The 57,079-nt window shown below is 72.2% G+C and carries 48 protein-coding genes (2 of these 48 only partly in view); 25 read left to right on the forward strand and 23 right to left on the reverse strand.

The genetic code is table 11. The annotated features are described in order from the left end of the window. On the forward strand, positions 1–231 hold the 3' end of the coding sequence (locus IU476_RS24060) for an alanine racemase (protein ID WP_228824256.1). It extends 939 nt beyond the left edge of the window; the window shows 231 of its 1,170 coding nt (coding positions 940–1,170); its start codon lies off the left edge, out of view; its stop codon occupies positions 229–231. A 16-nt stretch (positions 232–247) separates the two neighbouring features. On the opposite strand, the gene IU476_RS24065 is transcribed toward IU476_RS24060, so the two are convergent. Beyond that, positions 248–3,730 (reverse strand): bifunctional RecB family nuclease/DEAD/DEAH box helicase, encoded by a 3,483-nt coding sequence (locus IU476_RS24065; protein ID WP_324194250.1) that lies wholly within the window; start codon positions 3,728–3,730, stop codon positions 248–250. 250 nt (positions 3,731–3,980) lie between these two features. Between IU476_RS24065 and IU476_RS24070 the strand changes: the two genes are divergently transcribed. From IU476_RS24070 to IU476_RS24085, 4 genes are read left to right on the forward strand one after another with little or no spacing between them, the layout of a single operon-like run. Beyond that, the gene (locus IU476_RS24070) at positions 3,981–4,598 is read left to right on the forward strand and encodes an alpha/beta hydrolase (RefSeq protein ID WP_195103674.1); all 618 of its coding nucleotides are present in this window, start codon (positions 3,981–3,983) and stop codon (positions 4,596–4,598) included. 23 nt (positions 4,599–4,621) lie between these two features. Beyond that, positions 4,622–5,032, forward strand: a complete 411-nt coding sequence (locus IU476_RS24075; protein WP_195103675.1) for a hypothetical protein — start codon at positions 4,622–4,624, stop codon at positions 5,030–5,032. Beyond that, positions 5,025–6,335, forward strand: coding sequence for a PPE domain-containing protein (locus IU476_RS24080; protein ID WP_195103678.1), 1,311 nt, complete (start codon positions 5,025–5,027; stop codon positions 6,333–6,335). Before IU476_RS24075 ends, IU476_RS24080 begins: the two co-directional genes overlap by 8 nt. A gap of 42 nt (positions 6,336–6,377) precedes the next feature. After that, positions 6,378–7,136 carry an ESX secretion-associated protein EspG gene (locus IU476_RS24085; protein WP_195103679.1) on the forward strand — a complete coding sequence of 253 codons (759 nt, stop codon included), beginning with the start codon at positions 6,378–6,380 and terminating at the stop codon, positions 7,134–7,136. A gap of 133 nt (positions 7,137–7,269) precedes the next feature. On the opposite strand, the gene IU476_RS24090 is transcribed toward IU476_RS24085, so the two are convergent. Both IU476_RS24090 and IU476_RS24095 read right to left on the reverse strand, forming a co-directional pair. After that, positions 7,270–7,932, reverse strand: a complete 663-nt coding sequence (locus IU476_RS24090; protein ID WP_195103680.1) for a phosphoribosyltransferase — start codon at positions 7,930–7,932, stop codon at positions 7,270–7,272. Positions 7,933–7,984: 52 nt separating this feature from the next. Then, positions 7,985–8,842, reverse strand: a complete 858-nt coding sequence (locus tag IU476_RS24095) for a carbon-nitrogen hydrolase family protein (RefSeq protein WP_267466564.1) — start codon at positions 8,840–8,842, stop codon at positions 7,985–7,987. A gap of 230 nt (positions 8,843–9,072) precedes the next feature. On the opposite strand from IU476_RS24095, the gene IU476_RS24100 reads away from it, so the two are divergent. After that, positions 9,073–10,845, forward strand: coding sequence for a DEAD/DEAH box helicase (locus IU476_RS24100; protein WP_195103681.1), 1,773 nt, complete (start codon positions 9,073–9,075; stop codon positions 10,843–10,845). 140 nt (positions 10,846–10,985) lie between these two features. Here the strand turns inward: IU476_RS24100 and IU476_RS24105 are convergent, their stop codons facing one another. Further along, positions 10,986–11,744, reverse strand: a complete 759-nt coding sequence (locus tag IU476_RS24105; protein WP_195103682.1) for a hypothetical protein — start codon at positions 11,742–11,744, stop codon at positions 10,986–10,988. A 229-nt stretch (positions 11,745–11,973) separates the two neighbouring features. Between IU476_RS24105 and IU476_RS24110 the strand changes: the two genes are divergently transcribed. Then, positions 11,974–13,149 (forward strand): acyl-CoA dehydrogenase family protein, encoded by a 1,176-nt coding sequence (locus IU476_RS24110; protein ID WP_195103683.1) that lies wholly within the window; start codon positions 11,974–11,976, stop codon positions 13,147–13,149. Positions 13,150–13,158: 9 nt separating this feature from the next. After that, positions 13,159–14,286, forward strand: coding sequence for an acyl-CoA dehydrogenase family protein (locus IU476_RS24115; RefSeq protein ID WP_195103684.1), 1,128 nt, complete (start codon positions 13,159–13,161; stop codon positions 14,284–14,286). On the opposite strand, the gene IU476_RS24120 is transcribed toward IU476_RS24115, so the two are convergent. After that, entirely contained in the window at positions 14,283–14,801 is a 519-nt protein-coding gene (locus tag IU476_RS24120) for a hypothetical protein (RefSeq protein WP_195103685.1), read from the reverse strand. The two genes, IU476_RS24115 and IU476_RS24120, sit on opposite strands and share 4 nt — an antisense overlap. A 283-nt stretch (positions 14,802–15,084) precedes the next feature. Between IU476_RS24120 and IU476_RS24125 the strand changes: the two genes are divergently transcribed. Beyond that, complete coding sequence (locus tag IU476_RS24125) at positions 15,085–15,336, forward strand: hypothetical protein (protein ID WP_195104029.1); 252 nt, start codon at positions 15,085–15,087, stop codon at positions 15,334–15,336. A gap of 55 nt (positions 15,337–15,391) precedes the next feature. After that, positions 15,392–16,207 (forward strand): GNAT family N-acetyltransferase, encoded by an 816-nt coding sequence (locus tag IU476_RS24130; protein WP_195103686.1) that lies wholly within the window; start codon positions 15,392–15,394, stop codon positions 16,205–16,207. Here IU476_RS24130 and IU476_RS24135 read toward each other — a convergent pair. Then, a complete protein-coding gene (locus IU476_RS24135; RefSeq protein ID WP_228824206.1) occupies positions 16,192–17,736 on the reverse strand; it encodes an FAD-dependent monooxygenase in 1,545 nt (514 codons plus the stop codon). The two genes, IU476_RS24130 and IU476_RS24135, sit on opposite strands and share 16 nt — an antisense overlap. Before the next feature lie 44 nt (positions 17,737–17,780). Here IU476_RS24135 and IU476_RS24140 point away from each other — a divergent pair, with 44 nt between their 5' ends. After that, complete coding sequence (locus IU476_RS24140; protein WP_228824207.1) at positions 17,781–18,533, forward strand: TetR/AcrR family transcriptional regulator; 753 nt, start codon at positions 17,781–17,783, stop codon at positions 18,531–18,533. Between the two features lie 23 nt (positions 18,534–18,556). Here the strand turns inward: IU476_RS24140 and IU476_RS24145 are convergent, their stop codons facing one another. From IU476_RS24145 to IU476_RS24165, 5 genes are all read right to left on the reverse strand, one after another. Continuing rightward, positions 18,557–19,231 carry a phosphoribosyltransferase family protein gene (locus IU476_RS24145; protein ID WP_195103690.1) on the reverse strand — a complete coding sequence of 225 codons (675 nt, stop codon included), beginning with the start codon at positions 19,229–19,231 and terminating at the stop codon, positions 18,557–18,559. Positions 19,232–19,737: 506 nt separating this feature from the next. Then, positions 19,738–20,649: a hydroxymethylglutaryl-CoA lyase-like TIM-barrel protein gene (locus tag IU476_RS24150; protein WP_195103692.1), complete on the reverse strand. Its 912-nt coding sequence runs from the start codon at positions 20,647–20,649 to the stop codon at positions 19,738–19,740. Then, the gene (locus tag IU476_RS24155; RefSeq protein ID WP_195103694.1) at positions 20,649–21,860 is read right to left on the reverse strand and encodes a CaiB/BaiF CoA transferase family protein; all 1,212 of its coding nucleotides are present in this window, start codon (positions 21,858–21,860) and stop codon (positions 20,649–20,651) included. The genes IU476_RS24150 and IU476_RS24155 overlap by 1 nt, the downstream gene beginning before the upstream one ends. 54 nt (positions 21,861–21,914) lie before the next feature. After that, complete coding sequence (locus tag IU476_RS24160; RefSeq protein WP_195103696.1) at positions 21,915–22,847, reverse strand: TauD/TfdA dioxygenase family protein; 933 nt, start codon at positions 22,845–22,847, stop codon at positions 21,915–21,917. A gap of 121 nt (positions 22,848–22,968) precedes the next feature. Continuing rightward, positions 22,969–23,739, reverse strand: a complete 771-nt coding sequence (locus IU476_RS24165) for a deoxyribonuclease IV (RefSeq protein ID WP_195103698.1) — start codon at positions 23,737–23,739, stop codon at positions 22,969–22,971. A gap of 153 nt (positions 23,740–23,892) precedes the next feature. Here IU476_RS24165 and IU476_RS24170 point away from each other — a divergent pair, with 153 nt between their 5' ends. Then, positions 23,893–25,137 (forward strand): serine/threonine-protein kinase, encoded by a 1,245-nt coding sequence (locus IU476_RS24170; RefSeq protein ID WP_195103700.1) that lies wholly within the window; start codon positions 23,893–23,895, stop codon positions 25,135–25,137. Here IU476_RS24170 and IU476_RS24175 read toward each other — a convergent pair. Further along, the gene (locus IU476_RS24175) at positions 25,121–25,864 is read right to left on the reverse strand and encodes a phosphatase PAP2 family protein (RefSeq protein ID WP_195103702.1); all 744 of its coding nucleotides are present in this window, start codon (positions 25,862–25,864) and stop codon (positions 25,121–25,123) included. The genes IU476_RS24170 and IU476_RS24175 overlap by 17 nt on opposite strands. A 104-nt stretch (positions 25,865–25,968) precedes the next feature. On the opposite strand from IU476_RS24175, the gene IU476_RS24180 reads away from it, so the two are divergent. Together IU476_RS24180 and IU476_RS24185 are read left to right on the forward strand one after the other, a co-directional pair. Continuing rightward, positions 25,969–26,736: an ABC transporter ATP-binding protein gene (locus tag IU476_RS24180; protein WP_195103704.1), complete on the forward strand. Its 768-nt coding sequence runs from the start codon at positions 25,969–25,971 to the stop codon at positions 26,734–26,736. Then, on the forward strand, positions 26,736–29,255 hold the full coding sequence (locus IU476_RS24185) for an ABC transporter permease (RefSeq protein WP_195103706.1): 2,520 nt from the start codon (positions 26,736–26,738) through the stop codon (positions 29,253–29,255). The genes IU476_RS24180 and IU476_RS24185 overlap by 1 nt, the downstream gene beginning before the upstream one ends. A 199-nt stretch (positions 29,256–29,454) precedes the next feature. On the opposite strand, the gene IU476_RS24190 is transcribed toward IU476_RS24185, so the two are convergent. From IU476_RS24190 to IU476_RS36855, 4 genes are read right to left on the reverse strand one after another with little or no spacing between them, the layout of a single operon-like run. Next, entirely contained in the window at positions 29,455–30,612 is a 1,158-nt protein-coding gene (locus IU476_RS24190) for a VWA domain-containing protein (RefSeq protein WP_195103708.1), read from the reverse strand. Then, a complete protein-coding gene (locus IU476_RS24195; protein ID WP_195103710.1) occupies positions 30,609–32,960 on the reverse strand; it encodes a DUF5682 family protein in 2,352 nt (783 codons plus the stop codon). Before IU476_RS24195 ends, IU476_RS24190 begins: the two co-directional genes overlap by 4 nt. Further along, the gene (locus tag IU476_RS24200) at positions 32,957–34,060 is read right to left on the reverse strand and encodes an ATP-binding protein (protein WP_195103712.1); all 1,104 of its coding nucleotides are present in this window, start codon (positions 34,058–34,060) and stop codon (positions 32,957–32,959) included. The genes IU476_RS24195 and IU476_RS24200 overlap by 4 nt, the downstream gene beginning before the upstream one ends. Further along, positions 34,057–37,089: a DUF5691 domain-containing protein gene (locus IU476_RS36855; RefSeq protein WP_195103714.1), complete on the reverse strand. Its 3,033-nt coding sequence runs from the start codon at positions 37,087–37,089 to the stop codon at positions 34,057–34,059. The genes IU476_RS24200 and IU476_RS36855 overlap by 4 nt, the downstream gene beginning before the upstream one ends. A gap of 97 nt (positions 37,090–37,186) precedes the next feature. Between IU476_RS36855 and IU476_RS24210 the strand changes: the two genes are divergently transcribed. From IU476_RS24210 to IU476_RS24235, 6 genes are all read left to right on the forward strand, one after another. Next, positions 37,187–37,705 (forward strand): DinB family protein, encoded by a 519-nt coding sequence (locus tag IU476_RS24210; RefSeq protein WP_195103716.1) that lies wholly within the window; start codon positions 37,187–37,189, stop codon positions 37,703–37,705. Between the two features lie 332 nt (positions 37,706–38,037). Further along, entirely contained in the window at positions 38,038–40,461 is a 2,424-nt protein-coding gene (locus tag IU476_RS24215) for an AAA family ATPase (protein ID WP_324194252.1), read from the forward strand. Next, complete coding sequence (locus IU476_RS24220) at positions 40,446–40,862, forward strand: hypothetical protein (protein WP_195103720.1); 417 nt, start codon at positions 40,446–40,448, stop codon at positions 40,860–40,862. Before IU476_RS24215 ends, IU476_RS24220 begins: the two co-directional genes overlap by 16 nt. 48 nt (positions 40,863–40,910) lie before the next feature. Then, on the forward strand, positions 40,911–41,312 hold the full coding sequence (locus IU476_RS24225) for a YchJ family protein (RefSeq protein ID WP_195103722.1): 402 nt from the start codon (positions 40,911–40,913) through the stop codon (positions 41,310–41,312). Between the two features lie 31 nt (positions 41,313–41,343). Then, on the forward strand, positions 41,344–41,616 hold the full coding sequence (locus tag IU476_RS24230) for an Rdx family protein (RefSeq protein ID WP_195103724.1): 273 nt from the start codon (positions 41,344–41,346) through the stop codon (positions 41,614–41,616). Positions 41,617–41,694: 78 nt separating this feature from the next. Next, the gene (locus IU476_RS24235) at positions 41,695–43,269 is read left to right on the forward strand and encodes a carboxylesterase/lipase family protein (protein ID WP_195103726.1); all 1,575 of its coding nucleotides are present in this window, start codon (positions 41,695–41,697) and stop codon (positions 43,267–43,269) included. Between the two features lie 113 nt (positions 43,270–43,382). Here IU476_RS24235 and IU476_RS24240 read toward each other — a convergent pair whose 3' ends face one another. The 3 genes from IU476_RS24240 to IU476_RS24250 all read right to left on the reverse strand — a co-directional run bounded on the left by IU476_RS24240 (position 43,383) and on the right by IU476_RS24250 (position 46,924). Further along, on the reverse strand, positions 43,383–44,681 hold the full coding sequence (locus tag IU476_RS24240; protein WP_195103728.1) for a cytochrome P450: 1,299 nt from the start codon (positions 44,679–44,681) through the stop codon (positions 43,383–43,385). Between the two features lie 123 nt (positions 44,682–44,804). Then, positions 44,805–45,521, reverse strand: a complete 717-nt coding sequence (locus IU476_RS24245; protein WP_195103730.1) for a TIGR03089 family protein — start codon at positions 45,519–45,521, stop codon at positions 44,805–44,807. After that, positions 45,509–46,924: an LCP family protein gene (locus tag IU476_RS24250; RefSeq protein ID WP_195103980.1), complete on the reverse strand. Its 1,416-nt coding sequence runs from the start codon at positions 46,922–46,924 to the stop codon at positions 45,509–45,511. The genes IU476_RS24245 and IU476_RS24250 overlap by 13 nt, the downstream gene beginning before the upstream one ends. A 352-nt stretch (positions 46,925–47,276) precedes the next feature. Here IU476_RS24250 and rfbD point away from each other — a divergent pair, with 352 nt between their 5' ends. The 5 genes from rfbD (at position 47,277) to IU476_RS24275 (ending at position 52,318) form a co-directional block, all read left to right on the forward strand. After that, the gene (gene rfbD, locus IU476_RS24255) at positions 47,277–48,116 is read left to right on the forward strand and encodes a dTDP-4-dehydrorhamnose reductase (protein ID WP_195103982.1); all 840 of its coding nucleotides are present in this window, start codon (positions 47,277–47,279) and stop codon (positions 48,114–48,116) included. An 11-nt stretch (positions 48,117–48,127) separates the two neighbouring features. Next, on the forward strand, positions 48,128–49,027 hold the full coding sequence (locus tag IU476_RS24260; RefSeq protein WP_195103733.1) for a glycosyltransferase family 2 protein: 900 nt from the start codon (positions 48,128–48,130) through the stop codon (positions 49,025–49,027). Between the two features lie 57 nt (positions 49,028–49,084). Beyond that, the gene (gene manB, locus IU476_RS24265) at positions 49,085–50,155 is read left to right on the forward strand and encodes a mannose-1-phosphate guanylyltransferase (protein WP_195103735.1); all 1,071 of its coding nucleotides are present in this window, start codon (positions 49,085–49,087) and stop codon (positions 50,153–50,155) included. A gap of 62 nt (positions 50,156–50,217) precedes the next feature. Then, on the forward strand, positions 50,218–50,790 hold the full coding sequence (locus IU476_RS24270) for a TetR/AcrR family transcriptional regulator (RefSeq protein WP_195103737.1): 573 nt from the start codon (positions 50,218–50,220) through the stop codon (positions 50,788–50,790). A 52-nt stretch (positions 50,791–50,842) separates the two neighbouring features. Continuing rightward, a complete protein-coding gene (locus tag IU476_RS24275; protein WP_195103738.1) occupies positions 50,843–52,318 on the forward strand; it encodes a phytoene desaturase family protein in 1,476 nt (491 codons plus the stop codon). A 2-nt stretch (positions 52,319–52,320) separates the two neighbouring features. On the opposite strand, the gene IU476_RS24280 is transcribed toward IU476_RS24275, so the two are convergent. The 4 genes from IU476_RS24280 to IU476_RS24295 form a co-directional block, all read right to left on the reverse strand. Continuing rightward, positions 52,321–53,241, reverse strand: a complete 921-nt coding sequence (locus IU476_RS24280; protein WP_195103739.1) for a cation diffusion facilitator family transporter — start codon at positions 53,239–53,241, stop codon at positions 52,321–52,323. 64 nt (positions 53,242–53,305) lie between these two features. Further along, positions 53,306–54,562, reverse strand: a complete 1,257-nt coding sequence (gene manA / locus IU476_RS24285) for a mannose-6-phosphate isomerase, class I (protein ID WP_195103740.1) — start codon at positions 54,560–54,562, stop codon at positions 53,306–53,308. After that, on the reverse strand, positions 54,562–55,758 hold the full coding sequence (locus IU476_RS24290) for an amino acid adenylation domain-containing protein (RefSeq protein ID WP_195103741.1): 1,197 nt from the start codon (positions 55,756–55,758) through the stop codon (positions 54,562–54,564). Before IU476_RS24290 ends, manA begins: the two co-directional genes overlap by 1 nt. A gap of 103 nt (positions 55,759–55,861) precedes the next feature. After that, on the reverse strand, positions 55,862–57,079 hold the 3' portion of the coding sequence (locus tag IU476_RS24295) for a phosphomannomutase/phosphoglucomutase (protein ID WP_195103742.1). The gene runs 174 nt beyond the window's last position; the window shows 1,218 of its 1,392 coding nt (coding positions 175–1,392); its start codon lies beyond the right edge, outside the window; it ends in the stop codon at positions 55,862–55,864.

Here is a 57,079-nt window from a genome sequence, read left to right on the forward strand (position 1 = left end):
CCGAAGCCGGTGTGGCCCAAGGGCTTGCGACTGATCGGTACGGAAGGCGCGGGGGAGGTGCAGACGCCGCTGCGCGGAGCAGACGGGCTCGGGGTCGGCGACTGGGTGTGGTTCCGCCACGCCAAAGCCGGTGAACTGTGCGAGCGGTTCGACAGCATCCACTTCGTCGACACCGACGGCACGCGCACGACCGTCCCCACCTATCGCGGCGAGGGCCGGAACTTCGGATAGCCGCCGCGGCACTCCGCTAGGGCGACACCAGCTCCAGGAAGGTCGCGAGATCGGCGAGCTGCTCGCGGGTCTCGGGCAGATACTCGGTCAGCAGCGGCGAGTGCACGACCATCGCGCTCCACAGCGCGCGCGACACGACCGTGGTGAGCCAGTGCCGGGACAGCAGCGTGTCGACGCCGTGCGGGGCCTCGGCGGGTGAGGAACTGGTCATCGACACCAGTACCACCGCGGCCTCCCGCCCGGCGAAACGTTCCGCGGTGCCGACGAGCACGTCCTCGATCCGCGCGCGCGACAACAGGGTTCGGATGCGGGCCGCCTGCGCGTGATACGGCGTGACGACCAGGATGTCGTGCGGGTGCAGCCGTCGCGTCACCGCGCCCTGGCGCCACGGCAGCCCGAGCAGTCCGCGCACCCGGCGCACGATCTCGCGGGCCTCCTCGGCGGATTCGGTGCCGTTGCCGTGGTGTTCGACCGGGATCGAGCGTACGCCCGGCGGCACGCCTTCCAGATCGCGAGCGAGCGTGACGGTTTCGGTCGACCGCAGCCGCCCGCCGTACCGTAGCCGGGACACCGGTTCGCACAGCCGCGGGTGCATGCGCCAGGTGCGGTCCAGGAAGTACCCGAATTCCGGTGGCAGCGTGGGGTTCTCGCCGACGAGTCGGCCCAGCGCGGACTCGTGCACCGGCTCGGGGTGCGCGCCGTGCGCGGGCAGCGGCGCGGGGTCGCCGAGCAGCAGCAGGTTGCGGGCCGAGGCGGCCACCGCGACCGCGTCGGCCAGTGGGAAGTGGCCCGCGTCGGCGACCATCAGCAGATCCAGGCAGCCCGGGGCGACGCGCTCGGCGTCCGCGAAATCGCTGGGGAGACCGCCGATCACGCAGCCGTTGACGGCATTGTCGAGGAAGCGGGGATAGCGCGCCGGGTCGATGGCCAGCCACTCCGGCGCCACCGCCCGGGCATCGGACTTCGCCACCAGTTCCGGGAGCACGCCGACCCGCACCAGCCCGTCGAGCACCTCCTCGACGGCCCAATGCGATTGCGCGACAACGCCGACGCGCCACTTGTAGCGGGTGACGAGGCGTTCGATCACCCGCGCCGCGGTATCGGTCTTGCCGGTGCCCGAGGGCCCCTGCACGGCGACGTAGGAGTTGTCGAGATCCAGCACGGCGGCGGTGACGGCGGCGGCGTGGTCGCCGAACACCTCGGGCAGGGCGGCGGCCGTCCGCAACCGCGGCGGGCGGCGCAGCAGCAGGTCGAACGCCGCCGTGGCGGGGATCTCGGGCAGCGTCATCAACAGGTGGTGGCCGGCGAATTCCAGTGCGGCTTCGAGGTTCTCGTCGCGGCCGGGCAGTCCGGGGACGATCGCGACGGGCAGGTCGTCGTAGGGGGCGCAGCCGTCCGGGAGGATCTCCTCGACGCGGACGGTGTCGTCGAAGTTGTCGTCGAGCGCGCAGCCGAGCACGGTGGCGGCGGCGGTCGCCCGGCGGCCGGGGATGGCCCGCATACCGGGCACGGGCTCGTCGTAGAGGGTGCGGACGGCGGTGCCGGGCGGTGGCGCGCTGCCGGTGCCCAGGCGGCCGGTGAGCTTCAGGTAGCGGCGCATCGGCCCGTGCCCGGTGCTGTGCCACTTGGTGTCGACCGTGCCCCAGTCGGCGACGAGGACGCCCGGGGTGTCGGCCCATTCGGCGATCGGGCGGTGCAGGCGGTCGGCGTGGGCCCAGTGCAGTGGCTGGCGTTCGCGGCGGTGGTAGCCGAGTGCGGCGGCCATCAGTCCGGCGGCCTGCTGCGCGGGCGTGCGCGCGGCCGGTTCGGCGTCGGCTTCCGCGCTCGCGCCGGGGATGTCGGGGTGCGCCGCGCCCGCCATGCCGTCGAAGGCGAACTCGCGCAGCGCGGCCTCGACCGCGGCGGGCGCCTCGGCCGGTGTCTCGCGCGGCGCGGGCGCGGCGCCGATGCCGTTCTCGGCGGCCAGGTCTCGCAACCGGTCGCGCAGCCGGGCGACCCGCGCGCACTCGGATTCCAGGTCGTCGCAGGCGGATTCGCCGCCCAGCAGGCCACCGAGGTTGGGCAGGTCGTAGGACCGCTCGCCGACGACCAGGGCCGAGCGCACGATGGGATAGAGGTCCACCAGCGCGCCGAGCAGGTCGTCGGAGACCTCCTCGTCGGCGCCGCAGCCCGCGCACAGCTCCGCCAGCAGCGGCCGGGCCGGCGAACGGTAGTGGTAGATGCGCAGTTCCGGATGGCGCTGCTGCCGGTCGGCCAGGAACTCCAGCAGCGCGGCGGGGTCGTCGTGCAGTCCGAAGGCGTGGAACAGGATCGCCGCGGGCTCCTCGCCCTGCTCGGGCGTGCGCGCCGGCAGCACCCCGACGCCGACGACGGTCGCGGGCGTGCCCGCCGGGGTGAGGAAGACGTCGCCCGGTGACGGCGCGGGCAGCGCGGACAGCGCCGCCGCGTTCGTCAGCGCCCACACCGGCTCGCCGGTGCGTTCGCCGCGCAACTGCATCTCGGCCTGACGGCGCAGCGCCGCGAAGGTCTGGGTCGCCACCCGCGTCACCGCGGCGTCGGCCTGCACCAGCCGGTCCACCGTGGTGATTCCCGCGTCGCGCAGCTGGGCCCGCACGGTCGGCCGCATGCCCGCGACCAGCAGCAGGTCGCGCCCGGTCAGCAGTTCGGCGGTGCAGGTGGCGCAGCGGCCGCACGCCAGATAGCGCCGATCGCCCCACTGCACCGGCAGCAGTTCGTTCTGCTTGGCCTCCAGCACGGCCGTCAGGCGGCGCCGTCGTGCCGCGTACACCCGGGCCGCGTCGGCCAGCGGATACTGCGACCGCGACCCGTCGGGATGACGCACGCGCAGCACGGGATCGACGCGGAAACCACTGTGCCGCACCGCTTCCGCGCAAGCGGCGAGTTCGAGGAGAGCCGCGATCGGGGTGTCGGTGCCCGCGGTGCCGTAGAGGGAGTAGCAGACCGGCGCGAGCGAGAGCATCGGATCGGCCGGGCCGTCGGGTTCGGTGTCGTCCGGCGGGCCGCTCCGCTCGGCGAAGGAACGACTCAGCGCGTCACCGTCGACGACCTGCCCCTGCCGATGACCATCGAAGGCCGCGCTCGCCGACCACTCGTTCGGGACCGGCTCGAGCGGCGGCGCGGCCGCCGGCCGCACCGGCGACTGTTCCATCGCGTCGGTCCGCACCAGGGCCGGGCACCGCGCGGCGAAGGTGCCGTCGAAGAAGACGCCGCCGGCGATCACGCCCGCCCCGGCGTGCAGCGCGGCCACGGTCTGCTCGTGCGCGCGGTGCAGGGCGTCCACGGTCTCGGCCGGCGTGCCGGATTCGGGCGCGTCGATCCGGACGGCGTCGAGTCCGGGCAGGCCGGAATGCCCGGGTTCGGGCAGCAGCGGACCGGCGCCGGTAGCCACCGGCGCCACCAGACCCAGTTCGGCGTCGAGCGCGCGCAGCAGCGCGAACTCGCAGTGCGCCGCCGTCAACAGGTCACCGGTGCTGCACACGACACGATCACCGACCAGAATCAATCGCGGCCCTCCTGCGCCTCGGACACCCGCACCCGGCCGTCGCGTTCTTGGGTGCCGAGTCGCGCTTCAGGGTAATTGTTCGAGGTAGAACGGCGTGGCGTGAGGGGGGCGTGTCGTCGTATGGTCTGGGCGGGCGCGTCAGAGAGGACATCGGGAGTGCAGACGCGGCCCGGGCAGCACCTGGTCCGCGCGCGGGTGCGGGGCTGAGCGCGGAAGGGATTGCCGGATGCCGTTTTTCGACGGACCGCGCGGGCGGCTGCACTGCCGGCAGTGGGCGGTGCCGGAGGCGCGGGCGGTGTTCGCGCTGCTGCCGGGTACCGGGCAGCACAGCGGCCATTACCATCGCTTCGCCCGGGGGCTGGGGGCGGCGTCGATCGAGACGTGGGCGCTGGACGTGCCGGGACAGGGCCTCAGCGAAGGGGATCCGCGCGCGCCCGGCACGATCGATGAGCTCGTCGCCGACGCGCGGGGGTTCCTCGCGCTGGTCCGCGCTCGGCGGCCCGGTGTGCCGCTGATCGTCGGCGGGCACTCGCTCGGCGCGGCCACCGCGCTCGCCGCGCTGCCGGAGTGCGCGGGGCTGGTACTCACCGGGACCCCGCGGCGCGCGGTCGAGGCGCCGCCGCCGACCGGCCTGCCGGTGCTGGTGCTGCACGGCGTCGATGATCGCCGTGCCCCTATCGATGCCGTTCGGGACTGGACGACGCGCGTGCGATCGGTAGGGTTGCGGTTGCGCGAATATGCCGATGCCGGGCACGATCTGCTGCACGAGCCGGTGCGGGCACGAGTCACCGCCGACATCGCGGAGTGGATCCAGGGCGTCGTCGCGGAACCGGTGCGCCCGTGATGTAGCACGAGAAAGGGGGACCGGTGCGATCGCAAGAATCCGGGGACCTGCGCAGTGATGTCGCGGCCCTGACCCAGGCGGTCGACGACGGTCGGCTGTGGATCGATGGAGTGCTCGTCGCCGACGGCGTCCACGAGCGCTGCGCCCAACGTTACGAACAGCTCGCCGAACAGGTGGAGCAACAGGTGCTGACACTGCGCGCGGCCACCTCGCTCCCGGGCTTCGGCGGCTTCGAATCGGGCAACGCGCTGCGGCGCGGGTTCGAGGACAAGGCTGCCCAAGGTCTGGAGCGGTTGCAGGAGTACGCCGACGCCGCCCGGCAGCTGGCACAGGCGCTGCGCGCCGCGGCCGCCGCCTACGCCCAGCGCGACGCGGACATGTCGGCGGCGATCAGCCGCGTCGGCGCCGACACGGTGGGGGTGGGTCATGCGTAGGGTGCACGGGCAGGGAGCCGCGGGACCGGATCCGGACTACGCGCCGACGGTCGAGGTCTTCGACCGGATGCACTACGACGAGATCTATCGCGGTGTGCTGCAGATGAATCCGGAGGTGCTCACCGCCGGCCGCCAGGCCTGGCAGAGCGCCGCCGCCGGGCTCGGCGACGCGGTGCAGCAGGCGCACGCCGAGATTCGCGGCGCCATCGCCGACGGCTGGCGCGGCAGCGCCGCCCAGCAGGCCGCCGCCGCCATGCAGGCGTTCGAGGAGCTGGGGCAGCACGTGGCCGACGTGATGTCGGCGGTGTCGCAGCGCCTCGGGCAGGCCAACGACGCGGCCGAGACCCTGCGCGGCGCGGTGTCGCGACCGGTCGCGGTCGGCGCGGATCTGGAAGCGGCGCTGCTGGATCCGAAGCGCGCCACGCTCAATATCGCCGCCCAGAAACAGGCCGAGGGCCTGCGCCAGGACGTGGTGCGGGTGATGGACACGGTGTACGCGGGCGCGTTCGTGCCGACCGGCAACAGCGTTCCGGCCTTTCCGCAGGGCGGCATGTACCCCGCGCCCGAGGAACCCGCGCCGCCGCCGGGTGGCGAGCCGGGCCCGGACGCGACCGACTCGCTGACCGCGCCGGGTGCGGTGGCGGTGCCCGAAGCTACTGTGCCGCAAGCGGTTACCGTTCCGGGTGCGCAGGGCTCCGCGGCGGAGTCCGATTCGCCGGCCGAGGCGGACGAGCCGGTCGACGCGGGTGCCGATACGGGTGCCGAAGGCGCGGCCGTGACGGTCCCCGCTGCTGCCCCCGCCGCTCCGACCGCGCCCGCGACGGTCTCCGACGCGCCGGTGGTTCCGGCGGCCGACCGCCCGGCGTCGGTGGCACCGACTGCCGCCGCGAATACTGTTGTACCGCAGGCTGTTCCGGCCGCATCCGCCACACCGGTGAGCGCGCCGGTGACCGTGGCCGCGGCCGCCGGGGCGGCGACTACCGCGCAGAGTTCCGAGGACCAGCGCAAGCGCGACGAGCGGGACCAGCGTCACGAACCCGCCTCCGATGCCGTGGGCGGAATGGGCGCCGGGGTCTTCGGCGGTCTCGCCGGCAGCGCGCTGGCCGCCGGTGACGCCGTGCGCTCCGGGCCGGGTGTTCCCGTGCCGCCCAAGCGTTCCCAGTACGATGAGGACGAGGACGAGGAGTACTACGATTTCGACGAGCCGACCTACCTGGAGCCGGCCGAGCCCGGCACCGAGCTGGTCGGTCAACTCGATCCGACCACGCCGCCGGTGGTCGGCGAATGGGCCGAGGACTACTGACGGCCGGATGAGTGCGAGCGCGACCGGCGCGGTGGGCCGCCGGTGAGATGGACCCTCACCCCGGACCAGTTCGCGCTGGCCTGGGAGCGGACCGACGGCGATCGCATCCCGTACCCGCTGGCCGTGCGACTCTCCGCCCGCGACAGCGCCGAACGCGCCGCGCAACTCCCCGCGCTGCGGGACTGGTGCGACCGAACCCTGGACGCCGACCTGGAGGCGGCGCTGCGGGTGCTCTCGCGCCCGGCGATCCAGGTGGAGGTGCTGGGCGAGCACGGCCTCGGCGAGCAGGCGCAGCCCGTTCGGGTGCTGGGCGCGGCCGCCGGGCAGGTGACGGTGGTCGCCGCACAGCGCGCCGGTGACACCCCCGACCGGGGCGCGGAGATCCGGCTGTTCGTCGGTGGACCGAAAGCCCTTGCGGCCCGGGTGGTCTCGGTGCTCCCGGAGAACACCCCCGGGAGCGGGCCCCGGCACACCGCGCCGCTGGACCGCGTGCGCGAGGACAGCCGGGACCTGGTGACGGTTCCGGTCGCGGGTCCCACGGTCTCGGCACGCATGCGCCGGCTGCTGCGCCAACCGCGCGACGGTATCGGCCAGATCGTGGTCTCGGCCCGCCGCGCCGACGACACCATGCGCCCCCTCGGCGTGCTCTGCTGGATCGACGTCGCCGGCGACGGCCGCTACACCGTCCGCACCCGCTCCGAGGTCGACATCGTCCCCGTCGACGCCGAGGCCTTCGCCAGCCAGCTCCGCCCACTCGTCGCCGCCGCCGAACGATTGGTCGCCGAGCCCGCCGACTGGTGAAAACCGCTCATCCCGTCCCTCCACCCCGTCATTCCGGCACGCTTTTTGCCGGGATCCACAACCTCGGGGAACCCGATGGATCCCGGCCGAAAGCGTGCCGGGATGACGATGCCGGACCGGTTGGCGCGCTTGGCTACTGCGAGTGGTTGCCGGGCCCGAACTCGGGGTCGCCCGATCGGATGATGCCGATGACCTCGTCGTCGGTCAGTTGGTGGAAGTCCTCGTAGGCCCCGCCGACGCCGCCGAGGACCCGGGGAACGAGGGGACAGACGGTCTCGTCGGCCAGCTTGCCGACGCGGTGCAGGGCCTCGGCCGAGGAGACCGGGACCGCGACCGCGAGGTGGCGGGGTTCGTGCAGGCGGATGATGCGGCAGGCGACCGCGACCGTCGCGCCGGTGGCCATGCCGTCGTCGACGATCACCACGGTGCGGCCCCGCGCGGGGACGGGCGGGGCGTGCACGCGCAGGATGTGTTGGCGGCGTTGGAGTTCCGTGCGCTCCAGCGCCTCGGTCTCGGCCAGCTGGTCCGGGGTGACGTCGGTGTGGCGCACCACGTCCTCGTTGAGGACCCGCAGGCCGCCCTCGCCGATCGCGCCCATCGCCAGCTCCGGCTGCCACGGCACACCCAGCTTGCGCACCAGCAGGATGTCGAGATCCCCGCCGATCACCGATCGGACCGCGGCCGCCACCGGCACCCCGCCGCGCGGCAGACCGAGCACCAGCGGGTTCGACGCCCGCAGGTGGAGTAGCGACTCACCCAGCGTGTGACCGGCGGCGGCCCGATCCGGATAGATCATGGTGCCCCAAGTCTAGTGGCAGCACCGGATCGCGCGGGTCCTTCCGCCGCGGCTACCCGCCGGGCTCGACGGTGAAGCGGCGCAGCGCCAGACTCGGATTGGTCGCGCGGATCTGCTCGAGATGCGCGAGATCGATACGCGCCGTGGCGATTCCGGTCGCCTCGCCGAGTTCGGCCAGTAGCGTGCCCGCCGGGTCCACGATCATCGAGGCGCCCGCGCCGCGCGGCCCGGCCTGATCGGCGGCGGCGACGTAGACGGTGTTCTCGATGGCGCGGGCGCGCAGCAGCGTGGTCCACTGGTCGACCTTCGCCGGACCGGGTATCCACTGCGCCGGCAGCAGCAGCACGTGCGCCCCGGCCGCGGCGACGCGTCGGCAGCCCTCGGGGAAACGCAGGTCGAAACAGGTCTGCAAGCCGAACACCACGCCGTCCACGGTGAAGGTGGCCGGGTCGGTGAGCGCGCCGGGCAGCACCACGTCCGACTCCCGGAACCCGAAGGCGTCGTACAGGTGCACCTTGCGATACACCGCCGCGAACTCGGCGTCGGGCCCGGCCGCGACGAGCGTGTTGTAGATCCGCTCCGACTCGCCGCCGCCGGGCGCCTCGACCACACCCGCGACCAGATGCACCCCGAATTCCGCGGCGAGCCCGCGCAATTGATCCACCCACGGCCCCGTGACCGGCTCCGCGGCCTCGACCACCCGCCGGTCCAGCCGCGTCACCGCGAACATCGAGTACTCCGGCGCGACCACGACCCGCGCGCCGTGCTCGGCGGCCGCCCGCACCTGCTCGCGCAGCATCGCCAGATTCGCGTCCTTGTCGGTGTAGGGCGCGAACTGGATCACGGCGACGTCGATCGTCCGGGCCGGTTCCGGCGCCTCCGCCGGCGCGGTGGCCGCGGCCGGTTCCAGCCCGGTGGCGGCGGCCGGCGGCGGCGCACCGGCGTCGGTGGTCGTCGAATAGCTCACCACCACCGAGACCTCGCCTTCCGTGCCGGGTCCCGATCCCGGCCCGGTCGTGGTGGCGGAGTTCGCGGGCGTGCCGGTGACGCCGGGCACGGTCGGCTCGTGCGGTTGCATAGGTCTCACCGTATTGGCCCGACGGTCGGGGCGGCCACTGCGACGAAGTAAAGTACTGGTCAATGAGCACCTCACCGGTCGACAGTGGTACCCCAGCCGACGAGAGGGACGCAGCCGACCCGTCCTTCGCCGATCTCGGTATCGACGATCGCATTCTGACGGCGATCGCCGACGTCGGCTACGAATCTCCCTCGCCGATCCAGGCGGCGACGATTCCCCCGCTGCTCACCGGTGCCGACGTGGTCGGCCTGGCCCAGACCGGAACCGGCAAGACCGCGGCGTTCGCGATCCCGATCCTGATGGGGCTGGAGCAGAAGGGCAAGGCGCCGCAGGCGCTGGTCCTCGCGCCCACCCGCGAGCTGGCGATCCAGGTGGCCGAGGCCTTCGGCCGCTACTCCGCGCACCTGCCCGGCGTGCACGTGCTACCCATCTACGGCGGGCAGAACTACGCCGTGCAGCTGTCGGGGCTGCGGCGCGGCGCCCAGGTGGTGGTCGGCACCCCGGGCCGCGTCATCGATCACCTCGAGCGCGGCACCCTGGACCTGTCGCAGCTGCGGTACCTGGTGCTGGACGAGGCCGACGAGATGCTCAAGATGGGCTTCCAGGAGGACGTCGAGCGCATCCTCGCCGATACGCCCACCGACAAGCAGGTGGCGCTGTTCTCCGCCACCATGCCCGGGGCGATCCGCAAGATCTCCAAGCAGTACCTGAAGGATCCGGTGGAGATCACGGTCAAGGCCAAGACCACCACCGCCACCAACATCACCCAGCGCTGGGTGCACGTCTCGCACCAGCGCAAGCTCGACGCCCTGACGCGCATCCTCGAGGTCGAGCCGTTCGAGGCGATGATCATCTTCGTGCGCACCAAGCAGGCGACCGAGGAACTGGCCGAGAAGCTGCGCGCGCGTGGGTATTCGGCGGCCGCCATCAACGGCGACATCGCGCAGAACCAGCGCGAGCGCACCATCGGGCAGCTGAAGTCGGGCACGCTGGACATCCTGGTCGCCACCGACGTGGCCGCGCGCGGTCTGGACGTCGACCGCATCTCGCACGTGGTCAACTACGACATCCCGCACGACACCGAGTCCTACGTGCACCGCATCGGCCGCACCGGGCGGGCCGGGCGCAGCGGCGAGGCGCTGCTGTTCGTCGCCCCGCGCGAGCGCCGCCTGCTGGACGCGATCGAGCGGGCCACTCGCCAGCCGCTGACCGAGATGCGGCTGCCGAGCGTGGAGGACGTGAACGCGCAGCGCGTGGTGAAGTTCCACGACGCCATCACCGAGAACCTCGCCAACGAGAACCTCGCGCTGTTCCGCAAGCTGATCGAGGACTACGAGGCCGAGCACAACATCCCGCTCGCCGATATCGCCGCCGCGCTCGCGATCGGCGGCCACGACGGCGACAACTTCTTCATGGAGCCCGAGCCGGAGCCGGAGCGGCGCGAGCGCGGGCCCCGCCGGTTCGACGACCGCGAACCGCGCCGCGACTCGGGCGGGGCGGGTCACCACCGCACCACCGGCGCGGAGATGGCGACCTACCGCATCGCCGTCGGCAAGCGCCACCGGGTGGTGCCGGGCGCCATCGTCGGCGCGATCGCCAACGAGGGCGGCCTGCGCCGCAGCGACTTCGGCCACATCAGCATCCGCCCCGACCACAGCCTGGTCGAACTACCGGCCAACCTGCCGCCGGAAACCCTGGATGCTTTGCGCCGCACCAGAATCAGCGGCGTGCTGATCCAACTCCAGCCCGACCAGGGCCCGCCCGGCCAGCGCACCCTGAGCCGCGGTCCTCGCCGCGACAACCGCCGCCCGGACCGCCGCAAGCCCCGCTCCTGACCGAACCCCCTGCGCCACAGCGAGTTCACCGCTGTCGGCGCACCACCCGGGTATCCCGTTGCCCTTCAGGCGGTTCCGACAAGCGTCGCGTCCCCCGTCATTCCGGCATGCTCTTGGCCGGAATCCATGGCACGCCGCGGTCAGTTGTCGCCCGACGGAACCGCTTCCGTGTCGGGGGCGGTCAGCTGCACCTCGGTGGAGGCCGGCCCCGGGGCCGAGGGGGTGGACTGGCCGGGGCGGGTGGGCTCCGGCTTGGGGGCGTAGGGGTCGGTCAGGGGGTTGGGGTAGACCGTGACGACGCCGACGGTGGGGGCCATGACGCAGGTGGCGCCGGGGTAGCCGATCGTGCCCCACATGCTGGCGACGATGGTGCCGGGGCCGCTGTCGACCGTCTTGGTCAGGCTGGGGGTGCCCGTCTCGGTGCGCTCGTCGAGCGTCGCCACGCCGCTGCGCCCGTTGCCGGTGTTGAGCCAGGCCACGGTCAGGCCGGAGTAGGTGGGGTAGCCCCACATGTTCGGGGTGGCCTGGAAGCGCACGGTGGCGTACTCGCCCGCGATGCCGCGGTCCGGCCCGGGGACCCCGGCCGCGCCGGCGACGGCGGTCAGCGAGATCGGGAAGTTGGTGCCGCAGCCGAACGTCGGAGCCTGGTACCAGAACGGCGTGAAGCCACCCGCGATGTGATCGAGCTTGGCGGCGGCGATCAGATGCGCGGCGTTCGACAGCGACCCGACACCGGCCTGCGCGGCGGGATCGGCGCCGGCGGCCGCGGTGAGCTGCTCGACGGCGGCGTCGAGGGACGACTCGGCGGGGTCGGCGGCGGCGCTGCCCAGCGTGGCCGCGACGCTCATCCCGCAGGCGGCCGCCACCGCGGCCAGGCGCGCGAAGGTCTTGCCGTTCACTTGTGGTGCTCCTTGTCGTGAACTCGCTCGGGCCGGCCCGGGGAATGTCCCGGCAGCGCGAGACGAGCGCGGCCCTCGGCAGCAACGTACCAGTTCCGGGCCGGTGGGGTGGGCGCACCTGCCGCTCGGGCGCGGATTCGGGGGGATCCGCGGTGTGATCCAGCCGACAGACTCAGATTACCGAAGGGTAGGTTTGATGCCGGACATCCGAACACAGTGGGAGACGCCCATGAAACTTGCCCTGTCACCCGACGAGGTGGCCTTCCGGGACGACCTGCGCCGGCTCTATCGCAGCGAGATCCCCGCGGAGATCCGCGAGAAGGTCGAATACGGGCGCGAGCTGACCCGGGACGACATCGTCACCTCGCACAAGATCCTGCACCAGCACGGACTGGCCGTGCCGAACTGGCCGGTGGAGTGGGGCGGCAAGGATTGGACCCCGATCCAGCGCCACATCTGGGAGGACGAACTCCAGCTGGCGTGCGTGCCCGAGCCACTGACGTTCAACGCCAACATGATCGGCCCGGTGATCGCCCAATTCGGTTCGCGGGAACTGAAGGAGCGTTTCCTGCCGCCGACCGCCGCGCTCGACATCTGGTGGTGCCAGGGCTTCTCCGAGCCCGACGCCGGTTCCGACCTGGCCTCGCTGCGCACCACCGCGGTGCGCGACGGCGACTCCTACATCGTCAACGGCCAGAAGATCTGGACCACCCTCGCCCAGTACGCGGACTGGATCTTCTGCCTGGTGCGCACCGACCCGAACGCGCCGAAGAAGCAGGCCGGCATCTCGCTGCTGCTGTTCGACGTCAAGACGCCCGGCGTGACGATCCGCCCGATCAAGCTGATCGACGGCCACCACGAGGTCAACGAGGTCTTCTTCGAGAACGTGCGGGTCCCCGCCGACCAGCTCGTCGGCGCGGAGAACATGGGCTGGACGTACGCGAAGTTCCTGCTCGGCAACGAGCGCACCGGCATTACCGGTGTCGGCCGCACCAAGGTCCGGCTCGCGGTCGCGAAGAAGTACGCCGAGCGGACCCGGGTCGCGGGCGGCACGCTGCTGACCGATCCGGTGTTCGCCGCGCGGGTGGCCGAGCTGGAGAACGAGCTGCTGGCCCTGGAGCTGACCCTGCTGCGCGTGGTGGCCACCAATTCCGGTGACGGCAAACCGAATCCGGCCTCCTCGGTGCTGAAACTGCGCGGTACGGAGCTGCAGCAGGCCGCGACCGAACTGCTGCTCGACGTGGCGGGTCCGGACGCGCTGCCGGTCGGCGCCGAGGACATCGGGTCGCCGGACTGGGCGCAGCGCACCGGCCCCAGCTACCTGAACTACCGCAAGACCACCATCTACGGAGGATCGAGCGAGGTGCAGCGCACCATCATCGCCTCCACCATCCTCGGATTGTGAGGCGCCGCAATGGACTTCGAACTCACCGATGAACAGCTGCTGCTGCGCGACACCGTCCGTGACCTGCTGGCCCGCGCCTACGACCCGGAGACCCGGCTGAAGGTCCTCGAGACCGATCTGGGCTGGAGCCGCGAGGTGTGGTCGCAGCTGGCCGAATTGGGCGTGCTGGGACTGAGTTTCGCCGAGGAGGACGGCGGCGTGGGCGCCGGTCCCGTGGAGACCGGCCTGGTACTGGAAGAGGTCGGGCGGCGCCTGGCGCCCGAGCCGCTGCTCGACGCCGTGCTGCTGCCGGGTGACCTGATCGTCCGGGCCGGCACCGCCGAGCAGCGCCGGCGGGAGCTGCCGGAGGTGGCGGCGGGCAACGTCCTGCTCGCCTTCGCCCACGACGAACCCGGCAGCCGCTGGCCCGCCACCGAGGTGGCGGTGCGCGCCGCGGCGGACGGCGACGGTCATCGGCTCACCGGCGTGAAAAACCCGGTGCCGCACGGCGATTGCGCCGACCGGCTGGTGGTGAGCGCGGCGCTGCCCGACGGCGGCACGGGCCTGTTCCTGGTCGCGGCGGACGCCGAAGGCGTGCGGCGCAAGCCCTACCGCACCTTCGACGAACGCCGCGGCGCGCAGATCGAATTCACCTCGGCCCCGGCCGAACTGCTCGGCGAGGGCGGCGACGCCGACGCGCACATCGCCGCGGCGATCGCGGCGGCGCAGGGCGGCCTGTGCGCGGAAGCGGTCGGCGCGATGTCCGAGGCGCTGCGGCTGACCACGGAATATCTGAAGACCCGCAAGCAGTTCGGCGTGCCGCTGTCGAAGTTCCAGACCCTGACCCAGCGCGCGGCCGACATGTACGTGTCGCTGGAGCTGGCCCGGAGCATGAGCCTGTATCTGACCGCGGCGCTGGCCGACGGCGACATCGACCCGGTGCTCGCCTCCCGGGCCCGGCTCCAGGTGAACGGGGCGGCCCGGCACATCGGGCAGGAGGCCGTCCAGATGCACGGCGGCATCGGCATCACCACCGAGTACCCGGTGAGCCACTACACCGCCCGGCTGACGGCCGTCGAGCGCACCTTCGGCGGCGGCCTGGAACACCTGCGGGTGCTCGCCGGGCAGGTCGGCGACTACGGGCTGGTCGAGCTCTAGCCGGTCGTCTCCTCCGACGACGGCTCCTCGTCCGCCGACGACTCGTGCCGGGTGCTGGGCGCCGGCCGGGTCGTCGTCGGGCGGGTGGTCGTCGGCCGGGAGCGCGTGGTCGTGGTGGCCGGGAGGGTGTCGTCGACGGCCTCGGTGGTGTGCGGCGGTTCGCCCGGCGGCGGAACGGGTTCCGGCCCCGTCGAGGTGGCGGGGACGCCGGACAGGGTGCGGCGCGGCGCCGGTGGATTGATCGCGACCCGCCAGGTGGGCGAGGGCGGAATGACGATCCCCGGCCCGGCGGTGCCCGAGGTGGTGGTGCGTCCGGTGGGGGCGGATTGCAGGTCCGCCTGTAGGGGCGGCGGCGTGACGTAGACGTCGTGCTGCCCCAGGCCGCACGAGCCGACCAGCACCAGCCCCAGCGAGACGGCGCCGGCCGCGAGCGCCGGCGCCGCGACCCGGGCATCCAGGCGGCGTGGCGTCTCGTCGTCCGCCCCGCGTTCCCCCGAACCCGCCCTGTTCTCCATGGGTGCGCCGCTCCTCGTACGTTCTCGGGTGGGCCTTACCTTAAACGAAGGCGCGGCCGGCAGGCCAGACGAGCCGGTTGGTCGGCAAGATACCGGAAATGCATCTCAAACTACCGTGACTCACATATCGAATCGGTTACATATGCGTGTTGAACCCTCGTGTCGTGTGACGTTTCGGCAACGGGGCACTACCGTGTGAGCAAAGTTACACGTGAGACGCCTGAAGTTTGCTGATGACACTTGCTGAATCCGCAGATCGGCGGGCGTCATCGAGGAGTTGGTGATGGGAGCGTACTCGACATCCCCGATGCGCGCGGTGCGGCAGAACGGTTCGGACGCAACCGAATCCGGCCGCGCCGTCGGAGCGATCGTCGCCCGCGTGGTGGCCTGGCTGATTTTCCTCGGCGGGCTCACCGGCACGGTGCTAGGTATCGCCGGGTTGCGCGTGGAGATTGCCGTCGCGGGTCTGATCCTGGCGTGCACCGCCGGGCTGGTGCTGCTGAAGCTGCGTGCCGACGGGGCCGAATCCGTGTGAGCCGACACCGGAAACCGGTGGGCGACAGCGGTTGAGCCGCTTACCGTAGACGGGTATGAGGATCGAACTGACCGACGACGCGGTCGCCTTCCAGCGTCGCGCGGCGGAGTTCCTGGGGCGGGATCCCTTGCGGAACACGGTGATCGCCACCGTGGTGGACAGCTTCGTCACCGGATTGTCGGCGGGCCCCGCGGTTTTCGCGGCGGTGCACATCGACGGCGCGGTGGTCGGCACCGGGATGTGCACCTCGGGGCATGCCGTCTACCTCGGCGACGTGCCGGATCCGGCGGTGCCGGACCTGGTGGCCGCCTTCGCGGAACGGGTGCCCGAGGCCCCCGGCGTGGAGGGTCCGCCCGGTATCGCCCTCGTGTTCGCCGAGCAGTGGAGTGCGTTGTGCGGCGGCAAGTTCCGGCTGGATGTGGCCAGCCGGCTGTATCGGCTGGGCGGCCTGGCCGTGCCGTCGACGGCCGGATTCGCCCGGCGGGCGGGCGAATCCGATATCGCGCTGTGTGTCCGGTGGTCGGAGCAGATGCGCCGCGAGGAGGGAATCGGCATGAGCGCCGACGCCATTCGCGCGCGCGTTGCCCTCGGGCGGTGGTGGCTGTGGGAGGACGAAGGGCGCCCGGTCGCCATGGCCGCGCACCAGAGCCGGGCCTACGGCTGGACGCGCATCGGGCCGGTCTACACCCCGCCGGAGCGGCGTGGCCGCGGCTACGCCAGCGCCCTCACCGCGCACGTGTCGAAATTGCTGCGCGACAACGGCTCCGAGGTCTGCCTGTTCACCGACATCGCCAACCCGACCTCGAACAAGATCTACCGCGCGATCGGGTTCGAGCCGGTCCGCAACTTCGTGCACTACGAGTTCGTCTGAGCCGCGGGGGCTTTCGGCGCGGACGTGCCGAGGATGTGGTCGAGTGCCGAGCTGAGGGCCGCGGCCGGGTCGGGCGGCAGGGTGGGGGAGCGCCAGGCGACGATCTGGTCCGGGCGTACCAGCAGGGCTCCGGAGCTGGTGAGACCGGCTGCCGCGCACCAGGTCCGGTCCAGCGCGTGCGCCGGCACCGGTCCGTCGTGCCACGGCTGTCCGTCGGGCCCGGTCAGCAGGACGAAGTCGGTGTCCACGAGATCCAGGGTGGAGCGGCCGTCGGGCAGGAAATGGTGCGGCACACGGGTGCCCGGCTGGCCGGTCAGGTCGAGGCGGTCCATCGTGTGGGTGCTCGCGTCGGGCACGAACGCGCCCTCGGGATACCGGGTGCCGAGGATCAGCGCGATCGGGTCGGCCAGCGGAGTGCCGTCGGTGGACTCGGTGTTCATCGACCGCAGATTCGCGGTGCGCACGCTGGACTGGTCGGCGACGTACCAGCCGATCGGATGCCGTTCGGCGTGATAGCTGTCCAGCAGTGCGGGCGCGGCCGCGCCGCGTAGTACCAGGGCCAGCTTCCAGGCGAGGTTGTGCGCGTCCTGGATGCCCGTGTTGGCGCCCGCCGCGGCATAGGGCGGCATCACGTGCGCCGCGTCGCCGGCGAGGAACACCCGGCCCGATCGGAACCGGTCGGCCACGAACATGCCGGGCTCCCAGGGCAGGACGCTGAGCAACTCGACGTCGAGATCGGGCACGCCGATCGCGGTCCGCAGTGCCGCCGGCCACTCCTCGAGCGGACGGTCCACGCCCGCGGCCGTCGTGAAGATCCAGCGGAACGACCCGTCGACGGACGCGAAAGCCCCGGGGACAGCGGCATTGTCGACCTGACAGAGGTTGAACTCCCGGCCGCGCACCAGCTCTCGCAGGTCCGCGCGGAAGTAGACATTGACCGCGCGACCCAGGCTGCCGCGGCCCGAGCGCGGAATGCCGAGCCGCTCCCGGATCGGGCTCGCCGCGCCGTCCGCGGCGATCAGGTAGTCCACTCGCAGCCGCTCGACCGTGCCGTCGGCGGCCCGCAGCGTCGCCTCGACGCCGTCCGCGTCCTCGGCGAAGTCGGTGCACTCGACGCCGAATCGCAGCGCGCAGCCGCGTTCGAGGCCCACGCGGCGCAGGGTCGGCTCCAGCGCGTCCTGCGCGCACAGGCAGGCCGCGGCCGGAGTGATGCTGTCCCACTGCGGGATACCGCCGGGCAGCGTGAACGGCAGCGTCTGTGCCCGCGCCAGGGTCGGCCCGGCCGCCATCGCCTGGTAGGCGGCCAGATCGGCGGCGGCCGCGAGTACGGCGTCGGCGAGGCCGGTCTGCCGGAACAACTCCATCGTGCGGATGTTGATCCGCCGCGCCTTCGGCTGCGGCGAGGTGGTCGCGCGCCGCTCCACCAGGACCGCGGCCACGCCGTGGCGTTGCAGGAACAGCGCCGCCGACAACCCGACCAGGCCGCCGCCGACGATCAGAACGCGCGGTGCGTGTACGCCGTACATCATGTGTACGTTGTACACGAATGGTTGAATGCGGGCAAGGAGGTGCGATGACCGAGGAGGCTCCCGGCCCGCTCGTCTGGTCGCTGCCGGAACCGCCGGGGCGGCCCACGACGAGCCTGAGCCGGGCCGACATCCTGCGTGCCGGAATGGCTCTCGCCGACGCGGAAGGGGCGCGGGCGCTCACCATGCGCCGCGTGGCGACGGCGGTGGGCGCGTCCACGCCGATGTCGCTGTACCGCTACGTCGGCAGCAAGGACGGCCTGGTCGACCTGATGATCGACGCGGTCTACGGCGAGATACCGCTGCCCGGGCCGCCGGCGGGCGCCGATCGGTGGGCGGCGGCGCACTGGCGCACCGGCCTCGAACAGCTCGCCCTGCACACCTGGACCGTGATCCGCCGACACCTGTGGTTCGGCGAACTCTGGCACACCCGCCCGCCCCTCGGCCCGAACGCGCTGCGCTACTTCGACTATCGGTTCGCGCTGCTCGAGCCGCTGGGCCGGACGGCCGACGACCTGACGCTGCTCACCGCCGCGGTCGACGGCCACTTGATCGGCGCAGCCCTGCAATCGGCGGAGGAGCAGCGCATGCGCCACCGCAGCGGCCTGCACACCGACGAGCAATTGGCCGCCGCCGCAAGGCCTTTCCTCGAACCGCTGCTCGCCGACGGCCGCTACCCCGCCTTCGAGCGCTGGCTCCGCGGCCGCACCGGCGCGGGTCCGGCCGACCCCATCCCCTGGACCCTCGCCTGCCTGCTCGACGGCCTGACCGACCGTATGGACCTGCCGCGCTCGGAGTGAGGCGGGCCGCCGGAGGATTGTGGTCAGCCGGTGCGTTCGAGGTGGCGGGGGGTCGATAACGCGGGGCCGGATGCTCGGCGCAGCAGGGCGCGGACGTCGTCGTCGTCGAGGGGTGGGCAGTCCTCGTAGAACTCGCTCACGTCGGTGATGCGGTCTTGCAGGTGAGGGCAGACGACCTTGTCGGCGTCGCCGCCCAGACCCGTGACGGCGGCCTTGGTGCCGACCGGTGCGGCCACCACGACGCGGATCGCGCCGTGCGCGTAGGCGGCCCGGCACGCGGCGCGGGCGGGCGCGGCGACCGGCAGCGCCTCGTCGACGACCACGATCGTGCGCCCGGCCAGTTCGGGGCGCTGAGTGGCGTCGCGCAGGTGTTCCACCCTGCGCCGCAACGCGTCTCGTTCCCGCCGCTCGATCCGGGTGAGTTCGGCCGCCGCCGTGCGCAGGGCGCGTGCCCGGTCACCGTCGACCACGCGGACCCCGCGCTCGGCGATCGCCCCGAACGCCGGCTCGGGCTGTTCCGGCGTGCGCAGCTGGTGCACCACCATGATGTCGAGCGCCACCCGCAACTCGGCCGCGACCGCGGAGGCCACGGCGGCCCCACCACCGGCCAAGCCGACCACCACGACGTCGGGGCCGCGGAATGCCATCAAATGGCCGGCCAATCGTCGGCCGGCGTCGCGACGATCGAGGAACAGCATGAAGCCTCCTGAGGGATCGTGAAAACGAAATCACCTGCGCCGGGTGTGTTGGGTGGCGGGCGGAACGACTCGTACGGGCGGTAGCCCGAAAAATGTACAAACCGTTTGCAATTGCAATCCGCTCCGGGGAGATAGTGGCGACGGCCGCGGTTCGGGGCTGTCGAACCGGACGGTCACACTGCCTGCGGACGTGGCCGCGGCGTGGTGAAAAGTACTGCGCCGTAACGGATCCTGGGCCGAGGCAGGGGTGGCCAGCATCCATATCTCCTCCAGAGTCTCCTACCGCCGGGGCGAGAGCCGCGCTTCTGGACTCGGGAAGACAACGGAGCCAATTCTACGTCGGTGCCGATGTCGCCGGGTGTGAAACGCGCATGAATGACATTACTGGAGTTTATGGTCTCGCAATTGAAATGTGTTGTGCGGGGGAGCCTTCCGATATGAGCCCTCGTCGGGCCGCGCGGGCCCGCGCCGCCGGTCGGTAACTGGGCGCCGAAAACCGTTGTGGGTCAGGCCGAGCCGGAAACCACCCACTCGAACGCGGTGGCCTCCGAGCGGGCGCCCTCGGCCGCGCGCGACCGGTTCGGCTCACCGAGTTCGGCGAGCAGGGATTCGGTGGTCTCGACCATGGCCGCCAGGGTCGCGGGCGTGAACCAGTCCGGCCGCGTGGCGAACAGCAGATCCTCGCTGGAGGTGTTGCCGCTGGCGCCCGGCGCGAACGGGCAGCCGCCGAGTCCGCCCAGCGAACCGTCCACCACCGCGGCACCGGCGGCGCGGGCGGCCAGCGCATTGGCGACCCCCATGCCCCAGGTGTCGTGGCCGTGGAACACGATGCGGCGCTGCGGAGTTCGCGTGCGCACCGCTTCGACGAGCGCGGCGACCTGAGCGGGGTGCGCCTGCCCGAGCGTGTCGGCGAGCACGATGTCCGCCGCGCCGTCGGTGCGTGGATCGGCAGCGATCGCCAGCACCCGCCGGGGGTCGACCGGTCCGTCGAACGGGCAGCTGAACGCCGTCGCCAGGCAGAGCTGAATGCTGCCGCCCGCCTCCCGTGCCAGCCGGATCGCGGCGGGCATGGCGGCCACGCTGTCCTCGGCGGTCCGGCCGATATTGGCCTGGTTGTGCGCGTCGGACACCGACAGGCAGTACTGGAAGTTGCGCACGCCGGCCGCGGCCGCGCGCTCCACCTGCCGGGGCGTCGCCACCCACACCCAACAGTGTTGCAGCTCTTCGGGTTTCAGCGCGGCGACCAGCTCCATGGTGTTGGCCATCGGCGGCACCAGATCCGGCCGCGCCATCGAGCCGATCTCCAGTTCGGGCACGCCGAGGCCGAGCAGCGTGCGGGCGATCTCCACCTTGCGCTCGGTCGGCAGCACCTTGCCGGTCAGCTGCAGGCCGTCGCGCAGGGTCACGTCGCGCAGCATCAGTTGTCCTCCAGCGCTTCGATTTCCGCGTCCGACATGTCGAGGAGGGTGGACAGCACCTCGCGGGTGTGCGCACCGAGGTCCGGGCCGACCGTGCGGATGGGCAGCGACTGCCCGCCGATCACGGGGACGATCCCCGGGAAGCCGACCGGCTTGGGCTCGGGCTCGCCGACGTCCACCGGGAAGGTCTGAATCATGTTGCGCGCCCGGTATTGCGGGTCCTCGGCGATGTCGGCGGCGGTGTAGATCGGCCCGGACGGGATGGCCGCCTCGTCGAGGATGCGCAGCGCCTCGTCGCGGGTGTGGCGGCGGGTCCATTCCGCGATGGCGGCGTCGAGGCGGTCGCGGTGCCGCCAGCGGCCGGCGTTGTCGGCCAGCTCCGGATCGTCGGCCAGGTCGGGCCGCTCGATCACCCGCATGTAGCGCTGGAAGATGGCGTCGCCGTTGCCGCCGATGATGATGCTGGTGCCGTCGGCGCACGGGTAGGCGTTGCTGGGCGCGATGCCCTCCATCCGGCCGCCGACCCGCTCGCGGTTGATGCCGTAGGCGAAGTAGTCGGGCACCAGCGACTCCATCACCGACAGAATGGATTCGTTGAGCGCCACGTCGATGACGCGCTGCGGCAGCGGCAGGTGCTCGCTCGCCCGGTCGCGCTGGAACAGGGCCATCACCGTGCCGAAGGCGGCGTAGATGCCGGCGATCGAGTCGCCGATCGAGACGCCGACCCGCACCGGCGGCCGGTCCGGATCACCCACCAGCTCCCGCAGCCCACCGACCGCCTCGGCCACCGCCGCGAAGCCGGGGCGATCGGCCAGCGGTCCGGTCTGGCCGTAGGCGGAGATGCGGGTGATCACCAGATCCGGATTGGCGGCGCTGAGCTCCTCCGGCCCCAGCCCCCACTTCTCCAGCATGCCCGGCCGGAAGTTCTCCAGCAGCACGTCGCACTGCCGGATCAGGTCCAGGACGATTCCGCGCCCGGCCTCGGTGCGCAGGTCGAGGGTGATCGACTTCTTGTTGCGGTTGACGGTGCGGTACAGCATCGAGGTGTCGCCGCCGTAGAGCCGCCAATTGCGCAGTTCGTCACCGGTTTTCGGGCGTTCGACCTTGATCACCTCGGCACCGAAGTCGCCGAGGATGCGGCCGGCGGTCGGCGCCGCTATGTAGTTGCCGAGCTCCAGTACCCGCACCCCGTCCAGCGGCCGAATGTCCATGCGGACAGTATCCACGGCGAGTTCGGCGGCCGGCCGGGGTCGGGCCGGAAGCGGCTAGGCCGCGGTGGGGCGCGCCTCGTCGATGACCGAGTAGTGCTCGGCGTTGCCCGAGATCACCTCGCTGGGGCGGCCGTCGACGCCGACCGGGATGTCACCGGCGAGGGTGATGCGGGTGAGCTTGCGGTGTTCCGAGCCGTCGTAGTCGTCGATGGCGTAGTGCTGGGTGGCGCGGTTGTCCCAGATGGCGACGTCGCCGAGCGACCAGTTCCAGCGGGTGGTGTGCTCCAGGCGGGTGACCCGGTCCTGGAACAGCCGGAACAGCGCGTGCGACTCGTTGCTGGGCAGACCGACGATCTGCTTCACGAAATGACCCAGCAGCAGGGCGCGTTCACCCGTCTCGGGGTGCACGCGCACCACCGGGTGCTCGGTCTCGTAGAAGGTGGACTGGAACTCCGCGCGGTAGGCCTTCGCCTTGTCGTTGGGCGAATCCTCCTGGGCGGCCGCGTAGTCGTACTGGTTGGTGTGTCGGGCGCGCAGGCTCTCGGCCAGGCGCTTGAGCGGTTCGGGCAGCGAGTTGTAGGCGGCGACGGTGGAGGCCCAGGTGGTCGAGCCGCCGTAGCTGGGCAGCGACACCGCGCGCAGGATCGAGGCCTTCGGCACCCGGTCGACGAAGGTGACGTCGGTGTGCCAGCTGTTGGCGCGGCCGCGGTGCGAGTCGATGGCCAGGCTCTTCACGCCCGCCGAGGTGACGGTGGGGTGCGGGGTGGTGGGGCTGCCGAGCAGTTCCGCGAATTCGTACTGGCCGTCCTCGGTGAGGTGGTGCTGGTCGCGGAAGAAGATCACCTTGTGCTCGTTGAGCGCGGCGCGGATGGCGGCCACGGTGTCGGCGTCCAGGTCGCCGCCGAGGCGGACCCCCTCGATCCGCGCGCCGATGTGGGTACCGAGCTTGACGACGGTCACGGTGCCTGCTGCCTGAGCGACTGACATACCAGGGCCTTTCTCGAAAGCGAACAACGCTTCGAGGACACCACCGCGCCCCGGCGCGAAACAGGTTTGCGGTCAGCCGGATCGAAACCCCGGGCAGCGGCGGGAAATCTGCTACGCCCCGCTATCCGAGATGTTCGCGCAGGTAGGCCAGATCGTCCGCGATGCCCTCGGCCGGGGTCTCCAGCACAACCGGGGCGTCGGCGGTGCGGCACACCTCGGCCAGCAGCTGCGGGTCGATGGTGCCGTCGGCGAAGTTGGCGTGCCGGTCGGCGCCGGAGTTGAACTCGTCGCGCGAGGAGTTCAGGTGCACCAGGTCGATGCGGCCGGTGATGGCGCGGATGCGGTCCACCACGCCGATCAGCTCCTCGCCGCCGGCCCAGGCGTGGCAGGTGTCCAGGCAGAAGCCCGCGCCGAACTCGCCGACCTGGTCCCACAGCCGGGCGATGGAGTCGAAATGCCTTGCCATGGCGTGGTTTCCGCCGGCCGTGTTCTCGATCAGGATCGGGACCGCGAAGCCGCCCTTGTCCTGCTGGCGCTCGAACAGCTTGCGCCAGTTGACGATTCCGGCCTCGATCTCGGCGTCGGAGCGTACGTGCCCGCCGTGCACGACCAGCCCGAACGCGCCCAGCTCGGCCGCGGCCTGCGCCTGCTGGGCCACCGCGTTGCGCGAGGGCATGCGCAGCCGGTTGTTCGTGCTGGCCACGTTGATCTGGTAGGTGGAGTGCACCACCACCTCGATCGGGCTGGCCTTGATCTCCGCCGCGCGCGGGTGCGGCTGCGGTTTGTCCCAGCTCTGCGGATCCACCACGAACATCTGGATGACCTCGGCGCCGAGTTTCTCGCCGAAGCCGATCGGATCACTGTCTTGCCGGACGTGTGCTCCAATGCGCATGGGTCAGAGCGTATCGGTAGCCACCGACACGATCCGGACTGCTATGGTTTCGGTGTTTTCCGTGGTCTGCCGAGGGCGGCGACGGGGGTTCATCTGCGGTACTGCCGTGCGCTGGCGGGGTCCCGGTGCGCGACACGGGAAGTGGGAGCGGACATGCTGGCCAACGGTGACGTCTTCGCCGGGTATGTCATCGAGCGGCAGCTGGGTCGCGGTGGCATGGGATCGGTCTATCTCGCCAAACATCCGCGTCTGCCGCGCCTGACGGCGTTGAAGCTGCTGAACCGGGAGATGGTGTCCGACGCCGAGATCCGGGCGCGGTTCGAGCGCGAGGCCGACCTCGTCGCCCAGCTCGACCATCCCAAGATCGTCACCGTCTACGACCGCGGTCTCGAGGACGGTCAGCTGTGGATCTCCATGCAGTTCATCGACGGGATCGACGCCGCCAGCGTGGATCCGGCGAAGCTGCCGCCGGAGCGCGCGGTGCAGGTGGTCCAGGAGGTGGCCGAGGCGCTGGACTACGCGCACGACAACGGCGTGCTGCACCGCGACGTGAAGCCGGGCAACATGCTGCTGGCCCGGTCGACCGGCGGCAAGGGCGAGCGGGTGTACCTCACCGACTTCGGCATCGCCCGGCTGCGGGACGACGGCGGCCACCTGACCCAGACCGGCACGTTCACCGCGACGCTGGCCTACGCCTCGCCCGAGCAGCTCACCGGCGCCTCGCTGGACGGGCGGTCGGATCAGTATTCGCTGGCGTGCAGCCTGTTCTGGCTGCTCACCGGGCGCGGCCCGTTCACCGCGCCCAATCCGGCGGCCGTCATCCGCGGCCACCTGCAGGGTCCGCCGCCCGCGCTGAGCAGCGTGCGGCCGGGCCTGCCGCCGGCGCTGGACGGCATTCTGCTCAAGGCGATGTCGAAACGCCCCGAGGACCGCTTCCCCACCTGCGCCGACTTCGCGGCCGCGGCCCGGCGCACCTTCGCCGCGCCCAGCGCGCCCGGGATGCCGGTGGCCGGGCGGCCGTACACCGGACCGGCGATGCCGACGGCGGGCCGGCCGGGCACCGGGCCGAGCGCGCCCGTCGCGCACCCGACCGGCGCGGGCGTGCCGATGCAGCAGCGTCCGCCGAGCGGTCCGGGCATGCCGCACGCGCCGCGGCCGCCGACGGGTCCGGGAGCGCCGACGGTCGGTCCCGCCCCGCAGCCGACGGGCGCCTCGCTGCGCGCGGCGACGCCGCCACCGCAGCCGGTGTACCGGCAGGCGCCGCAGTATCCGCAGCAGAACTACGGCTATCCGCCGCAACAGCCGCCGGGCAAATCGAACAACGGCCTGATCATCGGCATCCTGTTCGGGTCGGCGGCGGTGCTGCTGGTGATCGTGATCCTCATCGCCGCGCTGTAGTACCGAACTCCGCCTCGGCGGTGGCCGCCGCGGCACGGTGTCGCGCCGCCCCGAGCCGCCGGAGCGCGACTGTGCCCGCGACGATCCAGAGCGCGCCGAACGACCAGCCCGCCAGCACGTCGGTGGGCCAGTGCACGCCGAGGTACACCCGCGACACTCCGACCGCGAGCACGAACAGCGCGACGGTCGTCCCCACCGCGACACGGGCCGCCCGCCGCCGCAGCGACAGCATCGTCACGGCCGCGACCACACCCAGCACCGCCGTCGAGCCGAGGGTGTGGCCGGAGGGAAACGAGTGGCTGGTCTCGGTCACCAGATGATCGACCGGCGGCCGGCGGCGACCCACCAGAGCCTTCACCACGAACACGGTCAGTCCCGCGCCGAGCGACACCGCCGTGGTCACCACGACCTCCGCCCATCGCCGCCGCCATGCGAGCCAGGCGCACGCGACCACCGCGACGATCGTCATCGCGGGGGTGCCGCCGAGGTCGGTGACCGTGCGCACGGCCGGTGTCAGCCCGTCGGTGCGCTGCGCCACAGTCCAATTCATCGTGGGCGCGTCGATCCGGGTCACGCCGTCCCAGCCGAGGACGCCGCCGACGAGTACGAGCAGGAGTAGGCCGGGCACCGCGACCGCGAGCGAAAAGGCGGGCGGCATGGCGGTTTTACGACCGACCAGGACCCAGCCGACCGCCGCGACCACCAGCACCAGCGCCACCCACACCATGATTCGAGAGTAGGCGCGCGCGGACGGCCCCGCGCCACACCACCCCAGGTATTGGGGGAAGACCCCGATGGCGCGCGCGTCCCGGTCCCGGAACACTGGGAGGCATGACTGCCGATGCCCTGAGCACCGAACCGGCCGCCGGACCCACGGCGGCCGCGGCCCGCGCGACCGACCTGGTGAAGCTCTACGGATCGGGCGACACCCAGGTGAAGGCCCTCGACGGGGTGTCGGCCGAGTTCGCGCACCGCGAGTTCACCGCGATCATGGGCCCGTCCGGTTCCGGGAAGTCCACGCTCATGCACTGTCTGGCGGGGCTGGACAGCGCCACCTCCGGCACCGTGCGGATCGGCGACACCGATCTCACCGAGTTGTCGGACAAGGAGATGACGCGGCTGCGGCGCGACCGCATCGGCTTCGTCTTCCAGGCGTTCAACCTGGTGCCGACGCTGACGGCGCTGGAGAACATCACGCTCCCACTGGATATCGCGGGCCGCCGCCCCGACGAGGAATGGCTGCAGACGGTGATCAAGCGGCTCGGCCTCGGCGACCGGCTCGGGCACCGGCCCAGCGAGCTGTCCGGCGGCCAGCAGCAGCGGGTGGCGTGCGCGCGGGCGCTGGCCGGCAAGCCCGACATCATCTTCGGCGACGAGCCCACCGGCAACCTCGATTCCCGCTCCTCCGGCGAGGTGCTGTCGATCCTGCGGGCCTCGGTCGACGAGTTCGGCCGCACCGTGGTGATCGTCACGCACGAACCGCACGCCGCCGCCTACGCCGACCGCGTGGTGTTCCTCGCAGACGGTCGCATCGTCGACGAGATGCGCGAGCCCACCGCGGACACCGTGCTGGACCGGATGAAGTCGCTGGAGCAGTGATGGCGGGCAATCCGATGCGCAAGGTGGTGCTGCGCAACCTGGCCGCGCACAAGGTGCGCCTGGCGCTGACGCTGCTCTCGGTGATCCTCGGAACCGCTTTCATCGCAGGCTCTTTCGTGTTCACCGACTCCCTGCAGCGCACCTTCGACGGCATCTTCGCCGGCCAGGCCAAGGGCGTCGACGTCCGGGTGGAGCCGAAGGAGCGGCAGTCGCTCGGGCTGCCGAACGAGGTCGTGGACAAGGTCGCGGCCACCGACGGGGTGCGCGCGGTGGCGCCGGCCGTGCAGGGTCCCGTGGTGCTGTTGAAGGACGGGCACGCGGTACAGACCGGCGGCGCGCCCACCTGGGGCAAGTCGTATCTGCCGCCGGACCGGGCGATCGCCGAACCCGAGAAGTTCGTCGACGGCGTCGCGCCGAGCCGGGCGGGGGAGATCGCCATCAACGCCGGCGGCGCGGAGCGGGCCGGGCTGCACGTCGGCGACCGGGCCAAGATCTTGATCCCGTCGCGCGGCAATATCGACGTCACCCTCAGCGGCATCTACGACGTGCCCTCCGACACCGGCGGTTTCATCGGCGTGCTGTTCGAGGACGCGCAGGCGCGGCAGCTGTTCACCGACGGGCAGCACGTGGCCTACGTGGATGTGGCCGCGACACCCGGTGTTTCGGACCAGGCGCTGCGCGACCGGATCGCCCAGGGGCTGCCGCAATACAAGGTGATGGACGGCGACCAGGTGCGCGAGGACCTGAAGGCGCAGGTCGGCAACGCGTTGAAGTTCGTCAACTACTTCCTGCTCGCCTTCGGCGCGATCGCCCTGCTGGTGGGCACCTTCATCATCTACAACACCTTCTCGATGATCGTGGCCCAGCGGCTGCGCGAACTGGCGCTGCTGCGCGCGGTCGGGGCCAGTCGCCGGCAGGTCGGCTGGTCGGTGGTGTCCGAGGCGGCCGTGATCGGCTTGGTCGGCAGCGCCATCGGTCTGGCCGGCGGGGTGGGGCTGGCGTTCGGATTGACGGCGCTGCTCAACGCCTTCGATCTCGGCCTGCCGACCGGCACCATGCAGGTGCTGCCGCGCACGGTGCTGGCGGCGCTCGGCGTCGGGCTGGTGGTGACGGTGGCCTCGGCCTACGCGCCGGCGCGGCGAGCCGCCCGGATCCCACCGGTGGAGGCGATGCGCGAGGAGTTCGCGTCGGTCGGCGAATCGCTGCGGGTGCGCACGCTCATCGGCGCGGTGCTGGCGGTGGCCGGCGTCGTGCTGGTGGTGCTGGGTGCGCGGCACACCGGCGGCAATGCGGCCCTGACCGTCGGAATCGGCGCGGCCGCACTGATTTTCGCGGTGCTGTTCGCCTCGCCGTCGCTGTCGCGCCCGGTCGTCGGCGGGCTCGGGGTGCTGATCCGCCCGTTCGGCCCGATCGGCCGGATGGCCCGCAACAACGCCATCCGCAATCCGCGCCGCACCGCCGCCACCGCCTTCGCGCTCACTCTCGGGCTGATGCTGGTGTCGCTCATCGGCATGCTGGGCTCCTCGGCCAAGGCCAGCGTCGGGGAACTGGTCGACAAGGGCGTCAAGGCCGATTACGTGCTGGCCGGGCCGCAGATGATCGGTGTTCCGCTCGGTGCCGGGCAGGCCGCGAAAGACGTTGCGGGCGTGCAGGATGTGGTGGCCGTGCGCGGGGTGGTGATGAAATCCGGCGACGACCAGCTGTTCGGCACCTCACCCAACGGCCGGCTGGACCACGTGCTCAACTACGAGATCCGTTCCGGCACCGGGTCGCTCGGCGACAACGACATCCTGGTCTCGGAAACCGAAGCCGGCGAACGGAATTGGCACGCCGGCGACCGGGTCGAGCTGACCAGCCTGGACAACAAGAAGTTCCCGGTCACGGTGTCGGGCGTCTACAAGGACACGCAGCTGCTCGGCCCGCTGGTGGTGTCGCAGGCGATGTACAACCAGGTGATGCCGGTGGCGCTGCGCACCGACGTGCTGGTGCTGGTGCAGGCGGCGCCCGGCGCGGACCTGAGCGCGATGCGCACCGACCTGGAGAAGGCGACCGCGCCCTACGTGGTGGTCCAGGTGCAGGACCGGGAGGAGTTCAAGGGCGCGCAGGGCCAGCAGATCAACACCATGCTGGCGATCCTGTACGGCCTGCTGGCGCTGGCGGTGGTGATCGCGGTGCTCGGCATCGTCAATACGCTCGCGCTGTCGGTGGTGGAGCGGCGGCGCGAGATCGGGATGCTGCGCGCCGTCGGGATGCAGCGGCCGCAGGTGCGGCGCACCATCTATCTGGAGTCCGTGCTGATCGCCGTGTTCGGTGCGGTGGTCGGTGTCGTCCTCGGTCTCGGCCTGGGCGTCGGCTTCCTGCGCACGCTGCGGGATCTCGGGTTGAGCACGATCGCGGTGCCTTGGGATCAGATCGTGCTGATGCTGGTCGGTTCGGCGATCGTCGGCGTGCTCGCGGCGCTGTGGCCGGGTATCCGGGCCGCGCGTACCCCGCCGCTGGCGGCCATCGCCGACCTGTGAGCGCCGGCCGTGTCCCCGTTGCGCCGGGGACACGGCCGCGTGTGCTCAGCGGGTCGCCCGCTGTGCGCGGCTACGCTGTACCGGCTGTCTCGATGTCCAGGCTCGCTAGGTTTCGGACGAAGGGGTGCGGTATGGATGTTCTTCCTGTGATCGGTCTGACGCTGGCCGTCATCATGATGGGCCTCAAGCTGTTCGGGAGTTAGTTCTTTCCGGCGTGGGCGTGTGCCCAGGCGGCCACGTCGCCGCGGTCGAGGGCCACGGCCAGCAGGTCCGGGAAGTTGTCGGGCGTGCAGGCGAAGGCGGGGACGCCGAGTCCCGCGAGCGCGGCGGCGTTGTCGTGGTCGTAGGCCGGCGCCCCGTCGTCGGACAGGGCCAGCAGGACCAGCACCTGCACCCCCGACTGCGTCATCGCGGCGACGCGGCGCAGCATCTCGTCGCGGATGCCGCCCTCGTAGAGGTCGGAGATCAGCACGAACAGGGTGTCGGCCGGGCGGGTGATCAGCTGTCCGCAGTAGGCGATCGCGCGATTGATGTCGGTGCCGCCGCCGAGCTGCGTGCCGAACAGCACGTCGACCGGGTCGTCCAGGTACTCGGTGAGATCGACGACGGCCGTGTCGAACACCACGAGCGAGGTGCGCAGCGAACGCATCGACGCGAGCACCGCCCCGAACACCGCGGCGTAGACCACGCTGGCGGCCATCGAGCCGGACTGGTCGATCGCCAGCACCACGTCGCGCCGCACGGCCTGGGCCCGGCGGCCGTAGCCCACCAGCCGCTGCGGCACCACGGTCCGGTGCTCGGGCAGGTAGTGCGCGAGGTTGCGGCGGATGGTGCGGTCCCAGTCGATGTCGCGCAGCCGCGGCCGCGAGACCCGCGCGGCCCGGTTCAGCGCGCCCGAGACGGCCGCCACGGTCCGGGCGGCGATGCGGCGCTCGATCTCGCCCACCACCTTCTCCACCACGGTGCGCGCGGTGGACTTGGTCGCCTCCGGCATCACCCGGTTCAGGCTCAGCAGGGTGCCGACCAGGTGTACGTCCGGCTCGACGGCCTCCAGTAGCTCGGGTTCGAGCAGCAGCCGGGTGAGGTTCAGGCGCTGGACCGCGTCGCGCTGCATCACTTCCACGACCGTGGACGGGAAGTAGCTGCGGATGTCGCCCAGCCAGCGGGCCACCTTCGGCGCGGAATCGCCCAGTCCGGCCGACCGCTTCTCGGCGGGGGACTGCTCGTCGGCGTTGTAGAGCGCCGACAGCGCCCGGTCCATCGCCGCGTCGTCGGCGGACGCCAGGCCGCCCAGGCTCGCTTCCGCCGGTGCGCCGAGGACCAGACGCCAACGGCGCGAGTGTGTTTCGTCGCTCATCGCGCGACCTCCAGGATCTCGGTGACGGCATGCAGTGCGAGCAGGCCGCGGTATTCGTCGGCGACGGTGGCGCCCGGGTCCGAGGTGGTCGGCGCGCGCTCGCGGACGGCTCGGGAGATGGCTTGGCGCTCACCGGTTTCGAAGGAGCCGAAGGTGCGGCGCAGCAGCGGCAGCGTGGTGACGAACTGGTCTTCGTCGAGGCCGCGCAACCAAGTGTCCACCAGGCGCAGCAGTTCTCGGTCGTGGACCAGCAGCAGGCCGCGGCCGCCGAGGAAGCCGTCGATCCAGGCCGCCTTCTCGGCCGGGGAATGCCCGACCGACAGTGCCGCGGACAGGCGCGTCGCGGACTCGCGATCGTCGAAAATGTTTGCGTCGCAGAGTAATCGGACGATGCGGCCGATCAACGAGCCGTGCACGTCGTCGCGGTCGGCGAGGGCGCGCAGCGCGGTCAGCCAGGCGGTGGTCGTGCGGTCGTCGTCGCGGGTGGCGATGGCGAGCTGCGCGGCCTCGATCAGGGCGCGCACCCGGTCGGCCGCGTCGGCGTCGAGTCCGGTCACCGCCCCGGACAGGCCGGCGCAGATGCGCACGAGCAGGCCGTCGGCGACCCGGGTGAGCGCCCGGACGTCGGTGCCGCGCACATTGCCGTAGCGCAGCGTGCGGATCAGGCCGGGCAGGGCGGCGAGCAGGTGGGTGACGTCGTGGTCCAGGGCCGCAACGGATTCCAGACGCGACACCAGGCCGTCGACGGCCCCGCCGAGGTCGGCCAGCAGCGCGTATTCGAGCGCGCCGCTCAGGTCGGCGACGGTGACCTCGCCGGCGGCGGCGGTGTCGAGCAGTTTCGCCTCGGCCGCGGTGCGGATGGTGGTGCCCCAGCGCGAGGCCTCGATGACCGCCACCGACAGCTCCGGTTCCCAGCGCAGCGTCCAGCTTTCGCGGAAGGTGCCGGTGTTGCGCACTTCGCCGGTTGTCGGTGTGCCCCAGCCGATGTCGAGCAGCCGGAGGCGGTGCAGCAGGTGTGAGCGCTCGACGTCGATGTCGCGGCGCAGGTCGAGGTCGAGCTGCCGGTCACCGGCCTGCTGTTTCAGTCGCAGCGTGCGGGACCGGGCGCGCAGGTCGGCGTCGAGCGGGACGGCCGGAGTGTCCTCGGGCACCGAGCCGAGCTCCTCGCCGACGACCAGTTCGCTGACGACCATGCGCAGCAGGGTCTCGTCCCCATCGCACAGCACCGACCGGGTGGCGTCGTTGACCTCCGACAATCCCGGCAGGGGCCGCCCGCGCAGCGCGGCCAAGGTCTCGGCCAGCCGCACGGATTCGATGATGTGCGCGCTCGACACCGGCAGGTCGTGGGCCCGCAGCGTGCCCGCCACCTTGGTCAGCCACCGCGCGATCGGCTGCCGCGTCTCGGTGAACAGGTGGTGGTACCAGCCCGGCGAGGTGATGCCCGCGCCGTATCCGGAGGACCCCGCCAGCCGCGAATGCGTCCACGGCACCCACGTGAGCGTCGCCTTCGTCTTCGGCATCCCCTTCAGCAGCCGCGCATCCGGAGCCGCCGGTCCCAGCTTCCCCTTCAGCGCGGGCGCATGCCAAGCACCGCACACCACTGCCAGCCGTTTCGCTCCGGCCTTCAACACCTTCCGCATCGTCTGCCGCATATAGGCCTCACGCCGCAGCGTGTGCGAATCGACGGGTGCGAGTGTGTCGGGGTCGCGTCCGTCCGGCATCTCTGCGGCGCGGTCCCGATCGCCTACAGCCGCAGCCGTGTCGCCGGTGCGCTCACGGGTGTCACCGGTGTCTGCGAGTGGCTCGGTGTGGCCGACGGATTCGCGCAGGGCGGCCATGGCCTCGGTGACGGCGTCGAAAGTAGTTGCGTCGGCGGTGGATTCGATGACGGCGTCCCACCAGCGTTCGGGGTCGTCGTAGCCCGCCGCGGCGGCGAGCGCGGCGAGCGGATCGGAGCGGTCGCCGGATTCGCCGTCGTGGGCGAGGACGTGGGTGGCGGGGAGATCGCAGAAGCCCACGGACACTTCGTGTTCCACCGCGTAGCGCAACGCCTGCCATTCGGGGGAGAACACCGCGAAGGGCCAGAAGGCGGCCCGCGACGGCGTATCCGGCACGTAGGCCAGCAGCGCGACCGGCGGGGCCATGCCCGCGCCCGCGACGTAGGCGACCAGCGGGTCGGCGTCGGCCGGGCCCTCGATCAGGATCGCGTCGGGCCGGAAGTGTTCGAGTGCCAGCCGCAGCGACCGCGCGGAACCCGGCCCGTGATGCCGGATCCCGAAGACACGGGTCTCGGGTGCCAAGTCGGAGTCCGCGGCCGCATCGTGCGCGGCGGGCGCGGCGGTGGTCATCCGTGCACCTCGCGGCAGGCGCGGTAGAAGTCCGCCCAGTCGGGACGGTCGCGGACCACGGCCTCCAGGTACTCCGTCCACACCACCGTGTCGGCGACCGGATCCTTGACGACCGCGCCCAGCACCGCGCCCGCCACGTCGGCGGCCCGCAGCACGCCGTCGCCGAAGTGCGCCGACAACGCCAGGCCGTTGGTGATCACCGAGATGGCCTCGGCGGTCGACAGCGTGCCCGAGGGGGACTTGAGCTTGGTGCGGCCGTCGGCGGTGCGACCCGACCGGAGCTCGCGGAACACCCGCACCACCCGGCGCACCTCCTCGGCCGCCGCCGGCACCGCGGGCAGTTCCAGTGCGGCGCCGAGTTGTTCGACGCGGCGCACGACGATCGCGACCTCCTCGTCCTCGTCGGCCGGCAGCGGCAGCACCACCGTGTTGAACCGGCGGCGCAGCGCGGAGGACAGCTCGTTGACGCCGCGGTCGCGGTCGTTGGCGGTGGCGATCACGTTGAAGCCCTTGGCCGCCTGCACCTCGGTGCCCAGCTCCGGCACCGGCAGCGTCTTCTCCGACAGGACCGTGATCAGCGCGTCCTGCATATCCGAGGGGATGCGGGTGAGTTCCTCGATGCGGGCGAGGGCGCCGGTCCGCATGGCCGTCATGACGGGTGAGGGCACCAGCGCGCCCTCGCTCGGCCCTTCCGCCAGCAGCCGCGCGTAGTTCCACCCGTAGCGCACGGCTTCCTCCGCCGTGCCGGACGTGCCCTGCACCAGCAGGGTGGACGCGCCGCAGATGGCGGCCGAGAGATGTTCGGACACCCAGGTTTTCGCGGTGCCCGGCACGCCGAGCAGCAGCAGGGCGCGGTCGGTCGCGAGGGTCGCCACCGCCACTTCCATGAGCCGGCGCGGGCCGACGTACTTGGGACTGATCACGGTGCCGTCGGCGAGGGTGCCGCCGAGCAGATAGGTCACCACCGCCCACGGCGACAGCCGCCACGACGGCGGGCGCGGGCGGTCGTCGATCGCGGCGAGGGCGCGCAGCTCCTCGGCGAAGGCCTGTTCGGCGTGCGGGCGCAGCAGGTCGCCGGGCGCGGTGGGAGTGGTGGTCACTGCAGCTCCTCGAGCATCGTGGTGCGTTCGGTCAGGTCTTGGGCGAGTTGATCGAAAGTGTGCTGCCACTGCGGATCGCCGCAGCGCCGCGCGGCGACCGCGACGGTGCGGTGCGCCGCGACCGGGAAATACACGGCGGCGGTGCGGAACAGGGTGCGATAGGAGGCGGGGGAGAGGCCGGGCGCGCCCGGCCGCGCCGCCGCCAGCTGTGCCCGGTCGAGCAGCAGGTGGGTCAGGTGTTCGGCTAGCGGCATGGGCCACGGCCGCGGCACCGCGCGCACCAGCAGTTCGACCTCGGCCAGCCAGCTGCTGTCGAGCTGCCGCAGATAGCGCACCCGCTCGTCGAGCGGCAGCAGCGCGAACAGCTCGCGGCGCAGATCGAGGTCGGCGCCCAGTGTCGGAGTGGCGGTCAGTACCTCGAACAGCGTTGCCGCCCAGCGCTTGTCGCCTTGCGCGAGAGCCGCGTCGGCCCAGCCCGCGAACATCGGGCCGAGCATCTCGTCGGCCATGCGGACCCGCACGGCCTGCTCCGGCGTGGCGAACAGCGCCTCCCAATGACGCAGCGGGGTGGCGGCCACGGTGCGGCGCAGCCATTCGGCGGCCACATCGGGCGCGCCGTCCATCCGGTAGGCCGTGGCGCCGGGCCGATCGGCGATGCCGTCGCGGCGGTCGGCGTCGTCGAGGGCGCGCGGCAGGTGGGCGACGAGCCGAGCCTCGGTGAGCGTGAGCCAGCGGGCCGACCGCTGCGCCATGCGCTGGGCGAACGCCGACTCGGGCAGCCGGGCGAGCAGATCCGCGGCGAGGCGGCGCACCTCGGCGCGCGCGTCGTCGAGCGCGGATTCCAGCAGCGGTTCGTCGGCGAGTTCGAGCCGGTCGGCCAGGACGGCGAGGAGTTCGGCACGGACCGGTCCCGGTTCCGCGCGCCAGCTCTCGGCGAGTGCCGCGCGGGCTGCCCCGGGGTCCCGCGTGCGCAGGTCGGCCAGCCACGCGCGGCGCTCGGCGGGGCGGCCGTGCGACCACGCGTCGGCGGATTCGAGCCCGGTGCTCACCAGCTTCTGCCACTGCGGGTTGTGCCGGGCGAGCCAGCTGCCGCGCAGGCCCGCCAGCCGCAGCAGCGGTTCCCGCAGTGCCGCTTGGGTTCTGGCCTGCTCGAGCAGCAGCGCGCAGAGCGAATCCGGTGCCCGGTAGTCGTGCGGCGCGGCGGCCTCGAACCATTCGGCGAGGAACGGCGAGCGCTCGGTTACCAGCCGGGCGAGCCGGTGCGCGGCGTGCTTCGGCAAGGTCGGCCGGGTGTCGTCGGCGGCGGGCTCGGGCAGTTCCGCGGTGCTCGCGACGGTGCCGCCGCGCTCGAAAACGTCTTGCAGCGCGGCGGTTTCGAGCAGCACGGCGGCCGGGTCGCCGGTCAATCCGGCGGCCGCCGCGGCGACCGGCCGGGGCAGCCGCGCCACCTCCGCGCCGCGGCGGGCGGTGCCCAGCAGCGCCACCGACGTCAACTCGCCGCTCGGTGCGTCCTCGGCCGCGCCGATCACCTCCGCGCCGACATCGACGATGTCACCGTCGGCGAAGGCCGAGATCGGCACCAGCCCATCGGCGGTCCACTCACCGATCACCGTGATCGGATGCCCGCCGGAAATCCCCGCCAGCCGCCACGGCGGCTCCGCCAGCCGCGCCATCGGCAGCGCCGCCCCGTCCGATTCGGCCACGTACCAACGGTTCTCCGCCACCACCGGCACCACGCCGGCCAACAGAACCGGCCACGCCCGCAACCACGGATCCGCCCCCAGCGCCCTCGCATGATCCCCCAGCGCCGCCGCGACCGTCCCACGCTCCGCCGCCTCCGACGAACCACCGCCCACCCGAGCATCGAGCCGACCACCGACCACCTCGCCCGAAACCGACCTGCCCGGCCCGCCCACGACCGGGCTACCCGAACTATCGCTGTCTTCCGTTGGGGCGGGGGCGGTTCCGGTGATGTGGGTGTCGACGGGTGGGATGGTGGTGAAGGGGATGGGGGTGGCGTGGCGGTTGCCCCAGAGGGCTCGGAGGTTGGCGGCGGCGGGGTAGTAGTGGAGGTCGGCGTCGAGCATGAAGCCGGGGGTGGGCATGTCGGCGGGGAAATTCGGAGCGCCGTAGGAGTGGTCGATGAGGACGGCCCAGCGGCCGGTGTGGCGGCCGCGCAGCCAGACTCGGCGGGTGTAGAGGCGCTCGTCGTCGGTGATGCGGCGGCCCAGGACCATCCAGTGGTCGCGGACCGCGGGCGTGCGGCGGACGGATTCCGCGGGCATCGGGTAGCCGAGGTGGGCGCGGACGCCCGCGGCCAGCGCGGGCGGCAGCTCCTCGAGGCGGCGGTGCGCCGCCGCCAGCAGATGCAGCCGGCCGTATTCGCGCAGCAGCAAGGCGGGCCAATCGGCGCGCAACACGACATTGCGGGGAAGTTGCCGCAGCGCCGAGGCCGCCCCCGGCGCCTGGGCGTCGACCATGCGCGCGGCGACCGCCTCGAAGGCCTCGAACGAGCGCTCGGCCTGTGCCAGCCCCGTGCGCACCTGATCGCACAGCCAGACGTCGAGGTCCTCGAGCCCCGCCGCGACCCGGGTCCGGCGCTGCCGCGCGGTCTCCGCCCGCGCCGACTTCCTCGCCGGGTCGCCGGACGCGGCGGCCTGCGTCTTCTTCGCCGCGGCGGCCGCCCGGCCCGCCAGCCACTCCGCCGCGAAATCCGGCGGCTCCGCCGCTTCGGCGACCGCCCCTTCCGACCAGGTCAACAGCAGCGACAGTGCGTGTTTACAGGGGAACTTCCGGCTCGGGCACGAACACTTGTACGCCGGCCCGGTCAAGTCGACGACGGTGCGGTACGGCGTGGCGCCGCTGCCCTTGCACCGCCCCCACACCGCGGATCCGTGCGTGCCGCTCTCCAGCCAGCGGCCGTACAGTTTCCGGGCCGCGGTGAGCGCCGCGGCGTCCGGCGCGAGCGCCGCGACCTGTTCCGTCGTCCAGCGTGCGGCGTGCGTCCCCGCCCCGGTCGTCGTCGTCACCCTCGCCCCCGTTCGCTCGTCTGCCCGGATTTGTACTCCATCCCACCGACAGAAAAATTCCCGGTCACCGCGGGCCCGCCTGTGCGATCATCGCCCGATGTCCGTCTCCCGCCGCGACCTGCTGCGCTGGCAATTCGATATGACCTGGGCGCTGCTCGACCTGCACCTGCAAGCACTCGCCGTCGACGACTACCGCTGGGAACCGGCGCCACTGGTGTGGACGGTACGCCCCGGCCCGGACGGCACGTGGATCCCGGACTGGTCAGACACCGAACCCGATCCGATCCCGGTGCCCACCGTCGCCTGGCTCACCTGGCACATCGGCTGGTGGTGGACGGTCACGCTGGACCATGCCCGCGGCCGCCCGGTGCGTGACCGCGAGGACGTGCACTGGCCCGGCACGCAGCACGTCGTCGACTGGCTCGCCGGTCTGCGCGCCGAGTGGCGGCACGTGCTGGACTCCTACACCGACGCCGACCTCAACGTACCCGCCGCCTTCCCCTGGGGCGACACGCCCGACCGGACCGTCGCGCACACGGTCGCGTGGGTGAACGCCGAACTGATGAAGAACGCCGCCGAGATCGGCCAACTACGCCTGCTCCGCGCGGCCCGGTAGGTTCGCCCGCCGGTAGCGGTGTCAATTGCCGTGCCGCAGAGCGCCTTTGCGGCGTTAAGTGCCCTTGCTTATCGCGGCGCGCTCTGGCATTCTGATCTGTTCGGTTGATCCGAGCCACCCGATCGTTGGGTGAAACCCGTGGAACTGCCCGGCCGGGACGGCCGAGGGGTGGACATCGGGCGGATCAACCGTATCGATGGCCATAGCGTCCCGCCGGGCCGGTTCGCCGGATGCGCTGTCGCAGGCGCGCATTCGACGGCTATCCGGTAGCGTTCGGCACGACCGCGGGCCTCCGCCGAGGCCCGCGGCGCGGGTCGTCGAACGTCGAGGGAGTGGCATTGGGGGATGGACCGCAGGATGCCGCGCCGCGCCTGACGGAGTTGGTGTCGCGCCGTCTGGATTCCGACCCGACCATCACGCCCGAAGTCGCCCGCACGGTGCTGGACGCGCTGGGCGCCGAGCCGGATCGCTCCCGGTCCGACCCCGCCCACAGCGGAATCTTCCTGCGCGCCATCCGGGTTCGCGGCTTCCGCGGGATCGGTCCGGAGGCCGCGCTGGAACTGCGGCCGGGCCCCGGTCTCACGCTGGTGGTGGGCCGCAACGGATCCGGCAAGTCCAGCTTCGCCGAGGCCGCCGAACTGGCGCTGACCGGCGTCAACCGCCGTTGGGAGGGCCGCTCGGCGGTGTGGCGCGAAGGCTGGCGGAACCTGCACGACGGCAGCGTCTCGCGCGTCGATCTGGAGCTGACCACCGCCGGTTCCGACGGCGAACTCACCATCACCCGGGAGTGGCCCGACGGCGCCGACCTGGCCGGCGGCACCTGGACCCAGCAGCGAAAAGGCCACGCGCCCACCGAATTCCACGCCGAGGACTGGGCGCGGGCGCTGGAGCTGTACCGGCCGTTCCTGTCCTACAGCGAACTCGGCGCACTCGTCGACGGCCGTCCCAGCGACCTGTTCGACGCCCTGCACCAACTGCTCGGGCTGGATGATCTCACCGCGGCCCAGGAACGCACCCGGGTCCGGCGGCTGGAGCTGGAGCGGGCCGCGCGGCAGTCCCGCGACGAGCGCAACGCGCTGCTGGTGGCGCTGTCGACCGTCGCCGACGAGCGCGCCACCCGGGTCGCCGAGCTGCTCCGACAGACCCCGCCGGACCTGGCGGGCATCGGCCGGGAACTGGCGGGCGCGCGGCACGACCCGACGGGAGCGGCCGCGCTGCAGGCGATTCTGCGGTTGCGCCTGCCCGAGCCGGTCGAGGTCGACGCCGCCGCGATCGAGGTGGACCGCTGCGTCGCCGAACTCGCCGCCCGCTCCACCGGCGACACCGAATCCGAGCTGCGCGTGCTGGACCTGCTGCGCCGCGCCCGCACCCACAGCGACGCGGCCGGGGACTGCGCCTGCCCGGTCTGCGGCCGCGGCACCCTCGACCAGGCCTGGCAGCGCGAGACCGACGCGCAGATCGCCCGCCTGACCGACCGGGCCGCCGCGCTCACCGCCGCCCGCGTCGCGCTGGACCAGGCCGTGCAGCGGGCCCGGCAGCTGGTGAAACCCGTTCCGGCCGAACTGGATCCGCCACCGCCGGAGGCGCCGAACGTGGACACCGGTCCGGCGCGGCGCACCTGGTCGGCGTGGGCGGCGCTGGCCGACGCGGAGCGCGACACCGACCTGGCCGACCGGCTGCGGGTGGCGCACACCGACGCCGTGCGCGGACTGGAGACGCTGCGCCGCTCGGCGCGCAAGGAACTCGACCGGCTCGACGCGGTGTGGACGCCGCTGGTGCCGCGCATCGCCGCCTGGCTGCAGGGCGCGAAGCTGGTGGCCGCCGCCGACCCCGAGCTGCGCACCGTGCGCCGCGCCGAGGACTGGCTGAAATCGGCCGCGGCGGGCCTGCGCGACGAACGCATGGCGCCCCTGGCCGATCACGCCCGCCGGATCTGGCGGGGCCTGCGCCAGCAGAGCAATGTGGACCTCGGCGCGATTCGCCTGCAGGGCAACGCCGGTGCGACCCGCAAGGTCCTGCTGGACGTCACGGTCGACGACACCGGCGGCACCGCGCTCGGCGTGATGAGCCAGGGCGAGTTGCACGCGCTCGGCCTCGCGCTGTTCCTCCCGCGCGCCACCGTGCCGGAGAGCCCGTTCGGCTTCGTCGTGATCGACGATCCCGTGCAGGCCATGGATCCGGCGAAGGTCGACGGCCTGGCGCGGGTGCTCTCCGCCGCCGCCCGCAGCGGGCGGCAGGTGGTGGTCTTCACCCACGACGAGCGGCTGGCCGAGGCGGTGCGGCGGCTGCGCCTGGACGCCACGGTGCTCGACGTGCAGCGGCGCGAGCGGTCGACGGTCGAGTTGCGGGTCGCCGAGGATCCGGTGCGTCGCTACCTCAGCGATGCCAACGCCCTGCTGCGCACCAAGCAGCTGCCGCGCGCCATCGCCGCCGAGCTGGTGATCACGTGCTGCCGCTCGGCGATCGAGGCGGCGGCGCTGGCCCGCGCGCGGCGCAGCCTGCTCGGCGCGGGCGTCGACCACCGGGAGGTGCAGCGCCGCGTGGACGCCGCCCGGACCACCTGGGAGAAGGTGTCGCTGGCCGTCTTCGGCGACCCGGACCGCGTGGACGACCTGAACGCCCAGCTGGATCGCGACGCGCCCTGGGCGCGGGCGGTGGTGCGCGACGCGGCCGCGGGCGCGCACATCCGCATCGATCGCAACGGCGGCGAATTGATCTCCGGGACCAGGAAATTCGTCAAGTGGCTGAACCCGTGACACCGACCGTCGCGCAGCGGCTGGCCGCCGCCGACGAACTGCTGCGCGGCTCGGTCACCGACGCCGGCGGGCTGTGGTCGCGGGCCACCGTGTGGATCCTGCGCATCGTGCTGGAGCAGTCGATGGACCAGCTGTGGTCGCGGGTGGCGCCGCCGGTGGCGCGCTGCAGCATGCGGGCGCAGCTGCTGGCGCTGGCGCCGTACGCCGGGACCGAGACGGCCGGCCGCATCGCCACGTTGTGGGCGGCGCTGTCGCGGGCCGGGCATCACCAGGACTACGAGCTGGCGCCGACAGTCGTGGAACTGCGCGGGTGGTACGACGAAACCATCCGCCTCGCCGAGGAATTGGCGCAGCTGGAAAGCACCTCGGAACAGGCCCGCGATCGGCCGCGCGAGTCTTGACGAGCGGGCACGCCGCACACGGTTCACCCCGCTGCGGATAATCGACGAATGCCCGAGAGCCCCACCGGTTCCGCGCCGTGCCCGTGCCGCAGCGGCGAGACCTTCGAGCGGTGCTGCGGCCCGCGTCTGGACGGCACCAGCCCCGCGCCCACGGCGGAGGCGCTGATGCGGTCGCGCTACACCGCCTTCGCCGTCGGCGACCTCGACTATCTGCGGCGCTCGTGGCATCCGCGTACCCGGCCGCGCCACCTGACCCTCGATCCGGACCAGCGTTGGCTGTTTCTGGAGATCGAGCGGACCGAACGCGGCGGGCCGTTCGACGACAGCGGCGTGGTCGAATTCCGGGCGCACTACCGCTCGCACGGGCAGCGGGCGGCGCTGCACGAGCGCAGCCGATTCACCCGGGTCGACGGCGCGTGGGTCTACGTGGACGGCGATATCGAATCGTGATGGTCACCGCCGCCTCCCGTAGTGTTCGGCTATGCCACACGTCGCGATCGAGTACTGCACCCAGTGCCGCTGGCTGTTGCGGGCGGGCTGGATGGCCCAGGAGTTGCTGAGTACCTTCGGGACCGACCTGTCGCAGGTCGCGCTCGTGCCCGGCGCGGGCGGGGTCTTCCGCATCACGCTCGACGGCGAACAGATCTGGGAACGCAAGGCCGACGGCGGTTTCCCCGAGATCGCGGTGCTCAAGCAGCGCGTGCGCGACCGCATCGATCCCGGCCGCGACCTCGGGCACGTCGACCGCGCCTGAGAGTGTCACCGGCCGTTCGCGGTTTGGGAAATGATCTCCGACGTACTCTCGATACAAGGGAGTACGAGGAGGTGCGAGATGAGCACTCAATTCTTCGAGCCGGCACCGAGCGTGATCGAGCCGGGCTCCGGCCCCGTCGCCCGGACGCAGGCGGGTGATGTGCGCGGTCTGCGGGAGGGCTCGGTGCACGTCTGGCGCAGCATTCCGTATGCCGCCGCGCCGGCCGGTCCGCAGCGGTTCCGCCGCCCCGAGCCGCCGCGGCCGTGGGACGGGGTGCGCGAGTGCACCGCGTTCGGCGAGATCGCCCCGCAGTCCATGGGGGCCATGGTTCCGGTGGACTCCGGCCTGCGCATGGGCGAGGACTGCCTGTGGGTGAACGTCTGGGCCCCGGCCGACACCTTCGACGAGCCGCGCCCGGTGCTGGTGTGGCTGCACGGCGGCGCGTACTGCCTGGGGACCGCGGCGCAGCGCATCTACGACGGCCGCAACCTGGTGGAGGCCGGCGGCGTCGTGGTCGTCGGGGTCAACTACCGGCTGGGCGCGCTCGGCTTCCTCGACCTGTCCTCCCTCGGTGACGGCTTCGTGCCCAATCTCGGCCTGCACGACCAGATCGCCGCCCTGGAATGGGTGCGCGACAATATCGCCGCCTTCGGTGGCGACCCGGGCAATGTCACCGTCTTCGGCGAATCCTCCGGCGCGGGCTGCGTGACCGCGCTACTCACCGCCCCGCCCGCCGCGGGGCTGTTTCATCGCGCGATCGCCCAGAGCCCGCCCGCCACTACGGTTTTCGGCCCGGAGCGGGCCGCGGTCGTGGCACGGCGCTTTTTGGAGCTGCTGGAATTACCGCCCGAGCGGGCGAACGAGTTGTCGGAGATGCCGATCGAGCGGATCGTCGACGCCGCGGGCATTCTGCTCGACGAGGTGCCGTTGCAGTCGCCGGGTCGATTGGCCGCCGCGCCCGTGGTGGACGGGGACCTATTACCCGGCTATCCGACCGACCGCTTCCAGGAGGGGCGCTCGCACCGGGTGCCGCTGATCATCGGCACCAACAAGGAGGAGTCGTCGCTGTTCCGGCTGTTCCGCTCGCCGATCATGCCGGTCACGCCGGACGCGGTGAACGCCATGCTGAACGCCGTGGCCTCCGACCACCCCGAGCTGCCGGCCGAGCGCATCGCCGAGATCACCTCCGCCTACCCCGACCTGACCAAGACCCGCGGCGCCCTGGCGATGTCCACCGACGCCGCGTTCCGGATGCCGGCGCACTGGGTCGCCGACGCGCACTCGCGGCACACTCGCACCTGGATGTACCGCTTCGACCAGGCCACCCCGATGCTGAAGGCGGCCCGCGTCGGCGCCGGGCACGCGACCGAATTGCCGTACGTCTTCGGCAATTTCGGCACCTTGAACCACGATCCGACGTTCTGGCTCGGCGGGCGCAAGGTCGCCACGGAGGTGTCGGGCCGGATGATGCGGCGCTGGCTGGCCTTCGCCGAGCACGGGGTGCCCGCCGCGCTGGACGGCTCCAAGCATTGGCCGCCCTACCGCGAATCCACCCGCACCACCTTGCTCATCGACGCCGCCGACCGAGTCGTCGACGACCCGGACCACGACCTGCACACCGCCTGGGGCGACCGAGTCGTCGGCTTCAGCTGACCACCATCACCACGTAACCGCGGCGCTGCGCCCGGCGGCAGCACGCACCGGCTGCGCCGCTGCGGTAGCGAGTCGCACCGGGTCAGCGGCGGTGGTGAGCCCGGCGGCTCGGCTCAGACGGGTGCCGGGTGCTTCGCGCGGTGGCCCAGTAATACCGGTAGGTGGCTGTAGCCGTGCAGGGTGAACAGCGGGCGGCGCTGCGGCTCGCCCGCCAGCTGTAGGTGCGGGAAGCGTTCGAACAGCGAGCGCAGCGCGTGGGTTCCCTCCATCCGCGCCAGGCTGGCGCCCAGGCAGACGTGGATGCCGGAGGAGAAGGTCAGATGGTCCTTGGCGTTGGCGCGGCCGATATCGAAGCGGTCCGGATCGGTGAAGACCGCCGGGTCGCGGTTGGCGCCCGCGAGCAGCAGCACGACGGTGCTGCCCGCCCGCACGGGTGTGCCCGCGAGTTCGACATCGCGACCGGCGATCCGGGCGGTGCTCTGCACCGGGGCGTCGAAACGCAGGATCTCCTCGACGGCGTTGGGCCACAGGTCCGGCTCGGCGCGCAGCCGGGCCAGCTGCTCGGGATGGGCGAGCAACTGGACGACGCCGTTGCTGATGAGATTCACGGTCGTCTCGAAACCCGCGCCCATCAGCAGCGTGGCCGACGCCTTCAGCTCTCGGTCGTCCAGCTCGCCCGCCGTGACCAGACCGGAGAGGATGTCCTCGCCCGGCTCGCGGCGCAGGCGGGCGATGTGCTCGTCGAGGTAGCGGTCCATCTCGAGCAGCGCGGCCGAGGCCGTGCGGGTGGTGCGCCAGCTGGTGCCGATGTCCAGCAGGGGCGAGGCGGCATCGCCCCAGGCGAGGAAGCGCTCACGCTCGCGGTCGGGGAAACCGAGCATTTCGGAGATGATCGCGATCGGCACCTGCGAGGCGTAGGCGGCCACCAGATCGGCCGACCCGTCGGAGGGCAGCGCGTCCAGCAGCTCCGCCGTCACCGACTCCACGCGCTCGCGCAGGCGGCCGATGGCACGTGGTGTGAACGCCGACGCCACCGGTTTGCGCATGCGAGTGTGGTCGGGCGGGTCGATCACCAGCATGGAGGGCGGGCTGACGGGATTGGGCGGCAACTCCGCCAGCTCCATCAGCCGGCGCAGCGGCTTGGGCACGAAGCCCTCGGCGGCGGCCACGCCGAAGGTGTTGTCGCGCAGCACCGTCCGGCACAGTTCGTGGTCGGCGGTGGCCCAGCCCAGCGGGGTGCGCACGAGCCGGCCCTGGGCGCGCAGCGACTCGAGCAGCGGTATCGGATCGTGCACGGCGTCCGGCGCGGACATCAGCCGCGCCAGCACCTCGCCGCGCCGGGAGTAGGTCTTCAGCGCCAGTCGCGGCGCGCCCTGCACCACCAGCCATCGAAACCAGTACCGAGGCTTCATTGCCTTCCCCGTTCGTCGTCAGGTCCTGCTCCAACCGTACGGAAACACCGCACGCCGGGAAACGGCCCGCGGTCGGAGCCACCCGACCTACCCCGGTAGGACATGACGCTCCGACCGGCGGGGTCAGGAGCGGGTGGCAGTGACGCGTTCGGCGCGGATGCGGTCCTCGCGCTTGGCCGGGTCGGGGTTGACCACCTGCACCAGCGACGCGCCCGCGATGTACACGGCGAGCAGGCCGTCCACGAGCTCGGCGGGCGTATCCCACGGCGTGTCGGACAGCACCCGATCCTCCGCCGAAAAGCCCTGCTGGGCAGCCGATTTGCGGGCCGCGGCGAGGACGTCTGCGACCGGCTGCCCGTCCAGCGCGACACCCACGCCGCCCGGCAGGAACTGGTCGCCGTGCGTGCGGACCGAGGTCGCGAAGTCGGTCACGCCGACGGGAAGATCGCGCACCGGCGCGCCCAGCGCGTCGAGCGAGAGCGCGGCCACCTCGGCCACGTGCTCGACCTCGCCGAGGCGGTCCGCGGTCACCAGCGCGAGTTCCGCGTCGTCGTCCGCGTGCAGCACCACCTCGGCGCCCGCCCACCAGCAACCCAGCAGCACCGCCGCGGTCTGCCAGTGCGCGGGCAGCAGCACCGCCACCCGGCCGCCGGGCGTGATGCCGAATTCGTCGCGAATCAGGTTGGCGGTCTTGGCCGCCCAGTTCGCCAGCGTCAGCGCCGACAGCTCGATGCGGGCGCCGGTGGCGTCGTCGTAGTAGGTGATCCGGGGGCCGGCGGGATCGCGGGCGAGCAGGGGATCGAGCAGCGCCTCGGTCACGGTCTGGTTCAGTTCACGCATTTCGGTCCGTTCTGGCCTGCGGTGATGGGTGGCGCGGGGGGCACCGGCGTCGCCGTTTCCGAGGAGCCCGACAGATCGAACAGGCTGCCCGCCGACGAACCCGGACCAGAGTAGTCACCGGCCAGCACCACGCGGACCGCACCCTCCGGCAGCCCGGCCTCGGCCACCACCGGCACCCCGCCCAACGCCTTGGCGACCGCCTTCGCCTTCGCGTCGGAGGTGTCGGCCGCGAGCACCCGGCTGGCCGGCACCGGCCCGCCGATCCAGTTGTCGACCGTGCCGGTGCGGAAACCCTTGCCCACCAACGCCTGCGCCACCTGTCCGGCCAGGCCCGGGGTGCCGCTGGCGTTGTAGACGTCGGCGGTGATCTCCGCCGGGCTCACCGCGCCGGAATCCTCGTCCTTCGGTTCGTCGCCGACCATGCCTGCGACGTAGGCCTTCACCGCCGAGGTGTCCACCTTCACCACCGATTCGCCGTCGGCGGTGCTGCCGTTGAGGTCCTTGACCGGAATGGTCTCGAACCGCACCTGCCCGCCCGACAGGTCCTTCAGCTGCTGCAGGAATTGCACCACGTCCCAGTCCTGGTCGAGCACGATGGTGCGTCCGACCGCGTCGCTGAGCTGCTGCAGCTTGCCCGGATTGGTGAGCATCTTCGCGCTCAGCGTCTGCTGCACCAGGCCCGCCATGAAAACCTGCTGGCGCACGATGCGATCGAGATCGCCGCGCTGCAGGTCGTGGCGCTGCCGCACGAAACTCAGTGCCTGCGGCCCGCTGAGACGTTGATCGCCGGCGGGGAACTCGGCGCCCGACAGCGGCTCGTCGACGGCGTTGTTCAGGCAGACGTCCACCCCGCCCACGGCATCGGTGAGCAGCACGAAACCCAGCAGGCTCACCTCGGCGTAGTGGTCCACGGAGATCCCGGTGAGATTGGCGACCGTCTTGATCAGCGTCTGCCGCCCGGTCTGGGTGGACTGCTTCTCCGCCTCGGCGGCCGATTTGCCTTGCGCGAGCAGCTTTTCGCGGGCCGCCTCCTTGCTGACCCCGTACGCCGAATTGATCTTGCCCATGCCGATGCCCGGAATGTCGACGTAGGAGTCGCGGGGGATGGAGACGGCGGTGGCGGAGCGGCCGTCGTTGGGCACCCGGACCAGCACGATGGTGTCGGTGTTGGTGCCGACCTCGTCGCCGGCGTGCAGCATGGCGCGCTCGTTGTCGGACAGCGGGTTGCCGCGGGCGTCGGTGCGGCTGTCGATGCCGACCATCAGGATGTCGGTCGCGCCGTCGCGCGCTCCGCCCAGGCCCAGGTCGCCGATGCGCTGGATCCCCGAGATCAGCCCGTCGACGCTGTGCCAGCCGAATCCGGTGACGATGAACACGACGGCCGCGGCCACCGCGGCCAGCATCCGCCCGTTGCGGCCGGGCCCCGGCGCCGCCGCCGGCCGGCTGCCGCGGAGCGGTGGCAAACCGGCGCTGCGCGGCCGCGACAGCTCCGATTCACGTCTACTCTGCGACACCTCGTATTCCTTTCGACGTTTCCCCCGCTCCCGGCTCGACAGCCGCGCCCCGCGTGCCCCTGCGACGAGGCTAGCCAACCCGGCGGCCCCGACGGTTCAACCGCTGCTGGCGCGGCGTGCCAGACTGGCCCGCGTGACTGCTGCGCCTCCCTCCCGGCCCGACGACACCGCCCGGTCCGCGGCGGCCGCCGACACGGCGGAACACCCTGCGGCCGAAGGGCGCAACGGCCACCGCCCGCGCCTGGTCGTCACCGGTGCGGGCGGGCAACTCGGCCGTGCCGTCCTCGCTCGGGAACCGGCCGCTGTCGCTCTGAATCGCGACGACGTGGACATCACCGACGCCGCCGCGGTGCGCGCGGTGCTGCGGCCGGGCGACGTGCTGCTGAACTGCGCCGCGTATACCGCCGTGGACGCCGCCGAAACCGACCCCGACGCCGCCTTCGCGGGCAACGCGACCGGACCGGCCGTGCTGGCCGAGGCGTGCCGCGCGGTCGGCGCGGGCCTGGTGCACGTCTCCACCGACTACGTCTTCGACGGCACGGCGGACCGGCCCTACGAGCCCGCCGACCCGACCGGCCCGACCAGCGTGTACGGCCGCTCCAAGCTGGCGGGCGAACAGGAGGTGCTGCGGCTCGCGCCGACCGCGCACATCGTGCGCACCGCGTGGGTGTACACCGGCGACCACGGTGATTTCGTCGCCACCATGCGGCGGCTGGAACGCGAGCGCGACACCGTCTCGGTCGTCGACGACCAGGTCGGCTCGCCCACCTACGCGCCGGATCTGGCCGCCGGGCTGCTGGAACTGGTCGCCCGGCTGGCCGCGGGCGCCCCGCTGCCGCGGATCCTGCACGCCACCAACGCCGGCCGCGCCACCTGGTACGAGGTGGCGCGGGCGGTCTTCGCGGGCGTCGGCGCGGATCCCGAGCGGGTGCGGCCGTGCACGAGCGCCGAATTCCCCAGTCCCGTACGGCGCCCGGCCTATTCGGTGCTGTCGAACCGAGCCTGGGTCGGCGCGGGTCTCGCACCACTGCGGAACTGGCGAGACGCACTGGGGGACGCGCTGAATCGCGTCGGCGACTAGGCTGCATCGTCGTGAACGCCTCGGATTCAGTCGCACGGCCGGGCCTGGCCGTTGTCACGGTGACCTACTCGCCCGGTGAGCACCTCGAGCACTTCATCAGCACGCTAGCCACCGCGACCAGTGAGAAACCGCAGGTCGTGCTGGCCGACAACGGCTCGACCGACGGCACGCCGGAACTGGCCGCCGAGGCGAACGAGCACGTCCGGCTGCTGCGCACGGGCGGCAACATCGGCTACGGCGGCGCCATCAACCGCGCCGTCGCCGAACTCGACCCGGACATCGAGTTCATCGTCATCGCCAACCCGGACATCCGCTGGAGCACCGACTCCATCGACACCCTGCTCGCCGCCGCCGAACGCTGGCCGCGGGCCGGCGCGCTGGGCCCGCTGGTGCGCGAGCCGGACGGAAGCCTCTACCCGTCGGCGCGCTCGGTGCCCGGCCTGCTCGACGGGGCGGGCCACGCCCTCCTGGGCACCATCTGGCCCGGCAACCCGTGGACCCGCCGCTACCGCCAAGAGAACGAGGAGATCTCCGAGCGGACCGTCGGCTGGCTGTCGGGTTCCTGCCTGCTGGTGCGCCGCGCCGCCTTCGACAGCATCGACGGTTTCGACTCCCGCTACTTCATGTACATGGAGGACGTCGACTTCGGCGACCGGATGGGCCGGGCCGGCTGGCACAATGTGTACGTGCCGTCGGCGGAGGTCACGCACGCCAAGGGCCATGCGGCCGGACGCAATCCGGAGGCGATGCTGCCCGCGCACCACGCCTCGGCGTACCGCTTCCAGGCCGACCGGCATCCGCACTGGTGGCAGGCGCCGCTGCGGCTGGCGCTGCGCGTCGGACTTGCGATTCGCTGCCGGCTTGCGGTTCGATCCGCTCTGCGCGAGCGCGATCGCACGGCGCAGCAGTAGAGCGTCACGATCGTCGAACCACGCCGCGCGTGGACCGAACCTGAACAGGGGAGACATATGCCGGACACCGATGCCGTGATCCTGGTCGGCGGCCAGGGGACGCGGCTGCGCCCGCTGACGCTGTCGGCGCCCAAGCCGATGCTGCCGGTGGCCGGCCTGCCGTTCCTGCACCACCTGCTCGCCCGCATCGCCGACGCGGGGATCACCCACGTCGTGCTCGGCACCTCGTTCAAGGCCGAGGTGTTCGAGGAGCACTTCGGCGACGGGGCCGAGCTGGGCCTGGACCTCGAGTACGTCACCGAGACCGAGCCGCTGGGCACCGGCGGCGGCATCCGCAACGTGCTGCCCAAGCTGCGCGCCGACACCGTGCTGGTGTTCAACGGCGACGTGCTCGGCGGCGCGGATCTGGGCGCGGTGCTGGACACGCACGTCTCCAGCAACGCCGACGTGACGCTGCATCTGGTCCGGGTGAGCGATCCGCGCGCGTTCGGCTGCGTGCCGACCGACGAGAGCGGCCGCGTGACGGCCTTCCTGGAGAAGACCCAGGATCCGCCGACCGACCAGATCAACGCCGGGTGCTACGTGTTCCGGCGCGAGTACATCGAGAAGATCCCGTCCGGCCGCCCGGTGTCGGTGGAGCGGGAGGTGTTCCCGTCGCTGCTGGCCGAGGGCGCGCACATCCAGGGGCACGTCGACGTCTCGTATTGGCGCGACATGGGCACCCCGGAGGACTTCGTGCGCGGCTCGGCGGACCTGGTGCGCGGCATCGCGCCCTCGCCGGCGCTGCCCGGCCAGCGCGGTGAGTCGCTGGTGCACAACGGCGCTGGCGTCGCGCCCGGGGCGGTGCTGATCGGCGGCACGGTGGTCGGTCGCGGGGCCGAGGTGGGCGCGGGCGCCCGGCTGGACGGCGCGGTGCTGTTCGACGGCGCGCGCGTGGAAGCCGGTGCGACCGTGGAGCGTTCGATCATCGGGTTCGGCGCCCGGATCGGCCCGCGGGCGCTGGTCCGCGACGCCGTGATCGGTGACGGCGCGAGCGTCGGCGCGCGGTGCGAACTGCTGCGCGGTGCGCGCATCTGGCCGGGCGTGGAACTGCCGGACGGCGGCATCCGCTTCTCCACCGACGTCTGAGCCCGGACCGTCGCACCGAATTGTGCGCGGCTATCTTGTCTAGCGGTGCTAGAATTTGGCCGATGGGCACGCAGACACGAAAAGAGCGCCAACGCGCGGAGCGGCATCGCCTGATCATCGACACCGCGCGCGAGATCGCCGAGGCCCAGGGCTGGGACGCGGTCACCGTGCGCCGCCTGGCCGACGCGATCGAGTACAGCCAGCCGGTGCTCTACAGCCACTTCGCGGGCAAGGACGCGATCGTGGCCGCGGTCGCCGAGCAGGGCATCGCCGAACTGGCGGTCGAGTTCCGGCGGCTGCGCACGGCCGCGTCGACCCCGGAGCAGGCGTTGACGGCGGTGGCCCGGGGCTACCTGGACTTCGCCCGCGACAAGCCCGCGCTGTACCTCGCGATCTTCGGCCTCGACGTGGACCTGAAGTTCGGCCCGGAGGCGCCGCAGGCGCTGCGCGACGCCTTCGGCGAACTGGCCGCGGTCTTCGGGCCCTTCGCCGGCGACGACGACGTGGAGACCTTCACCGAGGTCGCCTGGAGCGCCCTGCACGGCCTGGCCACCCTGGAGCGGGACGGCCGCCTGCGCCCGGACTTTCGCGACGAGCGCCTGGCCATTCTCGTGCGGCACTGGACTCGCGGCTGACGCCGCCCGCGCGCGCCGCGGCGCGTCGTAGCCGCCGCCTACAGTGGTGATCATGGCGGATGCGGTTGTGATCGGGTCGGGGCCCAACGGGCTTGCCGCCGCGGTGGTTCTGGCCCGCGCCGGGCTCGCGGTGGAGGTGCACGAGGCGGGCGACACGCTCGGCGGCGGCTGCCGCACGGCCGAACTCACCCTGCCCGGCTATCGGCACGATGTCTGCGCGGGCGCGCACCCCCTGGCCTGGGCGTCGCCGTTCCTGCGCGCGTTCGACCTGGCGGCACACGGCGTCGAACTGCTGACGCCGGAGGCGTCGTTCGCGCACCCGCTGGACGGGGGAGTCGCGGGTGTGGCGTGGCGGGAGCTGGATCGCACGGTCGCGGGCCTGGGCCGCGACGGCGCGGCGTGGCGGCGGCTGTTCGGCCCGCTGGTGGCGCACTGGGACAGCCTGGTGGGCCTGGCCATGTCGGATCTGCGGCACCCGCCACTGGACGTGGTCACCGGTGTGCGCTTCGCGCGGCGCCTGCTCGAACAGGGCACGCCGCTGTGGAATCTGCGTTTTCACGAGGACCCCGCCCCGGCCCTGTTCACCGGCGTGAGCGCGCACGCCATCATCCCGCCGCGGGCCTTCTCGGCCACGGGTGTGGCACTGCTGCTGGCGAGCCTGGCCCACGCGGGCAGCGGGTGGCCGGTCCCGCGCGGCGGCAGCCAGGCCATCGTCGACGCGCTGGCCGCGGATATCGAGCGGCACGGCGGCCGCCTCGTCACCGGGCACCGGGTGGACTCGCTGGCCGAATTCGACGGTGCCCGAGCGATTCTGCTCGACACCGCCCCCACCGAACTACTGCGCCTGGCCGAGGATCGGCTGCCGTCCCGCTACGCGCGGCGGCTGCGGAAATTCCGCTACGGCGGCGCGGCCTGCAAGGTCGACTTCGCGCTGTCCGGTCCCGTGCCGTGGCAGGCCGAGGGCTGCGACCGGGCGGGCACGCTGCACCTGGCCGGCACGCGCGCGGAGTCCGTCGCGGCCGAGAAGGCCGTCGCCGCGGGCGAACACGCCGAGCGCCCGTTCGTACTCGCCATCCAGCCCGGCGTGGTGGACTCCTCGCGGGCCCCGGCGGGCGGCCACACCTTCTACACCTACGCCCACGTGCCGAACGGTTCCACCCGCGACGTGAGCGAACAGATCATCACCCAGGTCGAGCGCTTCGCGCCGGGCTTCCGCGACCTGATCCTGGCCCAGCACGTGCGCCCCGCCGCGGCGATGCCCGCCTACAACGCCAACTACGTCGGCGGCGACATCGCCGCCGGCGCAATGGATCTGCGCCAGACCGTGTTCCGCCCCACCCCCCGCTGGAACCCGTACGGCACACCCCTCGAAGGCGTCTACTTCTGCTCCTCCGCCACCCCGCCCGGCCCCGGCGTCCACGGCATGTGCGGCCTGCACGCCGTGACCCACGCCCTCCGCGACCGCTTCGGCATCACCACCGACCCCCTCGCGCTTTTGCGAACCGCCGCGGCCACACCACCCGACTGACCTCAGGCGGGTTGGGTGCGATAGAGATCCGGCTCGATGTACATGACGCGGGCGATGGGGACCGCGGCGCGGACGCGGGCCTCGGCGTCGTCGATGGCCTTGGCGATGTCGGCGATCTCGAGGCCGGGGACGATCGACACCTTCGTGGCCACCAGGAGTTCGTCGGGGCCCAGGTATTCGGTGCGGAGGTGGATGACGCGATCGATGCGCTCGCCGTCGACCAGGTTCTCGCGGATCTTGCGGTCCTGGTCCGGGGTGGCGCCCTCGCCGACCAGCAGGCTCTTCATCTCCACGATCAGCACGATCGCGATGACGCCCAGCAGCGCGCCGATCCCGAGGGTGCCGATGCCGTCCCAGACCGGATCGCCGGTCACCATGGTCAGCAGCACCGCCGCCAGCGCGAAGGCCAGGCCGACCAGCGCGCCGGTGTCCTCGAGCAGCACCACCGGCAGCTCCGGATTGCGCGAGTTGCGGATGAACCGCCACCAGCTCGAGTTGCCGCGCAACGGCGCCGACTCACGCATGGCCGTGACGAAACTGAAGCCCTCCAACCCGATCGCGATGACCAGGATGGTGACCGCCACCAGCGGCGAGGTCAGCTCCTCGGGATGCTGAATCTTGTGGATGCCCTCGTAGATCGAGAACATCGAGCCGAGCGAGAACAGCACCAGCGCCACGACGAACGAGTAGAAGTAGCGGTTGCGCCCGTACCCGAACGGGTGCAGCGCGTCGGCCTCCTGCTCGGCCCGCTTCTGTCCCAGCAGCAGCAGTCCCTGGTTGCCGGTGTCGGCCACCGAGTGCACGCCCTCGGCGAGCATCGAGCCCGAGCCCGTGATCGCCGCGCCGACGAATTTCGCGATCGCGATGCCGAGATTCGCGCTCAGCGCCGCGAGGATCGCCTTCTTCCCACCACCGGCAGACATGGTGCAGCACGGTCCTTTCGTCGTGTCCGATTCGTCCGAACAACTTACCTGGCGGCCGGACCGTTCACTCGCCGCCGACGCAGGCGCAGAACAGCTGTGCCGGACCGTCGACCGCCTGCGCGCGAATGTGGCTGTCCGCGGCCGAGATCCAGGCCGCGCCGCCGGGCGTGATCCGCAGTTCGTCCGCGCCCTGCCACAGCCGCACGGTGCCGGCCGTGCACAATATGATGCCCGGTCCGGTGCGCGGCACCGGTATCGGCTCCGCCCCCGCGCCCAATTCGAATCGGCACAGCGCGAATTCGGCGGCGGGCGTGCGGTATCGGAACGCGGGCGACGCCGCGTCCGGATCGCCGAGCGGCTCCGGTTCCACGATCGGCACGTCCAGCGGCTCGAAGTCGAGCACCCGCAGCAGCTCCGGCACGTCGACGTGTTTGGGTGTGAGCCCGCCGCGCAGCACGTTGTCGGAGCTGGCCATGATCTCCACCCCGATCCCGCGCAGGTAGGCGTGCAGATTGCCGGCGGCCAGGTACAGGCCCTGGCCCGGTTCCAGCGTGATCCGATTCAGCAGCAGCGCCGCGAGCACGCCCGCGTCGCCCGGATACGCCTCGGCCAGCTCCAGCGCGGTGCGCGCCTCGGCCGCGAACTCCTTGTTCGGCGACGCGTCCGAGTCGGCGGAGCCCTTCTCCGACAGGTACCGCACGCAGCCGTCGAGCACCTGCGGCAGCAGCCGCTCCAGCATCGCCTGCGGCAGCGTGATCCAGGTGGTGAACAGCGTCCGCAACCCGGCCGAATCCGGTTGTGCCGCGAGCAGTTCGGCGTAGTTGACCAGGTCGGGGATGGCCAGCGCGCGCAACAGCGCGACGGTGCGCAGCGGGTCGCGGAACCCGGCCAGCGCCTCGAAACGCTCGAGTGCCACCACGAGTTCGGGTTTGTGGCTGTCGTCGCGGTAGTTGCGCATCGGCGAATCGAGCGGGACCCGCGTCTGGTTCTCCCGTTCGAAACCGGCGCGGGCCTGGTCGGCGCTGGGGTGCGCCTGCAGCGACAGCGGCTCCTCGGCGGCGAGGATCTTCACCAGGAACGGCAACCGGCCGTCGAATGCCGGTGCGACCGAACCGAGTTCGCGCGCCGGGTCGGCGCTGACCACCTCGAGCAGCGACTTCTTGTGGCCGTCGACCGACACCCGGGCGGGGTTGGCGGGATGGGCGCCGAACCAGAGTTCCGCCTCCGGATGCGCGGAGGGAACCGGTCGGCCGCACAGCTGAGCGAGTGCGGTGCGCGACCCCCAGGCGTAGGAGCGCAACGCACCAACGAGTTCTTGCACTAGTAGCGTCCCCCGTCGTACCGCTCGGTGCGCTCAGCGGCGGGCGGTGATCCGAGCAGGCGCAGGTAGGCGGCCGCCATCTCCAGCCGGAGTACCAGTACCGCAAGCTGTTCCAGCTCGGTGCCGCGCCCGGCGGCGGGCGGCGGGCCCGCGGCCTCGGGCTCGCGCGGTGCGGCGGCCTCGGTGCTGGCCAGTTCCGCGTCCACGTTCACCAGGTCGGCGTCGACCAGGCCCGCGCTCGCGCCGAACGTCGCGAGCCGGCGCCGCGCCGCCACCTGATCGGTGTCGGAACTGACCACGAAGATCCGTACCCGCTCCACCGGGGCGGGGCCGTCGAGCTGCTCGTCGTGGAACATCGGATCGAAGCCGGGGGCGGCCGTGCCGGCCGACTCGATCATGCGGGCGTTGGCGGCCACGGCGTCGGCCAGCCCGGTGGCGGCGGCGATCCGCCCGGCCGCCGACAGCAGCACCTCCGCGGTGTGCGCGGCCACCTGCGTCGCGGCGGGGGAGTCCCCGGCCAGCACGATGCGCCGCTCCAGCATGCGGGCGGCGAGCATCTTGGCGGGGTTGTGGAAGACCTCGTTGTGCGGGCCGTCGCGCAGCGCCTCGGCGTCGAGTACGTCGGCGAGCGCGTTCAGATTGGGCACCAGCGGACCGACCCGGCTCGGGTCCACGGCGTGCAGCACCGCGACGCCCACGGCCAGGTAGCGCAGCAGCCGGTTGTGGTCGAGCACCCGCACGCGCGGCGGCAGCAGCGCGGCGCGCCCGGCGGCCGCGGCCCGCATCGGACCCTCGTCGGGGGCGGCGACCACCACTTCGGCGCCGCGGCGCAGGGCGCGGTCCACGGCCCCGATCAGCCGCGGGTCACCGGCGTCGTCACCGGCCACCAGCACCACGTCCAAGGGGCCGACCCATTGCGGGATGGCGGTGGCGGGCACGATCGGCAGTCCGGCGCGGTCGCCCAGCGCGGCCATCAGCAGCGTGGCGGCGCGGTCGGCCCGGCCGGAACCGGAGACGAGCACCACGCTGCGCGGGCTCATGTCGCGCAGCCGGGCGAGCACATCCTCGTCGACGGCCGCGGCGGTGGCGCGCACCTGGGCGCCCGCCGACGCGGCCGACCGCAAGGCTCCTCCGGAGTCGGCGGCCTCCAGCGAGGCGACGTCATCGAGATCGAGTACCGGTGTCCCAGCGATCATCGGGCGTTGCCACCTCCCCTCAATCGGGTCACCAGGCCGGGTGAGCGCCCGGGTGAAGCGTTGACTGCGAATGAATTCGCACCTTGTGATTCCACTATTCCAGTCAGCCGCGGACGATGCTCAGGATCTCGGTCACGAGTGCGTCTACTTCCTCCTGAGATCGTGCTTCCACGTTGAGACGCAACAACGGTTCGGTATTCGAGGCGCGCAGATTGAACCAGGCATGGTCGGGCAGCTGGACGGTGACGCCGTCCAGCCGGTCCACCGACTGGGCCCGCCCTTCGAACGCGGCGACGACGGCCCGGGTGCGGTCCTGCGCGTCGGCCACCGTCGAGTTGATCTCCCCGGACGCGGCGTAGGTGGCGTAGGACGAGGCCAGCTCCGACATCGTCAGCGCCTGCCCCGACCCGTCCTTCTCGCCGAGCGCGGCCAGCACGTGCAAGGCCGCGAGCATGCCGGAGTCGGCGCCCCAGAAGTCGCGGAAGTAGTAGTGCGCGGAATGCTCGCCGCCGAAGATGGCGCCGGTGGCGGCCATCTGCTGCTTGATGAACGAGTGCCCGACCCGGGTGCGCACCGGGGTGCCGCCCAGCTCGGTCACCAGTTCGGGAACGGCGTGCGAAGTGATGAGATTGTGAATGATGGTGGCGCCCGGCTCCTTCGCCAGTTCGCGCTCGGCGACCAGCGCGGTGACCGCCGACGGCGAGACCGGCTCGCCGCGCTCGTCGACCACGAAGCAGCGGTCGGCGTCGCCGTCGAAGGCCAGGCCGATGTCGGCGCCGGTCTCGCGGACGAAGCGTTGCAGGTCCACCAGGTTCTTCGGGTCCAGCGGGTTGGCCTCGTGGTTGGGGAACGAGCCGTCCAGCTCGAAGTACAGCGGCGCGACGGTCAGCTGCGAGACCGGGCCGAGCACCGCGGGAACGGTGTAGCCGCCCATGCCGTTGCCGGCGTCGACGGCGACCTTCAGGGGCCGGATGCCGCTCAGATCGACCAGGCCGCGCAGGTATTCGGCGTAGCCGTCGAGCAGGTTCTGCTCGGTCGCGGTGCCGGGCGCGCCGTCGTGGCCGGGCACGCCGTCGATCAGTTCGGCGGCGATGGTGGCCAGGCCGGTGTCCTGTCCGACCGGGAGCGCGTTGGCGCGGCACAGCTTGATGCCGTTGTAGCGGGCGGGGTTGTGGCTCGCGGTGAACATGGCGCCGGGGCAGCCCAGCCGACCCGAGGCGAAGTACAGCTCGTCGGTGGAGGCCAGGCCGATGTGCACGACGTCGAGGCCCTGGGCGAGCACGCCCTCGGCGAAGGCCGCGGCCAGACCCGGCGACGACTC

The sequence above is a fragment of the Nocardia blacklockiae genome, assembly GCF_015477355.1.
GTDB classification, from domain to species: domain Bacteria; phylum Actinomycetota; class Actinomycetes; order Mycobacteriales; family Mycobacteriaceae; genus Nocardia; species Nocardia blacklockiae.

Excerpts from the sequence above, each read along its gene's own strand:
- IU476_RS24070 (WP_195103674.1), top strand. The coding sequence starts at position 3,981 with ATGCCGTTTTTCGACGGACCGCGCGGGCGGCTGCACTGCCGGCAGTGG.
- IU476_RS24080 (WP_195103678.1), top strand. The coding sequence starts at position 5,025 with ATGCGTAGGGTGCACGGGCAGGGAGCCGCGGGACCGGATCCGGACTAC.
- IU476_RS24090 (WP_195103680.1), bottom strand. The coding sequence starts at position 7,932 with ATGATCTATCCGGATCGGGCCGCCGCCGGTCACACGCTGGGTGAGTCG.
- IU476_RS24100 (WP_195103681.1), top strand. The coding sequence starts at position 9,073 with ATGAGCACCTCACCGGTCGACAGTGGTACCCCAGCCGACGAGAGGGAC.
- IU476_RS24110 (WP_195103683.1), top strand. The coding sequence starts at position 11,974 with ATGAAACTTGCCCTGTCACCCGACGAGGTGGCCTTCCGGGACGACCTG.
- IU476_RS24115 (WP_195103684.1), top strand. The coding sequence starts at position 13,159 with ATGGACTTCGAACTCACCGATGAACAGCTGCTGCTGCGCGACACCGTC.
- IU476_RS24120 (WP_195103685.1), bottom strand. The coding sequence starts at position 14,801 with ATGGAGAACAGGGCGGGTTCGGGGGAACGCGGGGCGGACGACGAGACG.
- IU476_RS24125 (WP_195104029.1), top strand. The coding sequence starts at position 15,085 with ATGGGAGCGTACTCGACATCCCCGATGCGCGCGGTGCGGCAGAACGGT.
- IU476_RS24130 (WP_195103686.1), top strand. The coding sequence starts at position 15,392 with ATGAGGATCGAACTGACCGACGACGCGGTCGCCTTCCAGCGTCGCGCG.
- IU476_RS24135 (WP_228824206.1), bottom strand. The coding sequence starts at position 17,736 with ATGATGTACGGCGTACACGCACCGCGCGTTCTGATCGTCGGCGGCGGC.
- IU476_RS24140 (WP_228824207.1), top strand. The coding sequence starts at position 17,781 with ATGACCGAGGAGGCTCCCGGCCCGCTCGTCTGGTCGCTGCCGGAACCG.
- IU476_RS24145 (WP_195103690.1), bottom strand. The coding sequence starts at position 19,231 with ATGCTGTTCCTCGATCGTCGCGACGCCGGCCGACGATTGGCCGGCCAT.
- IU476_RS24150 (WP_195103692.1), bottom strand. The coding sequence starts at position 20,649 with ATGCTGCGCGACGTGACCCTGCGCGACGGCCTGCAGCTGACCGGCAAG.
- IU476_RS24155 (WP_195103694.1), bottom strand. The coding sequence starts at position 21,860 with ATGGACATTCGGCCGCTGGACGGGGTGCGGGTACTGGAGCTCGGCAAC.
- IU476_RS24160 (WP_195103696.1), bottom strand. The coding sequence starts at position 22,847 with ATGTCAGTCGCTCAGGCAGCAGGCACCGTGACCGTCGTCAAGCTCGGT.
- IU476_RS24165 (WP_195103698.1), bottom strand. The coding sequence starts at position 23,739 with ATGCGCATTGGAGCACACGTCCGGCAAGACAGTGATCCGATCGGCTTC.
- IU476_RS24170 (WP_195103700.1), top strand. The coding sequence starts at position 23,893 with ATGCTGGCCAACGGTGACGTCTTCGCCGGGTATGTCATCGAGCGGCAG.
- IU476_RS24175 (WP_195103702.1), bottom strand. The coding sequence starts at position 25,864 with ATGGTGTGGGTGGCGCTGGTGCTGGTGGTCGCGGCGGTCGGCTGGGTC.
- IU476_RS24180 (WP_195103704.1), top strand. The coding sequence starts at position 25,969 with ATGACTGCCGATGCCCTGAGCACCGAACCGGCCGCCGGACCCACGGCG.
- IU476_RS24185 (WP_195103706.1), top strand. The coding sequence starts at position 26,736 with ATGGCGGGCAATCCGATGCGCAAGGTGGTGCTGCGCAACCTGGCCGCG.
- IU476_RS24190 (WP_195103708.1), bottom strand. The coding sequence starts at position 30,612 with ATGAGCGACGAAACACACTCGCGCCGTTGGCGTCTGGTCCTCGGCGCA.
- IU476_RS24195 (WP_195103710.1), bottom strand. The coding sequence starts at position 32,960 with ATGACCACCGCCGCGCCCGCCGCGCACGATGCGGCCGCGGACTCCGAC.
- IU476_RS24210 (WP_195103716.1), top strand. The coding sequence starts at position 37,187 with ATGTCCGTCTCCCGCCGCGACCTGCTGCGCTGGCAATTCGATATGACC.
- IU476_RS24225 (WP_195103722.1), top strand. The coding sequence starts at position 40,911 with ATGCCCGAGAGCCCCACCGGTTCCGCGCCGTGCCCGTGCCGCAGCGGC.
- IU476_RS24230 (WP_195103724.1), top strand. The coding sequence starts at position 41,344 with ATGCCACACGTCGCGATCGAGTACTGCACCCAGTGCCGCTGGCTGTTG.
- IU476_RS24235 (WP_195103726.1), top strand. The coding sequence starts at position 41,695 with ATGAGCACTCAATTCTTCGAGCCGGCACCGAGCGTGATCGAGCCGGGC.
- IU476_RS24240 (WP_195103728.1), bottom strand. The coding sequence starts at position 44,681 with ATGAAGCCTCGGTACTGGTTTCGATGGCTGGTGGTGCAGGGCGCGCCG.
- IU476_RS24245 (WP_195103730.1), bottom strand. The coding sequence starts at position 45,521 with ATGCGTGAACTGAACCAGACCGTGACCGAGGCGCTGCTCGATCCCCTG.
- IU476_RS24250 (WP_195103980.1), bottom strand. The coding sequence starts at position 46,924 with ATGCTGGCCGCGGTGGCCGCGGCCGTCGTGTTCATCGTCACCGGATTC.
- manB (WP_195103735.1), top strand. The coding sequence starts at position 49,085 with ATGCCGGACACCGATGCCGTGATCCTGGTCGGCGGCCAGGGGACGCGG.
- IU476_RS24270 (WP_195103737.1), top strand. The coding sequence starts at position 50,218 with ATGGGCACGCAGACACGAAAAGAGCGCCAACGCGCGGAGCGGCATCGC.
- IU476_RS24275 (WP_195103738.1), top strand. The coding sequence starts at position 50,843 with ATGGCGGATGCGGTTGTGATCGGGTCGGGGCCCAACGGGCTTGCCGCC.
- IU476_RS24280 (WP_195103739.1), bottom strand. The coding sequence starts at position 53,241 with ATGTCTGCCGGTGGTGGGAAGAAGGCGATCCTCGCGGCGCTGAGCGCG.
- IU476_RS24290 (WP_195103741.1), bottom strand. The coding sequence starts at position 55,758 with ATGATCGCTGGGACACCGGTACTCGATCTCGATGACGTCGCCTCGCTG.